This is a genomic window from Adhaeribacter soli, from assembly GCF_008727925.1.
Lineage (GTDB): Bacteria > Bacteroidota > Bacteroidia > Cytophagales > Hymenobacteraceae > Adhaeribacter_A > Adhaeribacter_A soli.
The window spans coordinates 1-57671 of record NZ_VTWT01000007.1 but is presented as its reverse complement, the minus strand read 5'-3'; the positions used below and the strand labels follow the sequence as shown (position 1 = coordinate 57671).

Sequence of the window (57671 nt, the reverse complement as noted above, 5' to 3'; positions counted from 1 at the left end):
ACCTTCAATCATTCTGATCGGGCCGACATTAGGTACCAGTTCCGGAAGTTCGGAATCCAGGCTTTTGGAGCAGGGGAAAGCAAAGCTGCCGGCCATGGCGGTCCAGAAAAAGGCAGGCAGAGCAGCGCGGAGTTTTAGTTGCTGCTGACGGTGGCCGCGTTTGGCGCGGGAAAGGCACAAACTACTCGCGCTCACGAAAGAGCCGAGCATGATTGACAAAGCATCGTAAAATTTGGTGTTCGGGGTGCATTTCGGGTTAAAAAGGCAGGTTTTATCCCAGTCCATTAATAATCCGCATACTGCCGTTAAAGCGGCTACGCCCGTAAGCATTGCCAGTCCGGTTTCATTGTATGCTGCTATGTTTTAAGATTTGTTTTTACAGAAAAATTCTTTCTACGGCAAAACCCCAAAACAGTAAAACCGCAGGACCAGCTCCGGATCGGCCTGCGGCTTTCTGTAATGCCTGCGAGTGAGCAGGACTATGTTTTTAAAGGGTTATTCTACTTTCTGAAATTTTTCGTTGGGCAGGGTGCCGGAGGGAGCCTTGCCGCCGGGCTGCACTTTTATGGTGGAGCCGGTTAGGGTGCTCACGTAATAGTCGGCGGGCTGGTTTTTGCCTAACTGCGCCAGGGCTTCTTCAAAGAGTTTTTCGTGCTGGGCTTCGGCCTCCATGGCGTAGGTAAACGAGTTGGCGGCCTGGGTGGCTTTTTCCTGTTTGGCGGTTTCTACAAAGGCGGGGTAAAGGTCTTCGGTTTCTTTTTTCTCGCCGCCAATGGGGCCGCGCAGGTTTTCGCGGGTGGTAAGCACTTCCACTTTGTCGTAAACTACCTCGGCGGGCCTGCCTCCCATTTTCTGGATGGCTGCCTTGTGGTTAGCCATATGGATGCTTTCGGATTTGGAAATGGCCCGGAAAAGTTTGGCTACCTGGTCGTATTTTTCTTCAGCAGCTTTCTTCGCGAACATTTCGTATTTGCGGGAAGCATTGGCTTCGGCCTGATAGGCCTGCTGCAGGTTCTTCAGGGTTTGCGATTGGGTTTGGGATTTAGCCTGCGGCTTGGTTTGCACAAAGCTGAACAGGGCCAGGCTGAAAAAAAGAAGTAAGATCATTTTCATAAATCGGCTTTTAAGTTGTCCTTACTTCTTACGCACCACAACAAAGGATCACTTGTTCAGACAACCCGAAAAAAGTTAATAGCCTGTAGCGCTTAGTAAAATCCCGTATCGGCCAGGTAACACGTTCAGCAGCCATTATTTTGCACCGCACAAAACCCCGAAATAAAATGCTGCAGGCTCCGGAGAAGCAGCCTGCAGCTTTCCTTTAACCAGCGCCCTAAGCCAGACTAAACCTGCCCGGCGCCCGGTTCAACGCCTGAACCTGCACTTTATACTTCGCCGGCAGCAGCAATACTTTCAAAACCCAATCGAGGCGTAGTTTGCGGCTTAACCGGTAAAGTGGCACGGCCGGTTGCAACACCGAAGCTTTTCCAATTTTCAGTAGTTTACGCACGCGTTTCGGGATAACCAGTAATTGCGCCTGCAGCAAAATGCGGTAGCGGGTATTGCCCAGGTGCTTTTTATATTGCTTACAAAGATCGGTGGTAAAGCGGCTTTTTCCGAGGCTCTGGAGCAGGTGTTCGGCCCGCATAGCCTGCCATTGCGGAAAGGTGTTCGGCAAGTCCGGCAAGCCCAGGCGTAAACCGATGCACTTAAAAACTTCAAAAACTTCCTCCTTTTCGGCAGGGGTAAGCGGACGCTCCAGCAACGCAAAGCTCCGGATCGAGTAATCGGTCAGCATAAAAAGCACATCGCGGTAAGCCTGGTCGGGCAGCGCTTCACCGGACTTATACGCCGCCTGGGCCTGTTTTTTTGCCAGCGCATCAAGCACCCTTTCTGCTGCTCTCTTTTCCGAAAAAACGATTTCCCGCGCGTATTCTATGGTAGAAAAAAGTTGTTCCAGCGGGTCGCCGGGGAGTTTCCCGGTAAAATAAAGCCAATCGGCTGTCTTGTTTAAGGTAAACTCTGCCGCCGCCCCGGCAAAAATGAACAAAATAATGTCGGAAGTACTCCATATCTGCCGCACCACCGAACCCTCCTTTACAAAATACTCCATACTGTTCAAACGAAAAGAAACACCGATTTATGAGATCGCCTTGGCTAATCCATTTTAATTTCCGGAGCAAATCCAATACCGTTTACAAGTTGTAATAAATTAATTATCAAACTCTTACACATAAAAGTCAAAAATTTCAAATAACGCAATACGCTTCCCGGTTTTCATTTGCGTTTCAGGTTTTGTTTCGGCAATTTCAGCGCCTGAAAACCCTGATCCGGAACCATGCAAACTTATACTGCCCTGCTTCGCGGCATAAACGTAAGCGGCCACAAGAAAATTAAAATGCCCGACCTGAAAGCCCTGTTCGAGAATCTGGGCTTTACGAACGTGCGCACCTACATCCAGAGCGGCAACGTGGTTTTCGATAGCGAAACTTCGGAAGACCTGGAAAGTAAAATTTCGGCAAAGATCCGGGAGCAATTCGGTTTTGAGGTACCGGTAATTTGCCGGAATAAGCAGGAAATGGAAGAGGTACTCAGGCGCAACCCCTATGCGGAAATGGCAGAGTTCGACCCGGAAAAACTCTACGTTACCTTCCTGGCCGAAGAACCGCAACCCGATAAACTGGAAGCTATTAAGGCCTTTACTTTTGAACCGGAAATGTATACCATTCTGGGCAGAGAAGTGTACGTGTACTGCTTCAACGGCTATGGCAACACCAAACTGGAAAACCTGTTCTTCGAGAAAAAGCTGAAAGTTACCTGTACCACCCGCAACTGGCGCACAGTAAACAAACTGGTGGAAATGAGCCAACCCGAAACCGTAGCCAAATAATGGAAAAAATCTTTGCAAAAAACCGCCAGGAATGGCGCAACTGGCTTGAGCAAAACCACGAAACGGCCAAAGAGATCCGGCTGGTCTATTACAAGCTGAGCACCAAAAAGCCCACCATAACCTACGAAGAATCGGTAGAAGAAGCGTTATGCTTTGGCTGGATAGACGGCATCCGCCACGGCATTAACGAAGAAAGCTACATGACGCGATTCACGCCCCGAAAACCTAAAAGCATGTGGAGCGTGGTGAATCAGGAGCGCATAGAAAAACTCATTGCCGCCGGAAAAATGACCGAAGCCGGCCTGAAGCTGGTAGAAATTGCGAAGCAGAACGGTCAGTGGGAGGCCGCTTATCACCTGAAAGCCAAACAGGAAATTCCCAAAGACCTGGACGACGCCCTGGAAGCGAACGAAGCCGCGCTCATCTTTTTCCGGAGCCTGAGCAACACGAACCAGTTCATCTACATCCGGCAACTCGAAAAGATCAAGAACCCTGCGCTGCGGGCCGAACGCCTGCAACGGATCATTGCGCTTTGCGAGCGGGAACTGAAGCCTTTTGCCGATGGCAAGAAAGCTCTTTCGGATTCGATTAAGTTGTGAGTTTTTGGTCCAGTTTGGTAGCGTTTTTTGGTTGAGGAAATACTTCTATTCTTTCTCTTACCACTCCGGAAGCTAACTTAGCAGGGGAAAGAAATTTATCGGGTCATCCCGACGTCAGGAGGGATTTCATCAAGTTGATACTACCTTCTATTCCTGCTTTGCTACCTTATTCCGGATATCTCTTCCTCTGGTCGCGATGACAAAAAGCTGTTTTACATCCTATTCAAGGGCATAATCGTGCCTTTCCCCTGCTAGGTTTGCACAAGGAAGGATTAATTGCCCGGTGCAATCATCATTGCCGTCTGCTTTAGCTGACGGATAGCAGGCATTCCCTTCATTGGCTCTAGTCTTAGTTTTGATTATTGTTCAACCCAGAAATTTGGCTTAAGCCGTATTTCCAACATTTTAAAACCGTTAGTTAAAGCAGACAGCAAGAAAAAAACAATTCACCAGCAGTAATCCGAAAGAAAGGCTATCCTGAAAAACCTTCCATCAACCCGGATTTAAAATAAACATTACCCGGCCGGTTGCGTTTTATAGGCCTGTTTATTCGTAGAACCTCCGGCTCTTTATGCTCATAACCCAGAAACTGCCTCTTCGCTACCTTTACAACATGATCCGGGTAGACGTAATCCGTGTTTTGTTATTTTCGCTTACCTTCAATTTTTTCAAATTCTTTTTCAACGATTACCTGCCTTCCATGCCTGCCCAGCTGCCTACTATTCTGGGTACGGCCATTTCGCTGGTGCTGGCGTTTAACCTGAACCAGTCGTACGACCGCTGGTGGGAAGCGCGGCGGGTTTGGGGCGCTATTACCAACGATTCGCGCACCCTGATTACGGAATTAAAGAATTTTATACGGCCGGACAAACTGGGCACAACCGAAATCAAAGAGCTGCTCCGGAAAATTGCTTACCGGCAAATTGGCTGGTGCTATGCGCTGGGCGAATCGTTGCGCGGCCAGGATTCGCGGGCTTCTATTCTGAAGTACCTGGTGCCGGCGGAGGCCGGTTTTGTATTACCGCAACGCAATAAGAATTACGCCATCATGGACCTGCACCTGCAGGACCTTAAAAAATTATACGAACAGGAGGCCCTGAACGCGTTTCAGCAAATAAAAATAAGCGATACCATTACCCGCCTGATCGATTCGATGGGCATGGCCGAACGCATTAACACCACCGTTTTTCCGGTTACCTACCGCCTGTTGGTGCACTTTTTCATTTACCTGTTCCTCATCATTCTTTCCTTAGGCCTGGTAGAAACCCTGGGGCCGCTGGAAATCCCGATCCTGATCCTGATTTCTTCTACCTTCTTTCTGCTGGAAAAAACGGCCACCTATTTACAGGACCCGTTTGTAGACCGGCCCACCGATACGCCGGTTACCTCTATTGCCCGCAACATTGAAATAAACCTGAAGCAACTCCTGGAAGAAACCGATGTTCCCGAACCTTTTGCGCCAAAAAGTTTCTATTTAATGTGATTTTAATGTTGGGTTTTTACCTTGCGGGAAAACAAACAACTTCTTTCACCAAATGAGAACACATACCCAGGAAACCCAGCAAAGCCTGACGCCCGAAATGGCCATTACCATTCTGCAGGAAGGCAACGACCGCTTTATTAAAAACCTGAAAGCCAACCGCAATTTGCTGCAGCAGGTAAACGAAACTGCTGCCGGGCAATTTCCTTTCGCCGCCATTTTAAGCTGCATGGACTCCCGCACCTCCGCCGAACTGGTCTTCGACCAAGGCCTGGGCGATATTTTCAGCATCCGGATTGCCGGCAACGTATTGAACGACGATATTCTGGGCAGCATGGAATACGCCTGTAAAGTGGCCGGCTCCAAACTGGTGGTGGTTTTAGGCCATACCAAATGCGGCGCCATTATCGGGGCCTGCAACCAGGTAGAGCTCGGCAACATTACTGCTATGCTGAATAAGGTAAAACCAGCTATAGAACAGGAAACCCGGACAACCGAAAACCGCACCGGCAGCAATCCGGCATTCGTGAACCAGGTAACCGAAAATAATGTGCACCTGACCATGGCCCGCGTCCGGAAAGAAAGCCCTATTTTAGCGGAAATGGAAAAAGACGGCCAGATCCGGATAATCGGCGGCGTGTACAACGTAGAAACCGGCAAGGTAGACTTTTACCTGCAGGATTAATAGCGTTTAACTTCACCCTTCATGCAAGCTATAAAGTTTGTAGTTTTTGATTTTGACGGTACGCTGGCTGATTCTAAACACGTGGCTATTTCGGCCATAAATCAGCTGGCGGACCGTCATCATTACAAACCTATCCGGCCTGAAGCACTGGAACAATTGCGGAAGCTGTCTATTGCGGAGCGCTGCCGCTTGCTGGGCTGGCCGGTGTATAAACTTCCCTTTTTAGCTGCCGAATTATACCAGCTCTACAAACATTCCCTCCACGAAATAAACCTGTTTCCCGGCATCCGGGAACTGCTCACCGAACTGCAGCGCAACAACATACAGGTAGCCATTCTTTCCTCCAATTCCGAGCAGAACATCCGTACTTTTCTGCAGGCGAATAATCTGGAATTTGTGCAACACGTGATCTGCTCGAACCGGATCTTCGGGAAAGATAAAATGCTCCGGAAATTCCTGAAAACCCACCAACTGCAACCCCAAAACGTACTGTATGCAGGCGACGAAGTGCGCGACGTAATAGCCTGTAAAAAGTGCGGCATAAAAATAAGCTGGGTAAGCTGGGGCTTCGATTCGCAGGAACTGGTTCAATCCGAAAACCCCGATTTCATTGTCCATTCGCCGGAAGAGATTCTGGGCCTGCTTTCTATTTCTTCAAAAGCCTCTTCGGTTGAAGATTTGATTCAGAAAAGGTAAATTCTTCCTTTCAGCTTTAAGGGTACAGCCTTCAGATATTGTCTCAGCGTTAAATACCTAAGAAATGCTACTGTTTCCGATGAAAAAAGTATTGCTTGCCTCCCTCCTTTTTGCCGCGCTTTTCGCCGGCTGCACGCCCGTAAAAATTGCCCTGAACGACAGCCAGTGGCCGGAGAAAAAAGAATACGCCGTTACGAATAAAAAGCCCTTGTTTAAGCAGCAGCAACTGGCTTTCGGCGATTTCCAGACCCGGGAAGTAAAACGTTCCTGGACGAAGGGCACCCAGGGGCTTTCGGGCGTTTTTATCGGCGATTCCGGCGTGGGTTTTAACCACATCACCAAAAAGCAGAAGTTCCATTTCAAGCTGCAAGGCGACCAGAACCAAACCTCCGAAGTAAACTGCGCCACCAACATCCGGATAAAAGACCTGGTAATCGGCAACCCCAATTCCGGCCTCAACACCATGCTCGATTTTCTCAGCATCGGCATCGATACCGACAACCAGTTCTACGCTCAGATCCTGGCTGCTCCGGAAACGCAACCCTGGCAACTGATCCTCGACAACCGCGCCATCCAGATCTCCCGGAATTATGCCGGTTCGTTAATGCAGTCGCCGGAGAATTATTATACCATTGTGCCGGTAAATAAAGTGCAGGGTAAAAACGGTCCGGTTGCTTTCCCCATCGGGTCGGTTGGGTACGAGATCCGCAACAAGCAAAATGAGCCGGTGGCGGCCGTTTCGTTAATCGACCGGGGCACGGTTTACCTGAAGGAAGTGCCGCCGGCCGAGAAATTCCTGTTAGCCAATGCCTGTGCGGCCTTGCTGCTGCAGGCCCGGGATTTGTAACCTTTCCGTCATCTAAAGCAGACGGCAATGAATAGTAATTCAGTCAAAAAAGCAGTCATCCTGAGTTAGGAAAATTTTGGGTAGAAATTTCTTAAAGTTGCGATGACAGCTGAAGTTCACTATGGCCTGTGCTGGAAGAAACCTGTGAGGTCTCGGAGACCTCACAGGTTTGGAACGTGCTGCTTTAACATGTCATGGGTAACGATAGCGAATGACCTTGCCGGAATTTAGTGGTAAACCCTCTACCGGGAGCCAACGAGGTCCTTCGCTGTGCTCAGGATGACGCAATATTTTATGCAGTTTCTAATTATGCCATGGGTAGCGCCAGCGAAACATGACACCTGGCTATGAGATAGCTTCTTATTTATGAAATAGCTCCTAATTCAATAGCAAAGCGGATTCCTGTATTGAGCTACCGCCGGTATTTCATCACCGTCCAGGGGAAAATGGCCCAGTATGCGGTTTCTATGCCGGCGGCTTTTAAGCCGTTGTTGGTCCAGGTGTTGCAGGTTTTAAGGAAGGAGAAATGGCCGTGCGCTTCGTAAAAATTATCGTCGCCGGAATAGCCGCCGCCAGGAATAAGTAAAAAACTGCCATCCTGTTGCTGAAACGAATGCAGGATGTAGTTTACCAGTTTTTCGTATTGGGCTTCCGATAAAATAACCGGCCGCTGATCTTTATCCGGCTGCAAGCGCCGGCGAATATAATTGACGTGCATTGCGCTGGGCGTAGGCCAGAGTACAGCCTGCAGCGCTACATACGGCCTCAGGTTCTTCCACTGCGGAGTTTCCATGTAAAAAAGGCGGTCGCCCCAACCAAACGCCACATACTGCCAGGTGCTGTCTACAGCGCGGTAATCGGAAACGGGCAGACGGTTTCGCCAGTCAATAACGGGCGTTTTTACCGGCAGCACCAGATCCGTATGCGCACCATTATCGATCACGTAAATCTCGATCCCTTCCGGTGCCTGGGCAAAAGAAGTATTTACCGGAATAAGCCCGATAGCCGTAACGATCATGAAAACCAATAGCAGGAAAGCTGATAGAAAACCAATGGTTTTCCCTAATACCCTGAAGATCTGTTTTAAGTATGAAGACATTGGTATCTGGATATTAGCATCTGGGCTGAAAATCTATAAATGACTACGCTTCAGGGAATTACCCTTTTGCCTTCAGGTTATACGGTCATTTTAGTTCACCAACTTACTATTCATTCCTCCTTCTCTTAAGGAAACCCTGCTTTTTCTGGTTTGTTGCCGCCTGATGGTTTTTTCGGGCAAAACCGTAGCGTTTCCGGAGGAAAATTAAATATCCAGCACGCTCCGTTTCTGAGAGTCCTGCCCGAACGGCACCACCTGCTTAATAACCGCCTGTAATTCCTGCACCAGTTTCCGCCGCGGGTACGATTCCGACACCACCAAACTGATTTCGCGCACTGGTTTCGGCTCGGCAAATTCACGCACTTTTTCTTTCTGGCCGGGCGTTAAATTCAGGATGGCAAAATGCGGAATAATGGTCAGGCCTTCGTATTTATCTACCAGGTTTATCAGCGTTTCAATACTCCCGGCTTCGTAGTGCAAGTTATCGCGTTCCGCTTCCTGTTTCTTCAGTTCGCATAAGTTGAATACCTGGTTCCGGAGACAATGCCCTTCCTCCAGCAACCACAGATTCTCCAGGTTTATTTCTTTCGGTGCCAGGTACTTTTTCGCGCTCAGCTTCTCGCTTTTAGAGGCATAAGCAAAGAACTCCTCGTAAAATAACGGGTGCTCCTTTAATTGTTCTTCGTGCAGTGGCGTTGCCAGAATGCCCATGTCCAGCTCCCCTGTTTTCAGCTTTAAAATGATATCGTTGGTTACCATTTCCTTGATGTAGATCTTCAGGTTTGGGTGGCGTTGCGAAAAGCTTCTTAAAAACAAAGGCAGTAAATAAGGCGCCAGCGTCGGGATAATACCCAGATGCAGTTCGCCGGTAACTTCGCCCTTCAGCTCGGCGGCATATTCCTTTAAATGTGCCACTTCCGCCAGTACCTGTTTCGCCCGCATAATAATTTCCTCGCCCTCTCGGGTTGGCACCACGGGTTGTTTTTTCCGGTCGAAGATCTTGATTCCCAGTTCCTCTTCCAGCTTCTGGATCATCATGCTAAGCGTAGGCTGGGTGACAAAGCTGTTCTCCGCCGCCCGGGCAAAATGCCGGTACCGGTCTACGGCTACGATGTATTCTAATTGTTGCAGGTTCATATTTTAAATTGCTACAAAGCTGAATTGTTAAATTGTTGGCCCGCCTCCCAGAACTTAGGTGGAGGACCTTTGATTGGCTTACGTGGGCAACCACCCCCGAACCCCTCCTTGAAAAGGAGGGGAGCTTTTCGGTACTGTTCCTAATTAACTTTTTAACCTTAGACCTGGCGTTTTGCTTTCCGGAAAAGCCGGAATAAAACTACAAAAGTTAAGATTTTGCAGAAAAATAGCTCCCCTCCTTTCCAAGGAGGGGCCGGGGGTGGTTTTCTCACGCATTCCCGATCAAAAGTCCTCCCCTGAATTAGGGGAGGGTTAGGGTGGGGTCATACATCATAAATTCCATCTATACAAAGATAGAAAATATCAGTTTGATTGATAAACGGAAAGGCTGCAATTTTGCATCATCAGAAACCAAAAAACATATATAAACCATGCAAAACAGAATCTTATCCATCGGCTCTACCTTTCCTGATTTCAAAAAAACGGCAGCAGTTTCTATCGAGAACGGCAAGGAATTTTATGAACTGAACTCCGAAGAAATTAAAGCTTCAGGCAAGTGGCTCGTAATGTTCTGGTGGCCGAAAGACTTTACGTTTGTTTGTCCTACCGAAATTGCCGAGTTCAACAAGCATTACCTGGATTTTGTAGACCGCGATGCGCAACTGATCGGCGCTTCTACCGACAACGAATTTGTGCACGTAGCCTGGCGTAAAGACCACGACGACCTACGCGACCTACGTTTCCCGATGCTGGCCGACACTTCCAAATCTTTAGCCGAAGAGCTGGGCATTCTGGAGCAGCACGAGAAAGTTGCTTTACGCGCAACCTTCATTGTTGACCCGCAAGGCATTATCCGGTGGGTGAGCGTAAACGACCTGAACGTAGGCCGTAACGTGAACGAAGTGCTCCGCGTGCTCGACGCCCTGCAAACCGACGAGCTCTGCCCATGCAACTGGCAAAAAGGCGAAGCAACGATAGAAGCTTAATCTGATTTGGAGATGTGAAGATTTGCAAATGATTCTTCCATCTCCAGATTTCAAAACCAGCTTCATCTTCAAATTTCCAAATTTTCAAATCTTCAAATTAACATCATGCTCGATATAAAAAATGAAACGCTGGAGCGTTTGCTGCAGGACTATAACCTGACCGAAGCTCCGCTAAACGACGGCGTACAATTACTGGCCGATAAAGACCACCGTTACCTGAGAGATTTACGCATTAACCTGAACAATGCGCTTTCCTATGCCAACCTGACGAAAAAAGAAAGCTATCTGCTGGCGCTGGCGGTGGCTATAAACGAGAAACACGAAAACCTGAAGCTTACTTTCAGCCAGCTTGCCGCCGGCGAGGGCGCTACTTCGGAAGAGATTACCGAGTTGTTTGCCCTGGTTTCGCTCATGAACGTGAACAACATTTTCTACCGTTTCCGCCACTTCACGAACAAAGAATATTACAACCAGACGCCGGCCGGCATCAAAATGAGCATCATGATGAACCCGGTACTGGGCAAGGAATTCTTTGAGCTCACTAGTCTGGCTATCTCGGCGGTGAACGGTTGCGAAATGTGCGTGAATGCTCACGAGCAAAGCGTAATGCAGCACGGCGCCACCGAAGCCCGCATTTACGATGCCATTCGCCTGACGGCGGTGGTAAAAGGCTTTATTAACCTGTTCTAACCATTCGGCCTCTCACCTGAATCGTTAAGTACAAGCGAAGCACCCTGCCAGAACCGGCAGGGTGTTTTTTGTTTCAGGCTAACTTAATTCCGTAAACGGCAGTTAATACTATTCTTAAAAATGCTATTAAATGAAACAGTTGCTTTTAGTTTTCTGCTTTAGTTCTCTACTGTTTTCCGGCTGCAAATCGGCCAACGAAAAGAAAGCGCCCGAAGAAAAAATGTCCGCTAAGTTTACCGCCATCGTTCAAAAAGAAACCGTGCTCGATTCCATTCCTTCGGGTTCGGGACTCGTATTTTACGGCGAACATGCCTTTATCATTACCGACGATTCGCCTTACTTTTTCCGTTTGTCGCGGAGGTTCGACCAGGGGCAGAAATTTCCAATCAGCAATACCACCGGTTTTACCGATTTCCGGATCCCCAAAGCCCTGAAACCGGATTATGAAAGCGCCCTAATTGGAGAAATTGCCGGCAAAAAGTGTCTGGTGGCTTTCGGTTCGGGCAGCAAATCGCCGGAGCGGGATTCGCTACTGGTAGTGGCACTGGATAACCTGCAAAATCCGAAAACCTATTCTTTAAAACCTTTATACGAATTAATAAAAACTACTGCTAAGCTAACGAATGCCGACATGAACGTGGAAGCCAGTGCACTGGCCGGCGAATACCTTTACTTGTTTAACCGCGGGCACAACGTATTGGTACAACTGAACTGGCGGGAAACGATAGCCTTTATAACGGAAAAACCCACCGGCCAGAATCCGCAAATGAAAACTTATCGACTTCAGCTTCCCAATATTCAAGGCGTAGTTCCCGGGCTTTCCGGCGCTTGCCAGTTAGGAAATGAGAACAAACTATTGTTCACCGCTTCAGTAGAAAATACCCAAAACTGGATCGCCGACGGTGAAATTCTGGGCAGCTTTATCGGCATCCTGAATCTGGATAAATTAGAAACGGAGCCGGTACAGGCAGTAGCCTTACTAACTGACTCTAAAGGAAAGGCGGTTATCGAAAAAGTGGAATCGATCGAATACGCCGGTACGGAAACGGACGGTACTATACGCGCGTTTGCGCTGACCGACGATGATAAAGGCGGCTCCAAGATCCTGGAAATTCGATTAAGGTTTTAATGCAATGCTGTTCCTGTAACCATGCCGCTAAACCCGTTATTTTAACGAAAAGAGGGATTATATCCAGGTGCCACCAATTTAAAAAGCTCTTAAAAAACTCTTCGGGACATCCTAACCGCTCCCGCTCTTCCGGACATCTCTGTCCGGAAGAATCCTGCCGGGGACATCCTTGTCGCCGTATTTTTAGCACGCGGAAGAGGATATCCGCAACAAAAATGGTTTCGGCCAGAGATGTCCGAAACAGCAAAAAGCCGAAACGCTGGAATTACCCTGCAGGAATAAAACAGGCCAGAAAACATCAAGTGATTTGTACAGAAAGCCGGGAATTGTTATCTTGAAAGCATGGCAGCAAAGATCCTTTTTTCCGAAACGCAACGCTTTAAACAATGGTGGCTCTGGCTGCTTCTGATCTTTTCAGCATTCATCCCATTTTTTGGGTTATACCACGAATTACAGAAACCCGAACCTTTTGCGGACGCCGCCACCAGTACCGGACTGGTGCTTGCCCTGGTCGTGATTATTCCGACGGTGGCTTTGTTCATGCTTCTCCGGCTCGAAACCCGGATAACGGAAGGCGGCATTGCCGTAAAATTATTTCCGCTTCACTTAAAATTCCGGCAATTTTCCTGGCCGGAAATAGAGCAGATCTACGTGCGTCAATATAGTCCGGTTAGTGAATTCGGCGGTTGGGGCTGGCGCTATGGTTTCGGTGGAAAAGCGTACAACGTTACCGGAGACATGGGCATGCAGATCGTATTCAAAAGCGGCAAAAAACTGCTTATCGGCACGCAAAAGCCGGAAGCTGCCGCCGAAGCGTTAAAGCAAGCTTGGCCGGTAGCGCAATAGTTCACATGGAAAACCTCACAGGTTTCCAAAACCTGTGAGGTTTAGCACAATCGAAACTTCCGCGTAAAACCCGTAACTTCGGCCACGTATGCAGCGCCTGAAAGAAATTCTTTTTAAACCCATAGACATTGCTTCGCTGGCCTTTTTCCGGATCGTGGCGGGCATGTTGCTTTCTGCCGAACAAATAAACCAGTTCTTCACCGGCGATTACCTGAATTACATTCAGCCCAGATTCAATTTTTCGTACTTGTTCTTTCCCTGGCTGAAGCCTTTTCCGGAAACGGGCATGTATGCGCTCTGGGCGGTTACTATTTTAGCCGGATTCTTTGTAGCCGCGGGGGCCTTTTACCGCATTTCCACGGTGGTACTTTTTATCGGGTATTCCTTACTGTTTTTAATGGAGGAAACCGAATTCGTAAACCACTTCTACCTGTATTGCCTGCTTTGCTTCTGGCTCATGTTTTTGCCGGCGCACCGCGCTTTTTCCGTAGATGTCTGGCGTAAACCAGAATTGAAACGAAGCTGGACACCCGCCTGGACCGTATACCTGCTTTTGTTCCAGATAAGCGTGGTTTACTTTTATGCCGGCCTGGCCAAACTGCACGAAGACTGGCTTTTAGCCCGGCCATTAAAACTCTGGATGAGCTACAAAGCAGACAAACCGGTAATTGGCGGAGTGCTGGCGCACGAAGTCACACCCTGGATCATGAGTTATGCCGGCTTGGTATTCGATCTGCTGTTTGCGCCCTTACTCTTGTACCGCCGCACCCGCTGGCTGGGCTTCACTCTGGCGGCCATGTTCCATTTGTCGAATGTCCTGATCTTCGGCTTGGCCACGTTCCCCTGGTTTTCGCTTACGCTTACGAGCCTTTATTTCAGCCCGTCGTGGCCACGCAAACTGCCGTTCTTCTGCAAATTCATTCCGGCCTTTAAGGGTGAAATTACGCCGAAACCGTATGCTTTCCGTTATAAAAACCTGCTTACTTACAGCCTGCTGACGTATGCGGCCTTGCAGCTCTTCATTCCGTTCCGGCATTTCCTTTACCCCGGCAAAGTAAACTGGACCGAAGAAGGGCACAAATTCTCGTGGCACATGATGCTTCGCGCCAAATCCGGCTTCACCAATTTCCTGGTTATTGTTCCCGGGCCGCAGCAGCAGCGCTTTTCCATAAATACTTCCGATTACCTTACCGAAAACCAGATCCGCAAAATGGCCGACCAGCCCGATCTGATATTACAATTTGCGCATTTTCTGGCGGAAGAATACGAACGGAAAGGCCATAAACATGTGCAGGTGTATGTAGGCAGTCAGAACAGCTTGAACGGCCGGAGCGGACAGGTTTTTATAAACCCCGACGTGAATTTAGCCGCCGAGAAAAGAAGCTTGAAATCGTATGTCTGGATCTTGCCTCTTAAGGAAGAAGAAAAACAAGCAGAATAAAACGGTAGTTTTTCCTGCTAAAAACCGGTTTCAGGCGCAAGGCTGTTTCATTCCTGCAAAGCCTCCCCATGAGCAATTAAGGGGGGGGGGGGGTATTAATTACCATTGCTCCTTTCAGAAACAGCCTTTTTGAGGCTGTCGCCTCACTGAAGTTGAAAACTTCAGATTATATATAGGTCAAAATTTAAATTTAGACCAGCATTTCTTGTGAATGAAGCTACCACGGCTTCAGACAAGCTTATTATCTCGCGCACAACGATTCCCAATCCAGAATAGCCGGTTCGTAGCCTAAATTATAGGCCAGGGTAAAATGCCGGCAGGCTTTGGCATGCTGATCTAGGGAATATTCGGCTTTGCCCAACAGGTAATAAAGCCGGCCGTTTTTCGTGTCGGTTTTCAGGGCGGTGGTGTAATCTTTTATGGCCAGGTCGTATTTATCGGTCAGGTAAAAGCCGAAGCCGCGGTACAGCAGGGCTTTGTTCTTTTCTTTTTCTTCCAGCGGCTTTTTCAGGTAATCGGTCAGGTCGGAAATGGCACCGCTCCAGGCATTGAGTTCCAGCAAACGAAGCTCGCCACGGTATAAATAAGCCCTTCTGAAATTATGATCGTAGTCGATGGCGGTAGAAAAATCTGCTTCGGCCTGCTGGTAATTCCGGAGTTGTACGTGGCATTGCCCGCGGTTAAAATAAGTTTCGGCCAGCGGCGTTTCGTTCAGCCTTATAGCCATGTTGTAATCTTCTATGGCGGCCCGGTAATCTTTGTACACGTTCTGGTTAATAAAACCGCGCTTCTGATAAGCTTCCGAAAAACGGGGCTCAAAATCGATGGCTTCGGAAAGCAGACTGTGGGCACTGCTCCATTGCTGCTGCTCCATAAACGTAGTGGCGTTGCGGAAGCGGTTCTGAGCCGTCACAAAATCCATTACCGTTTTCACCACCAGGCTGAACAGGATAATGGCCACCAAGAACCCAACCGTTATCTGCCAGTCGCGTTTGGAGAAGCGGCGTTTGGGAATGGGGCGGTAATGCCGCTCGTGCACCGAGGCCGGACGGCGTTGCCGCGCCGCCTGGTAGGCCTGCTGGTTATATTGCTGGGTTCGCTGCTGCTGAGCAGCATAATCGAGCTTCAGGTCGTAGATCCGGCGCTTCTGGGGGTTCGCTAAAACCTGATAGGCCTCGCTTACCTGCTTGAATTTTTCTTCGTAGGAAACGTCGCCGCGGTGCTTGTCGGGGTGATATTGTACGGCCAGTTTTTTGTACGCGGCTTTAATTTCCGGCGTCGTAGCCGTTCGTTTCAACCCTAAAACCGAATAGTAGTTTAACTGCACCAGGTTCCTCTCTAATATTTAATTTAACAAAAACGGTATTGTTTCAGCCCTAAAAGGTTAAACTTCGTAATTCCTCCCGAACGAACCAATTTCAGGTTATCATTTTTTTACCCGAAACCGTATACTTTTCTCAACTAAAACTATGAAGCCTCTATGACCAACGCTGACAACCATAACGATCCGTCCAAAACAGGCCGGCCCGGCGACATCATGACCAACCTGATGGGTTACATCGACACCCGCATCGACCTGATCCGGCTCGAGATCCAGAACAAGATGAAGGCCGGTTTTGTAGGAATTCTGCACGCAACCATGCTCGGCTTTACCGCTTTTATGGCGCTCATCTTCCTGAACGTTTTCCTGGGCCTGCTTTTAAACGACCTGCTCGACAGCCGGTTCTGGGGCTTCGGCATTATAACCGCTTTCTACCTTATTCTGTTCCTGATTTTCTTCTTTGGCCTCGATAAAAAAACCTTCCAGGGTCTGGCCGATAAAACGTTTGAAAATACGATCTACAAAAACGATAAAACTGCAAAATAAATATGAGCGACGTGCAAAACCCGATCTTCGATGATGAAAGAGAATTTCTGGAACGCCAGAAACTGGAATACAAAAATGCCCTGATGAGCGACGTTGCCGGCCTGAAAGACCAGACTACCCAGATAGGCAAGGGCGCTTTGCTGCTGGGCGGCGCCATGGCCGGCGTCTGGATGGTGAGCAAACTGATTATTGGCGGCACTAAAAAGCGGAAGAAGAAAAAAGCGAAAATGAAGCTCCTGCAAAGCCAGAGCACCAACCCGAATTCAGGCTTCTACCTGAAAAACGGCGGCGTGCAACCTGCCGGCAGCAACCAGGTTTACCCGGAGCACCAGCCCCGTTACGACGATGAAGTGAATTTTGGATCGCCGCTCGATTTTAACCAGCCGGTTTCCGAAGAAGGCAGCAGTTCGTTTTACAACACGCCGGCCAAGGTGTTCGAACCGCAACGCAACCTGCCGGGCAAATATTCCCTGCACCAGCATTACCACGCGGCCAGCGAACCCGAACAGCACAAGTCTTTCTTTGAGTCCGAATTTGTACGGTCGCTGGCTACCCAGGCCATGGCTTTCCTGCTGGTTTACCTGAGCAAAAAAGCCGAAGAATATGTGGTTAAAAATTACGATATTGCTACGGATAAGGGTTCTGAAACCCACGATGTAGACTTCACTTACCTGAACACGGATGCGGGCAAGCATTTATAAAAATCAGCTTTTAAAAACCGAAACCAACCAAAAGGCTTTCGCCGTATTGCTGGACCCCGATAATTTGACCCGGGAAAGCTGTTTAAAAATTCTGGCTTTAAGCGAAGCCCACCACGTAGATTACTTTTTTATGGGCGGCAGCCTGGTTACCACATCCAACCAGGCTGCTCTCATTCAGTTAATTAAAGAGAACTCTACCATTCCGGTTATCCTTTTCCCCAGCAACAGCCTTCACATCGATTCCCAGGCCGACGGCATTCTGCTGCTCTCCCTTATTTCGGGCCGCAACCCCGACCTCTTAATCGGCCAGCACGTTTTAGCCGCGCCTATATTAAAAGCCAGCAACCTGGAAGTAATACCTACCGGCTACATGCTCGTAGATACCGGCCGCCAGACTACGGCCTCCTACATGAGCGGCACCACCCCACTACCCTACGACAAACCCGCCATTGCCGCATGCACCGCCATGGCCGGCGAACTCTTAGGCATGAAATTCATTTACGTAGACGGCGGCAGCGGCGCCATGAAGCCTGTAAGCCCCGAAATGATCCGCGCCGTTAAAAATTCTATCGATATTCCCTTAATTATTGGCGGCGGCATCAATACCAAAGAAAAAGCCGAAGCCGCCCTAACCGCCGGCGCCGATATAATTGTAATCGGTAACGAAATTGAAAAGAATGCCGGTTTTCTGCCCGAGGTTTCGGAAGTATTGAAAAGTTTTAATCAGGAGTTGGTGTAGGGACATTTCGCGACCCAATGCCGTCAACTTAAGGAATTATTGCTCTTTCAGACATCTATGTCCGAAACAGCGATACCAGTTAATAAAAATGCTTAAGTTGACGGCATTGGGTCGCGAAATGTCCCTACGAAGACGTGTGAATACAGGATTACATTGAATTTCTTTCCGGTTTAATTTCAAACAAAAAAGCCCTGAAACCTTCCGGCTTCAGGGCTTTCCTATTTTATAAGCGTTTCGCTTAGTTATTCATAGCAGATTCGCGGCGGCGCATTTTACCGGCCGGAATACCGAACATCATTTTAAAGCGACGGCAGAAGTAAGCGGTATCTTTGTAACCCACATCTTTACCGATTTCGCGGATGCTTTTCTTCGTAGTGCGCAACAGGAATACGGCACGTTCCATGCGCTGGTACTCGATGTAGTCCTGTGGGTTAATGCCGGTCAGCATTTTGAAGTACTGGCCTACGTAATCTTCCGACACGTTCGCTACGTTGGAAAGCACCTTGTTCGACAGGTCGCCGCCCAGGTTTTCCTTGATGTAGTTGAACAGGTCGATCAGACGCGGATCTTTGAAGTACGTAGAGTTGGTAGCCAATTGCTCCACGAACATCTTGTTTTTCAGGATGTAGCGGATAATTTCTACCACGATCTGTTCGGTGTAAAGGCTGATCACGCGCTCTTTGCCCGGCAGGTCCTGCATACTTTCTTCTACTACCTTAATTACCAGGTTCGCCAGTTTCGAATTGTTCGAGATCAGGAACGCCGGTACATCCAGGGAAGCAAAGAAGTTAACCGAATCAAAAACCTTGGCTTCGAAGCTTACAAAGGAGTGACTTTCGTCGGCTTCCCCAATGGCATCGAGGTCGTTGTTGTTCCGGAAGAATTTATCCCGGTTATTGATCAGGTCGTCGTTGGAGATCGGCTTGGTAGTTTCCGCGTTTCCGTAAAAGATCTTGGTACTACGACCACCCGGAATGAAGAGCAGTTCGCCTTCTTCCACTACCTGTTGCTCGTCGCCGAAGGCTAAGGTACCGTTGTGCAATAAAATGAGGTTGTTGCCAACATCATAAAAATTGCGAACGGCAAATGGCTGCTGCAGTACCTGGTTTTTAGCTTTTATGAAACGAACGCCCAGCGATTCGATCACCTTATTGTAATCTTCCATGATTCTGAAGAGTTAAGTAGAAAATCAGCAATTATAAAAATCTGCCATAAAACTAACAATATCTTTTATACAATCCAAAATGCACTAGAAAATAATTATAATAGCAAACTGGTTATATTGGTGTTAAATGGCAGATTCCCTGATTTTTCTTCTGAAATTATTAATTTAGCCGCGAAGCAACTCTCTCGAAATTACTATTTTCTGTATCTCGGAAGTACCTTCGTAAATTTGGGTTATTTTGGCATCGCGCATTAAACGCTCTACGTGGTATTCTTTCACAAAACCATAACCGCCGTGTACCTGCACCGCTTCAACAGTAGTATCCATAGCGGTTTTGGAAGCGAATAATTTTGCCATCGCGCCGGATTTACCGTAATCGCGGTGGTTGTCTTTATCCGAAGCAGCCTGTAAGCATAACAGACGGGCGGCATCAATGTTGGTAGCCATATCGGCCAGTTTGAACTGAATGGCCTGGTGCTTGGAAATCTCTACGCCGAATGCCTTTCTTTCTTTTGAATATTTCAGCGCCAGTTCGTAAGCGCCGGAAGCAATACCCAAGGCTTGGGCAGCAATACCGATACGGCCGCCAGCCAGTGTGCTCATGGCAAATTTAAAACCGAAGCCATCTTCGCCGATCCGGTTTTCTTTCGGCACTTTCACGTCGGTAAACATTAAAGAGTGCGTATCGGAACCGCGGATACCCAGTTTATTTTCTTTCGGGCCAACTACAAAGCCTTCCATGCCCCGCTCTACGATCAGGGCGTTAATGCCGCGGTGACCTTTCGCTACGTCGGTCTGGGCAATTACTATATATACAGAAGCGGTGCTGCCGTTGGTGATCCAGTTTTTGGTACCGTTCAGCAGGTAGTAATCGCCTTTATCTTCGGCAGTGGTGCGCTGGCTCGTAGCATCCGAACCGGCTTCCGGCTCAGAAAGACAGAACGCGCCGATAATTTCGCCGGTGGCAAGTTTGGTCAGGTATTTCTGTTTCTGCTCTTCGTTTCCGTATTTTTCCAGGCCCCAGCAAACCAGCGAGTTATTCACCGACATTACTACCGAAGCCGACGCATCTACTTTGGAAATTTCTTCCATGGCCAGTACGTACGAAATGGTATCCATGCCGCTGCCGCCATATTTCGGGTCCACCATCATGCCTAAAAAGCCCAGTTCGCCCAGCTTCTTAATTTGTTCGGCCGGAAACTTCTGGTGCTCGTCGCGCTCGATTACGCCTGGCAGCAATTCGGTTTGAGCAAAATCGCGGGCAGCCGCCTGTACCGCCAATTGTTCTTCGGTAAGTTCAAAATTCATATTTCAGCTTTTATAAATTTGCAGAATTAGGTTCGATGTGCAAAAATAGAAATTTTCCTTTACAAGAAAGCAGGAATTAATTGTTCTGCCAGGAAGGGTACTTTTTCGGCCGGTTTTTCCTATCGTTTTTCTCTTCGCCTTCTTGGATACAACAAAATATAAGCGGTAATTTAAACCTGCATTCTCGTTATACCACCAACCAATTTTTACTATATGCCCTTCCTCTATAAACCCCCGCTAAAGTTTGCTTCAATTCTAATACTGCTTTCGATTTTCATCTGGGTTCAGGCTTGTAAGTAGAAAGACATCCCGCCGCTGGAGCAACTTCCGAAAGAAACCCAAGAAGGCAAAAACACGTTTGGCTGCCTGGTTAACGGCAAAGCTTGGGTGAATTCCGGAAGTGGGGGTTTCATGCAAAGTAATCTGGATGCAAGCTATATGAGGGGACAATTTTGGGTAGTTGGAGCCAAGCTGGACCTGGAAAATGATGAAAGAATTGCTGTCCGGGTTTTTGGAGGGGTAATTTCACCCGGCACCTATAAATTGTCGATGTACCAGAAGCAATACGGCAGTTTTGCCATAGATAACAATTGCGAATACGAGACCGACAGTTTAAATACCGGAACGTTGGAAATTACCCGCCTCGACTCTATCAATTACATCGTTTCCGGCCGGTTTAGCTTTTCTGTTACCAAACCAGGTTGCGGAACCGTGCATATTACCGATGGCCGGTTCGATGTAAAATATGGCTATTGATTCTGTTGCTTTAAAAAGCAAAAAACCTCACAGGTTTTAAAACCTGTGAGGTTTGCACCGGGAAACGCTACCGTTTCCGGCTTAAAAAGTATTATTCGCTGCGGCGGCCGCCCATTAAAATAGAAACGTAGTAAAGCAGGGTTGCCAAAGAACCTAAAGCGGCTACCACGTAGGTTAAAGCTGCCCATTTCAAAGCGTCTTTGGCCATACCGTGTTCCTGCTGCGTTGCAATGCCTTTCTGGTCGATCCAGGCAAGCGCGCGGCGGCTGGCATCGAACTCAACCGGCAGGGTTATAAAGCTGAACAGAGTAGTTAAGGCAAATAAACCTACGCCAACTGCCAACGGAACCGGGGTAGTCTGCATCATAAGAATACCGATCAGGATGATCCACTGCATGTAACGGGAAGCTACACTCAGGGCAGGCACCATAGCCGAACGGAATTTCAGCATGCTGTAAGCTGTAGCGTGCTGCACGGCGTGCCCGCATTCGTGGGCGGCCACGGCAGCGGCGGCCACACTTCTGGAAGCATAAACGCCTTCGCTTAAGTTAACGGTTTTATCGGCCGGGTTGTAGTGGTCAGTCAGCTGGCCTTCGGTGGAAATTACGCGCACATCGGTAATGCCATAATCGGCGAGCATGTGTTCGGCTACTTCGCGGCCACTCATGCCGTTCCGCAAGCCTACTTCGGAATATTGTCTGAATTTGCTGCGCAAACGCCACTGCACCAGGGCACTGGCAGCAAAAATCACGATCATTAAAATAATTGCCATCGTTATTTATTGTTTAATTGTTTTTTTACTTTTTCTACAATGTTGGTTGTAGAATAGCCTTTCACGAGCGAAACGGTTTTCACTTCTCCGCCCTTTTCCAAAACAATATCCGCGCCTACAATGTTCGCTATCTGGTAATCGTCGCCTTTTACCAGAATATCGGGCTGAATTGCTTTTATAAGTTCGTATGGGGTTTCTTCGTCGAAAAGCACTACCGCATCTACGAACAATAAGCTTGCCATGATGCGGGCACGTGCCAATTCGTCCTGCAAAGGCCTTTCCTCGCCTTTCAAACGCCTTACCGAAGCATCGGTATTCAAACCAACCACCATTTTATCGCCTAAAGCGCGGGCTTTTTCCAGGTAATCTACATGCCCCAGATGCAACAGATCGAAGCAGCCGTTGGTAAACACGATCTGTTGGTTTTCTTCCCGCCATTTTTGCAGTACGGGCTGTAAATTTTGCAGGGTATAGATCTTATCGGCTGAAGTCATGGGCTACGTTTATTTCATTTTCTTCGGACAGCAAGGCTTCTTCCGGCTGCCGGCGGCTTTTCAGCATGCTCATTACAAAACTAATTCCACCCATTATAACTACCAACAAGGTCTGCGAAGTATGTACGATGAGCGCATAAGCCATTCCGGATTCTTTCGAAAGCCCGTAAAGCAGCAAAGCGGCTTGTACCATCAGGTGAAAAATACCGATCCCGCCCTGCACCGGCGCCGCCATTCCCAGACCACCGATCACGAACACGGCCAGCGCCACATTCAATCCCAGACCATTGGTTGCCGGAATGGCAAAAAAGGCAATGTAGCCCATTATATAATAGGTGAACCACACAAAAAGCGTATGAAAAACGAATACACCTTTCTTTTCGAGCTTCATGATACTGAAAACGCCGTCCAGGATACCCCGGATAAATGTTACCAGCTTCACAAAATAGACGTTCTCCCGAAGGCGGTTCAGGTAAATGATCAGCAATATCACCCCAACCAGCGTAAGCAGCAGCATCGTGCCGACAATACTATAGATCAGAAAGCTGTTTTCCTGAAAGGAATTGTACTTGTCGTTAAAGAAGCCGAGGAAAAATTCGTGCAGGCGGTCGAATTCCACAAAAAAGGTAAGCGTGATTAAACTTAGCAGAATAACCAGATCTATTACCCGCTCCGTAATTACTGTTCCCAAAGAAACTTTAACCGGAATGGCATCGGTCCGTTTTAAAACGCTGCAGCGGATCACTTCGCCGGCGCGGGGCAGCACCAGATTGGCCAGGTAGCCCACCATCATGGCATTGTAAACCGCCCAAAAACTTGCCTTATGGCCGGTAGGGTCGATCTGCATTTTCCAGCGGTAGGCCCGGCTGAAATAACCGGTTGCCGCAATGGTTAACGAAACAAAGATCCAGAAATAATTGGCCTTCTGAAGCTGCTTTAAAACCAATTGAAAATCGATTCCTTTCAGGGCGTACCACATCAGGAACATGGAAAGGGCAAACAGCAGGAAGTATTTTAAAATGTTAAGCAGCTTCTTCATGAAGGCAAAAGAAAATGAAAACGGTATCTTTTCAGGCAAAAAAGCCGGCTATGTGCCACCGTTTCAGTCCTGAACTTACAAAAGTAAACATTTTCCCCGGAACAGTTTACTCCCTGATCCTGCAAACGAAAATACACACTGGCTTTCAATGCCTTATCACCCGATCTGACCAAGCCCAGCACAAGCCTAATCGTTATCCTTATTTCAAACCAATCAGGTTTATCACTCCATTTGCCGGCTTCATTGCCGTCTGCTTTAGCTGACGGTTTAAAAGATTTTCAATTTCGGCTTTAGCCAAAACGACATAACAGGAAGAGATAATGCTGAATTTTGGCAGCCTGCATCCGTCAGCTAAAGCAGACGGCAATGAAAATTCAAATAAAGAATTCAGCCGGGAAGAAATTAATACCAAAACTCCATAGCCTTCAGGCTAAGCCACTTTATTTGGTCATCCCGAGCGCCAGTCGAGGGAACTTATGGAGCCGTATATCTAAAATTTAATAGTAAGACAAATCTTGCTACGCTCGCTTTGTCATTGTAATTTCCATAAGTTTCTTCGACAAGCTCAGAATGACTCAATAAGTTAGCCTGGCTTGACGGCTATGGCCAAAACTCCAGACACGCTCCTTTTTTCCCGGCCTTACTTTTTCAGCAACTTAAACTACCGTTACAATATTATCGATCAGCCTGATTTCACCTAAAAAAGCTGCTAGGCACAAGGCCACTTCCTGAGGCCCTTCCGGTTCATTTATGGGCTGCAGCGAAACGGAATCAACTATTTCGAAATACTCTAATCTTATTTCCGGATAATCGTTCAGGTAATCGGCTACCGCATTTTTGATCTGCAGCAGGCTATAGTTTGGCAGCATGTTTTTGGCCAGCACCAAGGCATGATGCAGTTGCGGCGCAATTTCCCGTTGCTCAGCAGTCAGGCGGCGGTTCCGGCTGCTCATGGCCAGGCCATCTTCCTCTCTAACAATCGGATAGCGGACCACTTCCAGATTAAAATTGAGATCTGTAACCATTTGCCGGATAATTGCGTATTGCTGCAGGTCCTTCTGCCCAAAATAAGCCCGATGCGGCTGCACGATATGGAAAAGCTTGCTTACAATTAAGGCTACGCCGTTAAAATGACCGGGCCGGTGAGCGCCTTCCATAACCGTTTCCAGCTCGCCGAAATTAAAATGCACTCTGGCCGTGGCCGGATACATTTCTGCGGCAGAAGGCATAAATAGAATATCACAATTGGCCGCTTCCAGCATCAGGGCATCCTGCTCCTCGATGCGGGGGTAAAGCCGGAAATCTTCCGCGTTGTTGAATTGAGTGGGGTTCACGAATATACTGCAAACCGTAATATCATTTTCCGATACCGAAGCCCGGATCAGGTGCAAATGGCCTTCGTGCAAAGCGCCCATGGTAGGCACAAACCCGATCGTTTTTCCGGAAATGCGCAACTTCTCCGCCTCGGCGCGCATTTCACTAATGGTGGTTATTTGTTTCATTTAATATATAAAACGGTACTTAAAAGCACCAAAAAAGCAAACGCTTCTACTGTTACCAGATAAAAATTTGAAAATTAGAGATATTTTTTGTAATTTTGCATTACCAATACCTTTGCCCAAACGAAAATAAACTTTCCTATCCTATGTCGAAACTCAGAATCCTTTATGTCGCCACTGAAATTAACCCTTTCTTACAAACCACAAAAGTAGCAGACTTTCTGAGAATGTTGCCTCAGGCAATGCAGGAAAGAGGGATGGAAATCCGTATTTTTGTGCCGCGCTTCGGTTTAATTAACGAACGCAAGAACCGGTTACACGAAGTAGTGCGCCTGTCGGGTATTAACATTGCCGTAGGCGAAGAAGAAAAACCGCTGGTAATTAAGGTTGCTTCCATTCCGAACGCCAAGTTACAGGTTTATTTTATCGACAACGACGATTATTTCCACCGCAAGTCTGCGCTGGTAGATAAAGACAATAAATTTCACGCCGATAACGACGAACGCGCCATTTTCTTCTGCAAAGGCGTACTCGAAACCGTTAAAAAACTGGGTTGGTCGCCGGATATTGTACACTGCTACGACTGGATGACCGGCCTGATTCCGATGTACCTGAAGTCGACCTATAAAAAAGATCCGATCTTCAAAGATGCAAAATCTGTGTTTACTGTTTGCAACAACGAATTTTCCTATAAATTTGAGGGCGATTTACTTGAAAAAGTAAAAATGCTCGACATTGAAGACAGCATGCTGGGCAGCCTGAAATCGGCAGACTACGATGCGTTCGTGAAAGTTGGTATGGAATATGCGGACACCGTTATTAAGTCCGACGACGATTTCAGCGACAACATGAACGTGCTCTTCAACGAGTTCAGAAAAACGAAAACCATTAACGAAATTGAGCAGGACGAAAACCAGCTCGACTCTTACTACAACCTGTATAATGAACTTGCGAACTAGCAGCGTATATTTATTCCTTCTTTCTCTAATTACTCTAGCATCCTGCGAAAAACCATCAGATATCGGGCTTAACCTGCAAGGCAACACCTTAGGCACAACTTTCGGCACCAACGCCGTTTCGGCCGCCACCATTGTTGAGCCCGACTCAATATTAGCATTTAAAGGAAAACCAATTGTGGTTGGTAAAACTACCGATGGAGAACTGGGCACGATTACGGCTACGCATTATACCCGCGTAAACCTTAACGGCACAAACGTTACCTTCGATGCTCCCTCCAGAACTGCTGACTCCGCCGTATTGGTGCTGTCTTATAGTGGCTATTACTACGGCGACACTACGATCAGCATTACCCTGGATGTAAAAAGGCTGAGCGAGCCTTTTATCGACGCTAAAACGTATTTCTCTACGGATGTATTGGCCACCGATGCAACCCTGGGAAGTATTACGTTTAAACCACGGAAGAACCGACTAAGCAGCAATGGGAAAGAATACAGCCGCCTGCTGCGCATTAAGCTGGACCAGAACTTTGCCAACGAACTGATGAGCAAATCCGGCACGGCTGATTTTTCTACCCAGGAGGCCTTCCGCAATTACCTGAAAGGCATAGCCATTGCTCCTGCTGCCAACTCTGCATCCGGTAGCATTATAGGGCTGAATACTTCTCCCGATAGCGCCGGAACCCAGCTAAGTATAGCAGGGCTTAACCTGTATTTCAAAGACCAGGCTGGAAAAACCAAATCCCATAATTTCACTTTAAGCCCCGATGCCTATTTTAACGGCATAAAAGCCGACCGTCAGGGTAAATTAAAGATTGCACCGGCCATGGAAGTACCGTCTGCCGAGACCGGCGACGTCACGTATATCCAGGAAAATACCGGCGTAAAAACCCGCATTACGTTTCCTGGCCTCGAGAACTTTAAAGATGGAAAAGGGAATGTGTATATTAATTATGCCGAACTTATTCTGCCGGTAAAAGCCGGCACCATTGGTTCCATTGGTACCGTAACCAGGCCTTCCTCGGGTATTTTCCTGTATGAAAGCACGCCCGGCAAACGGGTGGCTAAAACCTCCGGCGGGGTAGCGTATGCCGTACAGCGGGGCGATGCGCCGGCGCTGGGCATTACCCGCCCGTTAAGAGCCCTTTACAATACCGACAGCTCTTTCTACAAAGCCGATATTACTTCTTACGTGCAGGCGCTGGTAGATAAACAAAAACCCAACAATGGCGTAATTGTTTCGCCGGTACCGGAAGATTCCTTTACTGCAACAGCAGCCGGACTTGCTTTTCCGGGAACTATTACGGTAAACAGAAGCATTATAAGCACCGCCGGCAAAGGCATCCAACTCAGAATTTATTACTCAACATTAAACCAATAGGAGTTTTATAAAAGGTGCAACCAGCACCATTTAAACTGAAAAAACTATATGTGCGGAATCGTAGCATACATTGGGCATCGTGAAGCATGCCCGATCATCCTGAAAGGATTGAAAAGATTGGAATACCGGGGTTACGACAGCGCCGGTATTGCTTTGTTAAACGGAGATTTAAACGTTTATAAGAAAAAAGGCAAAGTAAGCGACTTAGAAAAATTTATCGGCGACAGCAATACCCACGCGCATGTAGGTATGGGCCACACCCGCTGGGCAACGCACGGCGAACCAAACGACTCCAATGCGCACCCGCACTATTCCACTTCCAAGCGGATCGCTATTATTCACAACGGGATTATTGAAAACTACGCGGCCCTGAAAACGGTTCTGCAAGGTAGAGGCCACCAGTTTTTCAGCGATACCGATTCTGAAGTATTCATCAACCTGATCGAAGATATTCACCAGAATAACAACTGCACCCTGGAAGAAGCCGTTCGCCTTGCTTTACACGAAGTGGTGGGCGCTTATGCCATTGTAGTTTTATCGGCCGAAGATCCGGATAAACTAATTGCGGCCCGTAAAGGCAGCCCGCTGGTAATTGGCGTAGGCAAAGACGAATACTTCCTGGCTTCCGATGCTACCCCGATCGTGGAGTACACCAACGAAGTTATTTACCTGAACGATTACGAGATCGCGGTTATTAAAGACGGCAAGCTCGATATCCATACAAAAGAAGCCGTTCAGACCACTCCATATATTCAGAAACTGGAATTGAAGCTCGAAGCCATTGAAAAAGGCGGTTATGAGCACTTCATGCTGAAAGAGATCTTTGAGCAGCCACGTTCCATCATGGACAGCATGCGCGGCCGCTTAATTGCCGACCAGAACCACCTGATGATGGGCGGTATCCGGGAGTATGTTAATAAATTCGTTGCTGCCGACCGCATTCTGGTAGTAGCTTGCGGTACTTCCTGGCATGCGGGTTTAGTAGCAGAATATTTATTCGAAGAATTTGCCCGGATCCCGGTTGAAGTGGAATACGCTTCTGAGTTCCGTTACCGGAACCCGGTTATCCGCGAAACGGACATTGTAATTGCTATTTCCCAGTCCGGCGAAACAGCCGATACGCTGGCGGCAATCGAACTGGCAAAGTCGAAAGGCGCTACTATTTTTGGCGTTTGCAACGTGGTAGGTTCTTCTATCGCGCGCGCTTCCGATGCCGGTGCTTACACCCACGCCGGTCCGGAGATCGGGGTAGCCTCAACCAAAGCCTTCACGGCCCAGGTAACGGTGCTTACCTTAATGGCCATGATGGTTGCCGAGAAACGCGGCATGATCGAAAACAGCCGCTTGCGCCAGTTAATGGTTGAAATGGAGAACATCCCGGCCAAAGTAGAACAAGCATTAAAATTAGATGCCCAGATCCAGCACATCGCCGACGTTTTCAAAGATGTTCCGAACTTCCTGTATTTAGGCCGTGGTTACAACTTCCCGGTTGCCCTGGAAGGCGCTCTGAAACTGAAAGAGATCTCTTACATTCACGCGGAAGGTTACCCGGCAGCAGAAATGAAGCACGGCCCGATCGCGCTGATCGATGAGAACATGCCGGTGGTAGTAATTGCTACCAAAGACAGCTCTTACGAAAAAATCGTTTCCAACATTCAGGAAGTAAAAGCCCGCAAAGGCCGCATTATTGCCATCGTAACCGAAGGCGACGATGTAATTCCGGAAATGGCTGAGTTCGTGATCGAGGTTCCGGCAGTAGACGAAGCCCTGGTTCCGTTGATCTCGGTAATTCCGCTGCAGTTATTATCGTACCACATTGCTGTAATGCGCGGTTGCAACGTAGACCAGCCACGTAACCTGGCAAAATCGGTAACGGTAGAATAAAACGCTATTGTTCAAGTATAAAAAGGCAAACCTTAAGCGGTTTGCCTTTTTGTTTTTCTAAGCTTCGTATAAAATTTGTATAAAATCCCCTGAAGCTTATGTGGTTTTTGGAGCTTTAACCAGATCCGTTAAGCTTTTAGCAGCATTCGAAAATTCGGAAGGCATAAGAATAACGGTGGTAGTATTATTATCGATTCCGATCTCAGAAATCATTTGCAAGCGGCGTAATTCCAAAGCAATTGCACTCTCGGACATGATCCGGGCACTTTCTGCCAATTTTTCTGCCGCGGCCAGTTCAGCTTCGGCTTTAATAATGCGTGCCCGTTTCTCGCGAATGGCTTCTGCCTCCCGCGCCATGGCCCGCTGCATAGATTCCGGAATTTCCACATCTTTCATTTCCACCATCTCAATTTTAATTCCCCAGGGATAAGTGGCTTCGTCTACCAGCCGCTGGAGGTTGCGGTTAATTTCTTCACGCTCTTTCAGCACTTCGTCCAGAACATGCTGCCCGATAATATTGCGCAACGTGGTTATAGAAAGCTGGTAAACCGCCTGATTATAATTGGCTACCTTCAGAATGGCGCTGGATGGCTCCACCACCCGGAACCACAATACCGCATTTACTTTTATGGTTACGCTGTCTTTGGTTATAGTTTCCTGGCGTTCCAAATCTACGGTTCGGGTGCGGGTATCGATCTTTTGCTGCCATTCAAAAAACGGAATAAGCCAATAAAGTCCGGGCCCTTTTATGCCGCGATACCTACCCAGGCGGAAGATGATGCCCCGTTCGTATTCCTGCGCAATCCGAAATCCGGTCAGCAGCAAAAATATTAAAACTCCCAAACTAATAAGTAGCATCATAACTTCCGGGTTTAGTTATTTAACTGCCGGGAAACGCTATTGTTCAGGCATAAAAAAGGCAAGCCCTATCAGCTTGCCTTTCTTTAAATCATTTCCTTGCGAATACGCTATTCCTTTTTATCTAAAAACTTAAGCAAACGCTTCGTTCTTCAGGAATTTGGTTTTCAGCAGCGGACAGATCTTGTAGCGTTCGTCTTTGGTATCTTCATAAACGGCCTGCAGGGTTTCGTACACGTTACGTACGCCTAATTTGTTTGCCCATTCAAACGGTCCGAACGGATAGTTGGTACCGAGCTTCATCCCCAGATCGATATCCCGCACGGTGGCCGTACCTTCCTGCAGAGTATAGCAGGCTTCGTTAATGATCATGCAGACAATGCGCGGCGTAACGAGACCAACCCGGTCTTCCACTACTAAATATTCCGTACCCAGTTCCTTACAGATTTCTTCCAGTCTGGTTATTCCGTGGGCATGCAGCAAAGAAACTTCCAGGTACTGCCGGTTGATCATGGTAGGCAACCCGTTAAAACCGATCAGATTGCAGGTTACCTTTTCAGCGCTTAGGGCTAAAACCGCCAGTTGCACTTTTACCGCGCTGCAGAATACCGTTAAATGCTCTTTACCGGCATAATGGCTCAGGCGGACCGGTTCATCCTGCAGTAGAAAATCGAAAACTACCTCGGTTTGGGGCAGGTGCTTTTCCAGTTCGTCGTAGCTTTGGATGAAAGTATATTGGTGCGAAGCGGTAAATTTCTGTTGGAATTCGGCGGCAATTTCCGGCGTGCTTAAAACAAGTACCTGCATATTTCTCTGTATATTTGGCCGTAAAGATAGGTTTTAAATGAGGAAATTCTGAAAATGTGGAGATTTGAAGATGTGGAAATTGAAAATTACGATTTAAAAAGCTGCCTTTTCTTTAACAACCACCTGAAATATAACTTCTAAAATATTCATTCTTATGGCAAATACTATTGTAAATTCACCAAACGCACCGGCGCCAATCGGGCCGTACAGCCACTCCGTTTTAGCAGGCAACACGCTTTATATTTCCGGCCAAATCGCGCTGGATGCCCAAACCGGTAACCTGATCAGCGAGAGCATTGAAGCGGAAACCCACCAGGTAATGAAAAACCTGCAGGCTATTTTACAGGAAGCGGAAATGGGTTTTGCCGACGTTGTAAAGTGCACCATCTTCGTGAAAGACATGAACAACTTCGCCCGGATAAACGAGATCTACGGCAGCTACTTTGCTTTCAACCCGCCGGCCCGCGAAACCGTGGAAGTGAGCCGTTTACCTAAAGATGTGAATGTAGAAATTTCGGCTATTGCGGTAAAATAGCAGGAATATAAACGCTATACGGAAGGCCTGAAAAGATGCAGACCTTCTATTTTGAAATCAAGCCTCACAGGTTTTTGAAACCTGTGAGGTTTTTACGTTTTATTCGCGTAAGGCTTCATCTTCGTCTTTCGGTACGTTTTCTTTTTCTTCGTATTTGCCCTTATCTTTATTTACGGCCCGGTGCCCCATTTCCACTTCTTTGTACGCCACGCGCACCGCATACTGCTTCGGGTAAATGTTGGAGCCATACTTCCGGGAATATACCAACGTAAAAACGGCCCCGAAAAACAGTATCTGGGAAGAGTAAAAAACCCAGACCAGCAGAATAGCCATAATACCGGCCGCGCCATACACCGAAGCCACATCCGTTTTGCCGATATACGTGGCAATTAAAATTTTACCGATGGTGAATAAACCCGCCGTAACGCCTGCCCCAACGCGTACATCACGCCATTTTATATCGGCATCGGGCAGAAACTTGTAAACCGCGGCAAAAAGGAAAGCAATAACCAGGGTGGACAAAATCAGGTTAACGGCATTGGCAATAAAAACCTGGGAACCTTCAATGTTTAAAATCAGGTGGTTATTGAGCCATGAAAACGCCGATTGAACCAGCACCAGCGCCAGCAACAGCGAGGTAATGCCCAAGATCATCAGGAAAGACATGAAGCGGTCGCGCACCAGTTTCATAAAGGCCTGTTTGGGTTTCGGCTTCACCCCCCAGATAAAATTGAGCGAATCCTGCAGGGAAATAAAGGCACCGGTAGCGGCAATCAGTAAGGCGGCGATACCGATAATAGTTGCAAGCGTCAGGCCGGAGTATTGGCTTAGGTTGGCAACCATTTTCTGCACCTCCAGCGCGCCTTCCACGCCAATATAATCTTTCATATAAACGTAGATCTGCCCTTCTACCGCTTTCCGGCCGTAAAAAAGACCCGCCGCATTTACGATAATGATGATCATGGGCGGCAGCGAAAAAACGGCATAATAAGCCAGCGCTGCTCCCAACTGGAAGGGGTTTATATCCAGAAATTCGAGCCACGATTCCCGGACCAGGCACCATACTTTATCAAGCGATTTCGATAGCATTTTAAGGAAGAATTATTACGGGCTGGTTTGTAAAAAGGCACCGGAGGTTACAGCCCGTTGTTGAACGGCAGCGCATTTTAAAAGTTAATACTTATTTACGGCCACCTTTCAGCGTATAAATGCGTACCGCCTTGGTTTCTGCACAATTTAAACGTGCCATTGGCCGTAGATTTTTGTAACTTGCGCCCGTTTTAAATACCATTTTTTCTAAGAGCACATTCATGGAAAGAGAAGTTAGAGTACGCTTTGCTCCCAGCCCGACCGGGCCTTTACATATTGGCGGCGTTCGCACCGCTTTGTACAATTACCTGTTTGCCAAAAAGATGGGCGGCAAAATGCTGCTCCGCATCGAAGATACCGACCAGAACCGTTTTATTCCCGGCGCCGAGAACTACATTTTCGAAGCCCTGGAATGGTGCGGCATTAAGCTGGACGAAAGCCCGGTAGTAGGCGGTCCGCATGCGCCTTACCGCCAGAGCGAGCGTAAACCGATGTACATGGAATACGCCATGAAACTGGTAAACGAAGGCAACGCTTATTATGCTTTCGATACGGCCGAAGAACTGGACGCCATGCGCGAGCGCCTGAAAGCTGCCAAAGTGGCCACGCCGCAATACAATTCCATTACCCGCAACACCATGAAAAACTCGCTGACGCTTCCGGAAGACGAAGTGAAACAGCGTTTAGCGAACGGCGACCCGTACGTGATCCGTTTAAAAGTGCCGCGCAAGGAAGAGATTCGCCTGAAAGACATGATCCGCGGTTGGGTAATGGTACATTCTTCCGCCATCGACGATAAGGTTTTGATGAAATCCGATGGCATGCCAACATACCATTTAGCCAACATCGTGGACGACCATTTAATGGAGATCACACACGTAATTCGGGGCGAAGAGTGGTTGCCAAGCGCCCCGTTGCACGTGTTACTGTACCGTTATTTAGGCTGGGAAAGCACCATGCCGGAATTCGCGCACTTGCCACTTCTGCTGAAACCAGACGGTAACGGCAAACTGAGCAAACGCGATGGCGACAAATTAGGCTTCCCAGTATTCCCCCTGAACTGGGTAGATCCGTTTACCGGCGAGAAATCGAGCGGCTACCGCGAAAACGGTTACCTGCCGGAAGCGTTCGTAAACTTCCTTGCTTTCTTAGGCTGGAACCCGGGCACGCAACAGGAAATCTTCTCTATGGACGAACTGATCGAAGCGTTCTCGATCGAGCGCATCGGCAAATCCGGCACCCGTTTCGATCAGAATAAAGTAAAGTGGTACAACGAGCAATACCTCCGCGCCAAACCGGACGAGGAACTGGCCGTGTACTTACTCGATGCCCTGAAAGAGCACAATATTGAATGTTCGCCGGAGAAAGCCGCTAAAATTGCTTCGGTCATGAAAGAGCGCGTTACCTTCCCGCAGGATTTCTGGCGCGAAGCCAAATACATGTTCATTGCTCCGGAAACGTATAACGAGCAGGTAGCAGCTAAGAAATGGAATTCCCAGGCGGTAAACATTTTTGAGCAGTTCAAGAACGAGTTGCCGGGCATCGAAGTGTTCATGGCCGAAGAAATCAAGCATTTGCTTAACAGCATCCTGGAACGTAACGGCATGAAGCTCGGCGCAGTAATGCAGGCCTTGCGCTTAGCCATTACCGGCGTAGAAGCCGGCCCGGACCTGATGGCTATTATCGAAATTATCGGCAAGGAAGAGACGGTTAAACGCCTGGAAACTGCCATTGAGAAGCTGCAGCCTTACGCACTGAAAACGGCTTAACCCCACCCAACCCTCCCCTAAATCAGGGGAGGGCTTTTTTTTCAATATTGCTGGTTCAAGTTTTCAACTTGGACCTACAAATGATCTGAAGTTTTCAACTTCAGTGAGGCGACAGCCTCAAAAGGAGCGTTTTCTGCAAGGAACAACCTGTAATAAACACTTCGCTGAATGCTCAAAGGAGAATTCGCCAGCATGAAACGGTCCTCACCTAAAAACTTCGAGGGCTTTTTTTGCGACGATTTTTAGAAGAACGCCATTAAAAACCGGGAACATGCAATAACATTTCGGCGGAATAATTGTAAATTTACTTTCCGGAAAAGTGTTTTATGTCTGTTTCAGCTGCCCTTCTTACTCCTGAGCAACTCTGCCGCCAGCTAGCCGCCGGCGATCAGGCTACGCTGCAGCTGCTTTTCAAAACCTTTTACAACGATCTCTACAAGTTCACCTGGAAATTCGTGCGCAACCAGGAAGTAGCCGAAGAACTTACCCAGGACATTTTCATTTATCTTTGGGAAAACCGCGAAACGCTGCAGATTAATTCGGCCGTGAAAGCTTATCTGTACACCATGGCGCGGAACCGGGCTTTCAATTACCTGAAAAGCCGCGTGGCGCGCATGAGCGTGGTTTCGGATGAGGTGCCGGAAACGTATGCGGCTTTAAGCCAGACGCCGGAAGAAGAACTTTCACAACAGGAACTGGAAAAACTGGTAAGCGAGGGCATTGAACAGCTGCCGGAGAAATGCCGCATTGTATTCAACCTGAGCCGTCAGGAAGGTCTTTCGTACCAGCAGATTGCCGACGAACTGCAGATCTCGCCTAAAACGGTGGAAGCGCACATGAGCACGGCCCTGAAAAAATTGCGCACTTTCCTGAAAACCGTTTGGGCAGACGCCGTGCTGGTATTACTTTACATGTTCATTAGCTAACCCGGAAAACCGTATGCAGCACAGCCTGAAAAGTATAAGAAATTTTGCAGCCGGCACTAAGGGTAGCGCTTCCGGAAATTGTCTTAAAAGAAACGGGAATAAAATTTAACCAGCATGTTGCCGCCAACCATCGATTGGGAAGTATTAACCAGGTACCTGGCCGGAGAAACGTCGGAGGAGGAAAACCGCGACGTGGAGCTCTGGGAGGCCTCCAGCGCTGCCAACCGGCGCCAGCTGGCCCAGTTGCGCCAGATCTGGTCGGTAGCCGGCAGCCCGGCCGAGGCTCCCGAAACCGATGAAGCGGCTGCCTGGGAAAAAATAAACCGCAAAATTTCAGTTCAGCCGGAAACCACAACCATTACGCCGGAACCACAAGCCAAAGACTACAGCTGGGTATGGAAAGTTGCAGCCGGCCTGGTGCTTATTTTAGGTACGGCACTGGTGCTTTTCCGCAATAAAACCAATATGCTGAGTCCCGGTCTGGCTTACATCAAGTACGAAACACCTGCCGGCAAACGCTCCAAAATTTCTTTACCGGATGGCTCCACCGTTTGGTTGAACGGTAACAGTTCCCTGCGCTACCCGAAACAATTTGCGGCTAATTCCCGCGAAGTAGAACTGGAAGGCGAAGCATTTTTCGAAGTAGCCAAAGATGCCAGCAAACCTTTCCGGATAAGCGCCGGCGAAACGGTTACCGAAGTAAAAGGTACTTCCTTTAACGTAGATGCTACTGCCGGCGAGGAAATAATTGTTTCGGTGGTGACCGGAAAAGTGGAATTGCGGGAAGAAGACAAACCGGAAAACCGGGTACTGCTCACGCCTAACCAGACCGGCCGCTTTAACGCTGCTGCCCACAAAGTGACCGCCGAAGCTACTGCTGACCTGAACTTTATGGCCTGGCAAACTGGCGTGCTGCGTTTTCAGGATGCTGAGCTGAGCACCGTAGCGCATGACCTGGAGAGATTCTACGGCAAAAAAGTGGTTTTCCGCAACGAACAACTCAAAAACTGCCACCTTACTTCCACCTTCGATCATCAGGATTTGGAGGAAGTACTGGAAGTGTTGCGTCTTACGCTGGGCCTTACTTTTTCCGTGGAAAAAGATACTGTTTATGTAGATGGTACAGGTTGTTGATTATTCGTTAATTTTGTAAAATAATACTTAATTAACTGATAGTCTTTGTGCTGTTTCGCGCGGTTGCCTTGCTTTTTCTGGCTCTTTTCTTAGCGTTTCCTGGAAAGGTTTTCGCTCAGCAAACCGCACCCAACGGCAGCCAGGTAGTTTCGCTTTCGTATAAAGTTGCTACCATCGAAGTTTTTTTAAAAGAACTTCAGGAGAAAACCCACCTTACCTTTTCCTACAGCAGCGATGCCCTGCCCCTAACCAAAAAAGTAACCCTTTCGGGAAAAGAACAAACCCTGGAAGAAATTCTGCAAACGCTTTTCCGGGGCACCACCATTGCCTGGCTTTACCGCGAAGATCAGATCTTATTGTTCAATAAAAAGCCAGAAAGCCTTTCGAAAAATGGTAGTGAAGCCGGTAAAAAAAGTGACCGCTACACCATCAGCGGCTACGTGCGCGAAGCCGGCAGCGGCGAACCCTTGATTGGCGTTACAGTGTACGCACCGGAACGAAAAGCCGGCATCGTAACGAACAATTACGGTTTCTACTCCCTCACACTGCCTCCAGATTCGTTTCTGCTGCAATTCAGTTATGTGGGTTACCAACCCGTTTCCCGGCAGATTTTCCTGAACCGGGAACTGAACCTGAACATTGACCTGCAGCCGGCCGCCGAACTGCAGGAAGTAGTGGTAACCGCCGACCGGGAGCTCCGGAGCACGCAAACCACCCAGACCAGTAAAATGCAGATCCCGGTAGAGCAGGTAAAGGATATTCCGGCCTTGCTGGGCGAAAAAGACGTATTGAAAGTAGTGCAGTTAATGCCGGGGGTGCAGAAAGGTATCGAAGGCAGCGTGGGGTTACACGTGCGCGGCGGGGGCCCCGACCAGAACCTGATCATTCTCGACGACGCAACGGTTTACAATTCCAACCACCTGTTCGGGCTTTTTTCCCTCTTTAACGGCGATGCCCTGAAAAGCATCGATGTAACCAAAGGCGGGTTCCCGGCGCGGTACGGCGGCCGGCTTTCTTCGGTACTGGAGATGAACCTGAAAGAGGGCAACAAGGAAAAAATTCACGGCGAAGGCGGTATCGGGCTTATTGCAACCCGGCTGCTGCTGGAAGGCCCCATAAAGAAAGAGAAATCTTCGTTCCTGATCTCGGCGCGCCGCACTTACCTCGATGCCCTGCTGTATGGTTTTATGCCGGAAGATATGAAAGTGGGTTACTACTTTTTCGACAGCAACATTAAATTCAATTACGACTTCGGACGGAAAGACAAAGTTTACGTGAGCGGCTATTTCGGGCGCGACAAGTTTTACATCGATCTGCTGGACGCTGAAATGGAGCAGAGTTCGCGGCTGCAATGGGGCAATGCTACCGGTACGGTCCGCTGGAACCATCTTTTTCATGACCGGCTGTTTGCCAACACTTCTTTAATTTACAGCCAGTACCGCTTTGCCGTAGCCGATAAAGCCAGTTCTTCTTACCTGAACTACAACCTCGATTATTTTTCCGGCATTCAGGATGTGAGTTTGAAATCGGATTTCGATTTTTATCCTTCCCCGGCCCATTACATCAAGTTCGGCGGCATTACCACCTTCCATTATTTCACGCCAAACGCCGTGCGGGCCTTCGACCTTAATTCGAATTATTCCCTAAGAACCACCCAGCGTTTGTATAGCCTGGAAAGCGCCCTGTATGCCGAAGACTTCTTTTCGCCGCTGCCGAAATTACTGGTAAATGCCGGCATCCGCCTGAGCCATTTCCTTACATCCGAACGCAGTTACTTCAACCCCGAACCAAGGCTTTCGGCTGCGTACCGCCTGCGGGAAAACACGGCTCTTAAAACTTCTTTCGCGGCCATGAACCAGTACGTGCACTTGCTCAGCAGCACCGGTACGGGTTTGCCGATCGATCTCTGGGTGCCGGCCACGCCCCGCGTAAAGCCGCAGCGCGCCAACCAGGTAGCTTTAGGGATAGCCCAGGATCTGTTCCAGAAAAAAGCAGTGCTCGAAATAGAAGGGTACTACAAAAAAATGAAGCGGATAATTGCTTATAACGACAATGCCACTTTTATAGCCATCGATGATCCGGCAACGGCTCAGGACGAAAGGGACTGGGAAGAAAACGTTACTTCGGGCCAGGGCTGGTCGTACGGCGTGGAGTTTTTGCTGCAAAAGAAAACGGGGCGGTTTACGGGTTGGATCGGCTATACGCTTTCCCGCATTCAGCACCAGTTCGATTCCATTAACGGCGGCCGGCGCTTCGATGCCCGCTACGACCGCCGCTACGACTTTTCCATTATTGCTTCCTACGATATTTCCCCTACCATCAAACTATCGGCAAACTGGGTGTACGGTACCGGCAACGCCATCACCCTGCCTTCTTCCGAATATTATTTACCTACGCATAGTCCCTTCGATGGCGGCATGTTCCCGGCTAACCTGGTTTCCGAATTCGGGGAACGCAATAATTTCCGGATGCCGGCCTACCACCGCCTCGATATCGGGATGCAGTTCCGGAAAAAATTAAGCTGGGGCGAAAGAACCTGGGAGCTGAGCGTTTACAATTTCTACAACCGGAAAAACCCGTATTACTATTATCTTTCTTCCACCGAAGACCGCCGGGTTTTGCGTCAGGTTTCTTTTTTTCCGTTTATTCCGTCGGTTAATTACAGCTTTAAATTTTAAGCCATGGTAAAGAAATTCCGGAAAAAATTTAAAGCAATGAAGGCCGGTTTTCAGGCGAAAATCCTACGGTTTGGTCTGATTGGGTTTAGCTTTTTTGCCCTGCAGGGCTGCTTTACGGACGTAGAGATTCCCTTGCCGGACGTGCCGCCCAAGCTGGTAATTTCGTCGTTTATTTCGCCGGAAGCCGAAGGCGTACTGGTTTCGGTGAGTAAAACAATTCCTTTGCTTACGGCCGGCAGCTACTCTAACTATACCCCGGTTCCCGACGCTACTGTGTGGCTATCAGACGGAGCAGATTCGGTGCAACTAGTATTTGATCCCAACGGGGTTTACGTTACTACCGATCTGGCTATATTGCCCGGCAAGAAATACACCTTGCGGGTAACGGCTCCCGGGGGCTTTGCGGCGCGGGCTTTCTGTACCGTGCCCACAAAGCTCAACCAGTCGCTTACCGTCCGCATCGATTCTTCCGGCACCGGTTCTGCTTCCGAAAGGCTATACTCCGCTCAATTCAGCTGGGAAGACCTGCCGGGCGAAGGCGACTTTTACAAGGCCGACGGCGGCTTGGTACTGGAAGAACCGGATTTCCCGGGCTTCCCCTTCGAACAGCCCCTCGATATGTACGAAGCGCCCTACGTGCGGGATTACCAGGCCGATGGGCGAAACTGGGAAACCGTAAGCGGCACCATTTTTAATTATCAGCAGGATCAGCAGGAAGGCCGGTTAAAGGCTTTAAACGGTTATCTGTTCACTACCGACCGCGCCTATTACGAATACCACACTTCCCTTAAGCGTTTCCATACTACCGATAATTTTCTGGACCCGGTAAAAATTTACAGCAACGTAGAAGGCGGCCTTGGCATCTTTGCAGCCTACCGGTCTTATAAAGTTACGCTGCCGCTCAGGTAGAGCATGATCAAGTTAATTTTCAGTAAGTGGGATTACAAATCCCACGGCTCGGTTAAGACGGGATTACAAATCACTACTGTACGAAAAGGTACCAATCTAACTGATTATCAACAAGTTAATTTATATTGAAAAATTATATATTACTTATTATTATCCCTTTATGAACATAAAAAAGTTGTATGCTATTACTAAAAACTGCCCTAAGAGACTCTAAATCAACATTCAACGATTTAAATTATTAATCGCAACATATTGATTATCAGTATATTTGATAGCTTTTCGTACAGTAGTGATTACAAATCCCGTCAAGCAAATTCTATAAATCAAGCAAATGCTAATAATTAGTTTGGTCGAGCATTAGTTTTTCCGGGTTTTGCCTACCATTCTCTCAGGTTGAAAACCTCTCCGGTAGGGTTGTGCGCCGAAAAGTAGCCGTAGCCGTTCTGAATATTGGTGGGCAGGTTTATGGGTTCGCCGGTAAGCTGGTTCATTAAATTGCCCGATTTCCGGTAAAGCTCCAGGTAGCGGTAATACGGTTCGCTGATGTTGGTAAGTGTCACGACCAAACTATCGGAAGTGCCCAGCGTGAGCTTTTCTTTCGCCGAATACCGGCCCTGTTGCATCGCGTCGTCGTTTACCAGAATGATCTGCTCCTGAATGCTTTTCACCGATCTGGTGCCTTTCCAGGGAATTACATTTTTGCGGCTCGCGCCGGTCAGGCTGATCAGGTAAAAGTTCTTTTCCGGCCTTTGGTCGGCAATGGTAAAATGCAGGTTTACGGTAGTGTCCTTCGCGGTTCGGATTACTTCCGGCTCCAGCTTTTCGAACGTTGTCGGCGCCTGCATCTCGGTAACGGCCGTGCATTCAAGCTCCGAAACCGAATCGCGCACAAATAAGGTGTAGGTTAGCCCGTAATACTGAACGATGTTGGCGCCCATGTAAAGACCGTTGCGTAAATGCTGCAGGGTTTCGGTGCGGCCGTTAAAGGTTACCTGCACCAGCGCATGTTCCACTACCAGGCTTTTCATAAAAGTAGTATCGGTAGCAAGGCTGTCGGAATTGCTGGCCAGGGAACTGAAGCTTTTGGAAACTTGTACGAGCATGTATTTTTCCGGAGCAACCTGGGTGGCAATTACCAGTTTGGGCTGATGCGCCGGCAGGTCAATTTCGATCGGGTCGGGTTCGCAACTGAACAAGCCCAAACCGAGCAGCAGCCAAAGCAATACGAAGTATAGTTTTTTTATTAAGAAGCTTATCGTTTTCATTTTGTTGTTGTCCGTTAATTTTCTAATTTCTTTTGATATGAAGACAGGAATAAGTCGGCGTACCCTTATTGTTGCAGAAGATTTACAGTGGAAATTATTACCAGTAGTTGGAGAATATTGAAGGGTAGAAACACTGAATCGTCATCTCGACGTTAGGAGAGATCTCATCAAGTTGGCACTACCTCTTATTCTGGCTTTACTACCTTATTCCGGGGATCTCTCCTGGCGTCGAGATGACGGGGACAATGGCCTTACAGCCTAAAAACAAACTGTTGTCAGAAATTGTGGCTCTGGTTTTCTTTCTAAGTCGGCCACCTGCAAAACATCCGTTTAAAACTTAAAATTATAAGCCACCGAAGGAATAAAGCCAAACAAACCAGTCTGCGAATACTTGTAACCACCTTTGCCGTTTTCTACCACTTTCACCCGGTAAGGCTGCGTCTGGTTGTACACGTTGTAAGCGCCAAAGCACCATTCGCTCTGGAATTTCTTGGCCGGTTTATTTTTCAGTACCAGGTTCAGGTCGAGGCGGTGCGAAGGCGAGAATTTCAGTTCGTTGCGACCCGTGTAAATTGGCAGGACATCGGCTCCGGAATAAGAAGGTTTGGGCGCCACGTACTGGCCTAAACGGCCGGTGAAGCGTTGGCCGGTGGCGTAAACCCAGACGGCGGAGATGCTCAGGCGCTTCGAGATCTCATAATTCAGGGCCAGGGAGAAATCGTGGCGGCGGTCGTATTTGGCGAAGAACGTTTTGCCCTGGTTCAGGCCGTCGAACTGGCGGGTAGCCCAGGAAAGCGAATAGCTGGCCCAGCCGTTAAAGCGGCCTTCGGTTTTGTGCAGAAAGAATTCCGCGCCGTAGGCTTCTCCTTTCCCGTGCAGCAGTTCCTTTTCGTAATCGTCGTTCAGCAGCAGCACCGCGCCCTCTTTGTATTCTATCAGGCGGTTCAGTTTTTTGTAATACACTTCGGCGCTGAAAAGGGTATTTACCTGGCTGAAGTTCCGGGTATAACCGGCAGCAAACTGATCGGCAAACTGCGGCTTTACGTTCCGGGTTACCGGGTACCACAGGTCGGTGGGCAGCATTACCGAAGAGCTGGAAACCAGGTGCAGATACTGGTACATGCGCGAATAACCGGCTTTGATGGAGCTGTTTTCGGAAAGTTGATAACTGGCTGAAAGTCGTGGTTCCAGCCCGGTGTAGGTTTTCCCTTGCGTGAGCATACCCGAAACGCGAAGGCCGTAATCTACCGTAAGGTGCCGGTTCATGTTGAACTGGTTCTGCGCATACACGCCCATTTCCTGCGGGTTCAGTTGCCGGCCTTCCTGCGATTTTAACAGGTCCGTAATTTCCCCTTCAGCTGCCACGATATTCGGCCGGAAGGAATGATTGATAACCGATATTCCATACCGGAGCTGGTTCTTTGCATTCGGGGCATAATCGTAATCGAGTTTAACGCCAACATCTTCGATGAACGAACCGATGTGCACGGCATTTTCATCGAATTGCCCGTTGATCTGGTAGCGGAAACGAGTGTGCAGCAAAGTCAGGTTAGAAACCAGGTTGCCGGAGTACTGGTGCGTCCATTTCAGGGTGTTGGTATAGTTGCCGAGCTGAAAACCGAAATCCAGGCTCGTGGGCACGTCGTCCGTTCCTTTGGAACCGGGTTTGGGCTCTGAAAGAATATCGTTTCCGTAGTAGCTACTGTACGTTAGCCGGTCTTTTTCGCTGAGCTTGTAATTGAGTTTCAGGTTGGCATCGTAGAAATAATACGGCACTTTTAATCCCGATACTGCCAGTACTTTATCGAGATAGGAACGGCGGGCGGAAACCAGGAACGTGAGCTTGTCTTTCTGGATCGGGCCCTGCACCGTAATGCGCGAAGATAGTAACCCAATGCCGCCGTTGGCTTTTATTTTTTCGTTATTGCCTTCCTGCGTTTTGATGTCCATTACCGAAGAAATGCGGCCACCGTACTGCGCCGGGAAGCTGCCCTTTATCAGGGTTACTTCTTTCAGGGCATCGTTGTTGAAAATGGAAAAGAACCCGAATAAATGGCTCACGTTGTAAACCGGCGCATCGTCCAGCAGGATTAAATTTTGGTCGGAAGCGCCGCCGCGCACGAACATACCAGTCTGGCCTTCGCCGCCGCGTTTTACGCCGGGCAGCAGCTGGGCTACTTTAATAATATCCACTTCCCCGCCCAGGCTGGGCATATTTTTAATTTGCTTCGGCGATAGCTTCACCATACCCATCTGCGGCGAAGCTACCTGCTCCTGCAAATCGTTCTTCGACGCCAGCACCACCACTTCTTTCAGCGTTTCTTCCTGCGGTTTCAGCTCAATATTGAAAGTGGCATGGTCGGTCAGATTCAGTTCTTTCTCCTGTTTCCCGTACCCGACAAGCGAATAAACCACCGTGACTTTACCAACCGCTAAGCTAAGTTCATATTTCCCTTCCAGATCGGTGGCCGTACCGGCTTTTTGCTCCGGCAGGTAAACCGAAGCGCCCGGTAACGGTTCTCCGGTAACCGCATCGCGAATAATGCCGCTCAGGGTTACTTTTTGCGCCAGAAGGCTACCGTTTACCAGAAAAATAAGACAAAGTATGGCCAGGCTGTTTTTCACGACAGTTTAAAATTTAGTGGAACACGTAAGGCGGAAGCGGAAAAAGCGGAAATTCGCCTAAGCGGCTTGCTTTATTCCGGCGGTTTCAGAGGAGTAGACAAGGCGCGTAAGCCCCTCCCCTAGTGAGTAGCTGAAAATTTTCTTTATAGGTGTGCCTGAATGGTTGTTCAGCTGTTTCTGCAGAATTAGATAACAGAATAGTTTTAATATTTGGCACAAGTTGTTAGCTTTGAAATCACTTGTGTTAATTCCCTATGAAAAAACGATACACTTTCCTGCTTAAAAACTGGCTTCGTATTAGTTGCGTTGCAGCTTTTACGGCAGCTTTTCCCGTAGGTGCTTCAGCGCAAAACGGTCTACCTATTCAATGGGATAAAACTTTTGGCGGAAGCAGTGGGGATGTCCTTTCCTCTGTAAAGCAGACCACTGAAGGCGGGTATATCCTGGGCGGATATTCCAGTTCAGGCATAAGCGGCGATAAAAGCCAGGGCAACCAAGGAACTGTAGCTTATACCACCTATGATTTCTGGGTAGTAAAAGTAGACGCCAGCGGAAACAAAACCTGGGATAAAACTTTTGGCGGCGGTAGCGATGACTGGCTTCGTTCCCTGCAGCAAACCTCGGATGGAGGGTATATTCTGGGTGGAGGCACTTATTCCGGTATCGGCGGAGATAAAAGTCAGGCTTCCCAAGGACTTTTTGATTACTGGATAATAAAGCTGAATTCCAACGGCAATAAACTCTGGGACAAGACCTTTGGAGGCAGTGATACTGAAGCGTTTGCTTCCCTGCAACAAACATCGGACGGGGGTTATATTCTGGGCGGGACCTCTATTTCGGGAATTAGTGGTGATAAAAGCCAGGCCCGTAAGGGAGCCGTAGATTACTGGATAGTAAAACTAGATGCCAATGGAAATAAAATATGGGATAAAACCTTTGGTGGAAATTTAGGAGCTGGCACTTATAACTTTTCCAAAATTGAGCAAACCTCAGATGGCGGCTATATTTTGGGTGGGTCTTCCAGTGATGACATCGGTGCAGATAAAACCCAACCATCGCGAGGAGGAGCTGATTATTGGGTAGTAAAAATTGATCCAGCTGGCAACAAACTCTGGGATAAGACTTTGGGAGGCAGCAATACGGAGATACTTACTTCTTTGCAACAGACTTCAGACGGAGGGTACATTCTGGGCGGTTATTCTGATTCCGGGCTGAATGGCGATAAATCGCAGGCAGGTTTTGGAGGCAAGGATTACTGGGTAGTAAAGCTGGATGGGGCTGGAAACAAAACCTGGGATAAAACTTTTGGCGGCCCTGGTCATGATGAGCTCAGCGCGCTGCAACAGACTTCGGATGGGGGTTATATTCTGGGTGGCTCAGCTGATTCCGTATTTAATCAATCTTTCAGAAATACAGATTATTGGGTTTTAAAGCTGGATAGCGCCGGAAATAAAATTTGGGAACAAACCATAGGCGGAAATGGCGAAGATGGCCTTCAATCGCTGCAGCAGACTTCGGACGGAAATTACATTTTGGGAGGCTTTTCATGGTCTGCTGCCAGCAGAGATAAAACTCAGGCTTCTCAGGGAGGTTATGACTTTTGGATCGTAAAATTAGGTCCTGAGGTCCTTGCCACAGCAGAAAATAAACCCGATTTCAACATTTCCATTTTCCCCAACCCAAACCAGGGCAAATTCAACCTGCAGTTCAGCAACATAAACGCACCAGCTGCCGAGGTTATAATTACCGATCTTTTAGGCCGCGTGGTTTTGCAACAATTGGTAAATACCCGGAGTCAGGGTTTACGGGAGCTGGAAATACCGGCCGTTAAAGGCATGTACCTGGTTCAGGTGAAAGCCGGAAACCAGACCAGCACCCGAAAAATTGTTGTTGAATAAAGCCATTAGGAATAAACCCAGCTACTGAAAAGAGAACCTTCGAAACGGTAGCTTTAGAAGCTAAAAAGCCAAAAGCGGCAGCGGAACTATACCCTGCCGCTTTTTTTGCGTATGGACGTAAAGCTGATTTTTAAACGTTACAGCCATGAGCAAAAAGAAAAAGAAAACCGATAAAAGTGAGAAGAAGGCCCGGGTACATAAAGAACTCGAAGGCTTCGAAATAAAGATTAATCCGCTGGGCGAAATTACCTCCAGCTACAGCATCGACCAGTTAAACGAATTCCTGGACAAGAACGTGCACGATAAAAAACTGACCGACAAAGGCCCGGGAAAAATGAAGGAGGATGACGATGATTTCCATATAGAGGAATCGCAGGAAGAAGAGGAGAACCCGGAGGATTTTATTCCGAAAGCAAAGCGGGCGAAAGGCGGTCAGGAAGAAAATGAGGAAGATGAGGAAGACGAAAAAGATGAGGGCGAAACACTTCCCATAAAATAAGGTGCTTACTTTTTAAACGGAAAAGCATAGGGTTTTGCCGGAAATTCCGCAATTTAAGGCTTTAAAACCTACTTACTTTTCTATGAGATCGCACGAAATTGATTATCGCATTTTTGGCAACGACATCCAGGTGCTGGAGGTGGAGCTTGACCAGAACGAAACGGTTATTGCCGAAGCCGGCGCCATGGTTTACATGGAAGACGGCATTCAGTTCGAAACCAAAATGGGCGATGGCTCCAACGCCGACCAGGGCCTGCTGGGCAAGCTATTCTCAGCCGGTAGTCGCATGCTTACCGGCGAATCGCTGTTCATGACCCACTTTACCCACCGGGGCCGGAGCGCAAAAAGCCGGGTAGCTTTTTCGGCGCCATATCCGGGCACCATATTACCGGTGGACCTGGCAACCATTCCGCAGGGCTTAATTGTGCAGAAAGATGGTTTCCTGGCCGCGGCTTTAGGCACCAAGATCAACATTCATTTCAACCAGCGGCTGGGTGCCGGCTTCTTTGGAGGTGAGGGCTTTATCCTGCAGCGCCTTACGGGCGATGGTCTGGCATTTATCCATGCCGGCGGTACCGTAATCGAGAAGCAACTGAATAACGAAACCTTGCGCGTAGATACCGGCTGCGTTGTTGCTTTTGAACAAGGCATCAGTTTTGATATTCAACGTTCCGGCGGGCTGAAATCGATGGTTTTCGGGGGCGAAGGCCTTTTTCTGGCTACCCTTTCCGGTACCGGCCGGGTATGGCTGCAATCGATGCCGGTGAAAAAACTGATTCAGGCGCTGATGCCGAACGGTGGGAATCAGAACAAAGAAGGCGGCATGCTAAGCAGCTTTTTAGAGTAGAAAATTGGACTACCTATAACAAAAATGCCTTCTGATATCCAGAAGGCATTTTTGTTATTAAATGAATTAAAGTTGCGCCTTAATGTAACTGAATCAGGCTTTTACTATTAATCGATCAGTCTAATCAGCAGCTACTAACTATTAAAATTTGGCTGTTAATATTTCCGCATATCCAAGCTTATACCAAGCCTCAATACACAATAACGCCATTATCCCAGAGGTAATGCTCATAGTCTAAGCGCCGTTTTTGATTAGCCCCGAAATAATAGAACGCCAGGAAAGACGATAGCACAAACAAGATCAGGAGCCAGAAAAAAGTGATCAGCATGATACGCTGTTTCTGTTTCTTCTTCTTCCGTTCATCCAGAGGCACCCGGATACGCACTTTCTTTTTGATCCTGATGCGTTTGCGTTCCCGCTTATGTTCGCTACTGTGCTGATTTTCCACTTGCTTAGTTTGCATCTTTATCTTCCATTATCGTCAGAATCTCTTCTACATATTCCCGCGAATTAGAAAGCCGCGGCACTTTATTCTGCCCGCCTAATTTATTCCTGCGGCGCAGCCATTCCAGAAAGGTACCTTCGGGCGCATGATGTATTTTAGGAGCAACCAAAGCAATGTTCTGGTACCGCTTGGCATCATAGTCCGAATTTATTTCCCGGAGCTTTTCATCTAAAACCGCCGAGAACCGCTGGAGGTTATCCGGCTGCCGGTTAAATTCCACGATCCACTCGTGCCCGCCCTGTTTTTTGCCTTCAAAATAAACCGGTGCCGCCGTAAAGTTACTGATTACCGCATTGGTTTGTTCACAGGCTTCGGTTATGGCCACTTCGGCATTCTCAATAATTACTTCTTCGCCAAAAGCATTCATAAAATGCTTGGTGCGTCCGCTTATCCGGAAACGGTACGGACTAATAGAGGTAAATTTTACCGTATCGCCAATTTTGTAGCGCCATAAACCACCGTTCGTCGAAATTACCATTGCGTAGTTCTTACCAATTTCTACTTCCGAAAGCGGAATGGTAACCGGGTTCTCATCGTCGAAATGGCCGGATGGAATGAACTCGTAAAATACGCCGTAATCCAGCATCAGCAACAGGTCTTCCGAATCAGTTTGATCCTGAATGCCGAAGAAACCTTCCGAAGCGTTGTATAGTTCCAGGTAGCGCATCTTTTCCGTTAGAATTATGTTTTTAAACAATTCCCGGTAAGGTCCGAAGGCTACAGCACCGTGGGCAAACAACTCCAGATTCGGCCAAACTTCCGGAATGGTTTTGCCGGTTTTCTCCATAATGCGGTTCAGAAGCACGCAGGTCCAGGTGGGTACGCCGGCCAGGCTGGTCACGTTTGCGTTTACCGTTTCCGCTACCATGCGCTCGATCTTCTCTTCCCACTTGTCCATTAAGGCTACTTTTAACGGGGGCGTGCGGATGTATTCGGCCCAGAACGGCAGGTTCTGCATGATTACAGCCGAAACGTCGCCGTAGAAAGATTTCGGGTTGTGCTCATTTGTCCGGAAGCTGCCGCCAATGCTCAGGCCTTTACCGGTAAAGAGCTTGGTATCGGGGCGGTTATTTACGTAAATGGCAAGCATGTCTTTGCCGCCTTTGTAATGACAATCTTCCAAAGATTCGGGGGAAACCGGAATGAATTTGCTGCGCGCGTTGGTCGTACCCGAAGATTTGGCAAACCAGGTTACTGTGGTGGGCCAGAGAATGTTCTGTTCCCCTTTCATCATCCGGTCGATTTCCGGGAAAAGATCTTCGTAAGAAGAAACGGGTACGCGCTGCGCAAACGTTTCCCAGGACTTTATTTCCTCAAAAGCATAGCGTTTGCCCCACTCAGTATTTTTAGCCGTACTGAGCAGGCTCTGAAACGTTTCGTGCTGCACATCATGCGGGTACTGCCGGAAAAGCTCGATCTGGTGGATCCGCTTTTTCATTACCCAGGTCATTATGCTGTTAAGGAGTTCCACGCTTAATTGTTAAATTGTTTAATGGCTAAATGGTTAAAAGGACAAACTATCATTTGTATACTTGATTAAGCTGTTGATAGCTTTTGGCAGTTTCTGCAGATCCTGAAAGATAAGCTGATATTGTTCCTGAGAAAGGATTCCTCGGACTTTTGCTTTTTCATTCCAGTCGAAACACTCATAGCCTGAAGCACGGGCAATCCGATAGAAGTTTATTTTATCTTTTTTGGAGTACCGGCCGAAGCCTTCAGCAAGGTTAGCCGAAATACTGTCGATAGCGCGCATATATTGCTTGCCAATAGTATCCTTTTCGAAGTTATTCCAGGAAGAAATGATTTTCCAAACTGAATTACTTAACGCAAAGCTTATGCGGTAAGCTTCAATATCATTCAGCTTTAAAAATTTCTTTTCCTGCACCAGTTAACAATTCAACAATTTAACAATTAAGCCATTTAAATTTTCCTTTTCAATTCAAAGTGCTTGCCCAGGTACACGCGGCGTACCTGTTCGTCGGCAGCCAGTTCTTCGGCGCTGCCCGATTTCAGGATCTTGCCTTCGAATAATAAATAAGCCCGGTCTACGATCGAAAGAGTTTCGTTTACGTTGTGGTCGGTTATCAGAATACCGATGTTTTTGGTTTTTAGCTTGGCTACAATGGTCTGAATTTCTTCTACCGCAATAGGGTCTACGCCGGCAAAAGGTTCGTCCAAAAGCACGAATTTCGGATCTACGGCCAGGGCGCGGGCAATTTCGGTGCGGCGGCGTTCACCCCCGGAAAGCACCATGCCTTTGTTTTTGCGCACGTGCGTTAAGCTGAATTCTTCAAGGAGTTCTTCTACTTTTTCCTGTTGCTCCTGTTTGGTTTTATCTGTCATTTCCAGCACCGCCAGAATATTCTCTTCTACCGACAGGTTGCGGAAAACGGAAGCCTCCTGGGCCAGGTAACCTACCCCCTTCTTGGCTCGCCGGTACATGGGCAGTGTCGTAATATCTTCGTTCTCGAGGTAAATATGCCCGGAATTGGGTTTTACCAACCCTACGATCATGTAAAAAGAGGTGGTTTTGCCGGCGCCGTTCGGGCCTAGCAAACCCACGATCTCGCCCTGGTTCACTTCCACCGAAACGTCGTTTACTACCGTACGGGATTTGTATTTTTTAAAAAGATGTTCTGCGCGCAAAATCATAGGCCGTGAAGTTACTGAATTCTGCCCGAACCGGGAAATGTGGCTTTCGTTTAGAATTACAGACTTTCTACGGAAATTGGTTGCCTTTCTGTTTTCCAGCTGAAATGCATCGCATTTTTAAAGCCGCAAGATCGGATTTGCTACTTTTGTGCCGACTTTCGGCTTTGAGACACGTACCACTAACGGGAGGATTTACCGCACAAAATGAGATTGGCAGGATTAAAGGGCAGTATACTGGTAATAATTTTCATGCTGTTTCAGCAGGCAGCAATAGCGCAGAGCGATAATATCGGGCTGAAGTTCTTTGGCCTGAGCATTCATCCTCAGGGCGACGAAAATGCAAAGCTGATGCCCCGGCGCCTGGATGAAAAAGGCGTGCTGGTAATAAACCTGGGCGGGATGCTCTCTTATGAAAAGTTTTTTTACAAGGATGCCTTTTCGGTGAAAGCCGTGCAGGGCCTTTATTCGGATTGCGCCGCACGCTTAGGCGGGTTTTCGCATATCGGCCTTCGGGGTAAAATCTTTAAAAGCGGTAAGCATTCCCTTTACGGCGGCATTGGCCCGACCCTGGTTTACCGCCGCAACTGGCACGACTTGCCCGGCTACCAGGATCCGGCATATTTCGATGGCAAACCTTATGCTACCTGGCAATACAAGTTTTTGTGGTACGGCGGCGAGTTCGAATATGCTTACCGGTTAACCGAAAGGTTCAGCTTTGCCTCTACGTTCATTCCCGGCTACCCCAAATTAATAAGCTTTTCCTTTGGGATAAAATACATGACCAAACCTAACAATAATAAATAAGCTGCCCGCCACTTTTCCGTTTAGAAACGATAGCATTTCTGAAGGAAAAAGTACAGCAACATACATACAACAAAAACGGCCTGCTTTTCAGCAGGCCGTTTTTGTTGTATGTATGTTGCTTACCTTACCTGCCGTATTTTATTCCTGCATAGGTAGTTCTCCCCAAACCGGGCACCGGTTCAGACTTTATCCACAACAATTAAACGCTCTTTCTTTCCTGGTACCGGCGGGCATTTTTCAGCTAGCTTTACTAAAGGCCAGCTAAACACAAAATCGGCGCCACCCCACGGACTTTCATCTACCAGTATTCCACCGCCCCGGTCTTCTATTATTTTTTTAACAATAGCCAGGCCAATTCCCTGCGAATTTTCTTTATCGATATTTCCCCGTTTAAACCAGTCGAATATCTTTCGCCGGAGCTCTACTGGCACGCCCGGGCCGTTATCGGCAATATTTATCAGGCATACTTTATGGTTCTTGTGCGCCTGTACTTCTATTTTGCCCTGGGGCTTGTCGTTGTACTTAATGGCGTTGTTTATCAGGTTCAGAAATACCTGCAGCAGCTTGGTTTTATTTCCTTTCACTACCGGAAGCGGCTGGCGGTGCGTTAATTCAAAATCCGGGGGCAACTGCACCATCTGTTCCACCTCCTGCAAAACCTGCCCCAGGTCCACGTCCTCTTCCAAAGATTCCTGCAAATAGGCTTTCGAATAATCGGCTACTCCGGTAATCAGATCCATCATAGACACGGAGCTGTCGCGGAGCGCCTGCAGGTAGCCTTCAATCTTTTTGGTGTTTTTATCGAGCGGGTCGAGCGTGTTGCACAGTTCCCGGTTAAGCAGCCGCACCAGGGCATGCACATTCAGGAGCGGGGCTTTCAGGTCGTGGGCAATTACGTAGCCAAAACGCTGCAACTGGGCATTCGATAAACATAGTTCTTCGTTCTTTTGCAGCAGCACCCGGTCCAGATCCTTCAGTTTGGTAATATCCCGGATCGTAACCATGGCGTACTTAATGCCTTCGATCATTACGGGCGCCATGGCAATGTCTACATCAATCTCTCTGCCGTCTTTGCGGATGCCAAACAGATCGGAGCCAACGTTGAGGCGGCGCTTCAGGGGTTCAGAGAAATAGTTGCTGAAATAGCGATTATATTTTGTCCGGAACCGTTCCGGAAGCAACATACAAAGCTCCTGACCCATGAGCTCCACCGGCTGGTAGCGGAATACACTGGCCGTATGCTGGTTTATAGTTACAATTTTCAAATGATCATTTATCACAATCACCGCATCGGGCAAAAGGTCTAAAGCCTCTTGAAGGGTTACTGTTGTATCTCGCATCGGTGGACGGCAGTTAAGTATCAGCTTCAGAAAACAGGGCGACTGTCCCAATCTAAAGATACCGCCTTATGCACAATATATAACATCCTTCACGGATGTAATAAGCCCATTCACCAAGTTTTGTATTTATCAATATTATATTGGATTCTTACCCGGAAAATTTATTTCTATTATTTAAAATGTCTGTTGGCAGGCTAAAAGCCTGACTTACAGACATTACACACCGTTTTATGTTATATTCAACCATTATATAAAAGCAATGTAAAAAAGATCCTACAAATATATTTTTGCTGATTGGTATCTTTGTTTCGGCTTTCTGCTTTTGCCGAGGTGCGGAATCCTTCTTCTATCTAAATAAAACGTAACTGTATGGAGCTTAAATTTATTCTGAACGATAAACAGACGAAGCCCAAAGAAAAGACAGAAACCCTAAGCAACCTGCTGCTGGAAAACCTGCTGGGCACAGATGAACTGGTGCTTTTCGCCACGAAAGCCAAAGATCCGGTTAAAGTTACCTGCATAGAAGCCCTCGAATATGCCACCAAATCTCGCCCGGGAATAGCAACCCTCAACAGCCTGAACTTTGTTGCAGAAACGCTGCAGGAAAAAGCGCCGCGCATAAAATGGGAGTCGGCTAAGGTTATCGGCAATATTGCGCACCTGTTCCCGGAAAAGCTGGACAAGGCAATTGGTAATTTACTCGCCAATACCGAACATAGCGGTACGGTGGTGCGCTGGAGCGCTGCTTATGCACTAGGTGAAATTCTGAAACTGAATTTAAAAGAACACACTGAATTACTGCCAACGTTAGAAGCTATTGCCGAAAGAGAAGAAAAGAACAGCATTAAGAAAATTTACCAGGCCGCTATCAAGAAAGTAAAACGGTAATAATTACCTTCTAAAAACCGTAACAAAACCGTAAGTACATGGAAAAGTCTGCTATCGATTACCTGGAAAAGAACCGCCAACTCTGGAATGCCCGCACGGAAGTACACGTGCAATCGAATTTTTATGATCTGGAAAATTTCCTGAGAGGAAGATCTTCGCTTAACGATATAGAACTGAACCTGCTTGGCGACCTACAAGGAAAAAGCGTGCTGCACCTGCAATGCCACTTCGGGCAGGATTCTATTTCCTTGGCCCGCCTTGGTGCAATCGTTACTGGCGTAGACCTTTCGGATAAAGCCATCGAAAAAGCCCGGGAGCTTGACCGGCAAACCGAAACGAACGCTGAATTTATCTGCTCCGACCTGTACGAGCTGCCCGAGCATTTACATAAAAAATTCGACTTGGTTTTTACAAGCTACGGTACCATTGGCTGGTTGCCGGACCTGGATAAATGGGCAAAGGTTGTAGCGCACTTTCTGAAACCAGGCGGACGCTTCATTTTTGCAGAGTTTCACCCGGTACTCTGGATGTTCGATGACGACCTGGAAAAAGTGGCTTATAGTTATTTCAATGCAGGGCCCATTATAGAAACCGAAAGCGGCAGCTACGCCGATCGCCATGCCGACCTGAAGCAGGAGTTTGTCTGGTGGAATCATGGCTTGGGCGAAGTTCTAAGCAGTTTGCTGCAAAACGGGTTGGAGCTTATAAGCTTCGAAGAATTCGATTATTCGCCTTATAATATTTTCCGGAATTCTGTGGAAATTGCTCCAAACAAATTCAGGGTAGCGCACCTGGAAAATAAAATTCCGCTGGTGTATGCGCTTACGGCGGTAAAGAAAACCTTTTAAACCTTCTCCGCCCATTGAAGTGGCAACGCACAGCTCCGGCGTAACTTTCCTGCAACAAAGCAGCACCGTTAAGCATAACCTGGAAAGGCTATAGCAGCAGGTAGTAATTTTCCTGGTCTGCCGGAATACACTGCAGGAAAAAAATTACGCGGCCTCGCTGTTGCCCTTTGCCAACGTGATCCCTTCTGGGTTGGCCCACATTATCCGGCTGCAAAGGCTGGAGCTATATCAAGGCAAGCTTTAAATAGTTTTCAGGAACAATCGCATAGCATTCCTAACCCTTCCTTAACCAAAAACGGCTAACCAAATGGTTAGCCGTTTTTGTAAATTCCATATTAATGTTTCTAAAAACAGGACTACTGTTTTACCTGCAGGTTATGGTCTTCGAGCTGGGCATAGCTGAGTTTCCATTTGCCGTTTGCATCTTTTTTCCAGAGGAGCATAAAATTGCCTTCGCCGTAAGCATTCGGTTCATCAGGGGTCTGGGCCGGAACATCTACCGAAAAGGTACCCGCTTCATAAGCCATTGCCTCGTCTGCGCCGGAGCTCACCACGCTGGTTTTTAAATTATTAATATTATTGATGGTTTTCTTCACCCATTTGTCGGCCACTTCGGCTTTCCCGTTGTAGCGCACGTCGCCTTGCAGGAACTGGGCATCGTCGGCCAGCAGTGCAATTACCGAATCGACCTGCTTGTTGTTCCAGGCATTAATAAATTTACCGTTAAGCGCCGATACGTTTACTTTTTCAGTTTCTTTTTTGGCACAGGAGGCCAGGAAAAGCAGCGCGAATAAGAAGGAAAATATTGCTTTCATAGGAGTTCGGTTTTTACGGGAGTTAATCCCATTTAGGTTTTCCATTTTTCAAAAAGATTTACGTTTTATGAAAAACCCAGGCAATTGCCTGGGTTTTACTGTTTCAGATAGGTTAATTACCAGCTTTTACGCTTGTATTCAGAATTTGAATAAGCTACGCTTGGGTCACCGGCGCCATCGTTCAGGATCCAGCCATTCTGCATGTAGGCAGGCTGTACGGCAACCGGCTCTTCAGGAGCAGCTACGCGGTTAGTAACCGGAGCCTTTTTCGCTTTGTAGGTCTTTTTAGAGCTGGAGGCATAGCTCCTGGTAGAACCGCTGCTGTAAGTTGGCTCCGGATTGTTAGCTACCGCAACCTGTTCCAGCTGCTGCATCCGCTGCTGTTCTTCGGCAGCCTTTTTCTCCTGTTTATTCTGAATAACTTTACCAACTCCGGCACCTACGGCACCACCTACCACACCACCTACAATACCTCCGGCTACGCGGTTCTTCTTATTGATAATAGCACCCGCTGCAGCTCCGGTACCAGCACCGATCACGGCACCTTTCGCTACCGGGCTCCATTTCTTCTTTGGCTGATCCTGTGCCTGCAGTACGTTGGTTAAGATCAGGCTGAACATTAAAACAAGGCTGAAGATATAATTTCCCTTTTTCATAACTCTTTAATTTTAGTTTGTAATTTTTATTCTTATGATCTGCATAATGCAATCGGTGTGCCAGAATTTTTTCCTTAAGCACCTGTGCGTCTGCAAATACGGCAAAAACAATTTTCGGATAATGCCATTTTAAAGAAAGAATAAGATTTATTCGAGGTTACGATAAATAAATTAACCATTTTGGGCTGCATTCTGAAAAGAAGGCTCCTATTATTACTTAGTCCTGCTTGACCTGGTGTTGTTTCCGCCTTAAAATGAAAAAAGGGAATGGTTATTTGTCTAAAGCACTAGGGTTGGCGCCTAAATACGCATTCTTATAATTTAATTAGAAAGCCAATCGTTTAAAATAAAGAGCCCTTTAAATCCGATATTTTCAGTAACCACTTTCAATCTGCTGGTTTTTGCAAAGCAAACTTTCATAAAACCGATGACAAATTACCTTATCCTTTTCTGCTGAAAACAGTATCTTTCTTCACTCAAAAACCCGAACGCTATGACCAACAAACCCCATTACAAAACTGCCGAAGAAGCTTTAAGTATAATTAAATCCGGCGACCGCGTTTTCATTCAAGGCAGCGCGGCCACTCCCCAATACCTTATCCGAAAACTAGCCGACCGCGCGCCGGAACTGCGCAACGTAGAAATTGTAAGCATTACTACTTACGGCCAATTCCCCCTTGCTGAAGAACAGTTTAAAGATTCTTTTTTTATCAACTCCCTGTTTGTGTCTGAGAATGTGCGGGAGGCGGTTAATGGAGGCCGTGGGGATTATGTACCGATCTTTCTGAGCGAAATTCCGCAGCTGTTCCGGTCGGGTATTCTGCCATTGGATGTAGCCATTGTGCACGTATCCCCGCCCGACAAGCATGGGTTCTGCTCTTTGGGAGTTTCCGTGGATGTAACCCGCGAAGCGGTATTAAGCGCTAAACACGTAATCGCCCAGGTTAACCCGCAAATGCCCCGCACCCACGGCGATGGCCTGATCCAAATGAGCCGTTTCGATGTGATGGTTGAAGTTGATGACGCCTTGCCCGAAGTGGATTACAGCCTGCGCATTACCGATAAAGAAAAAACCATTGGCCGGTACATTGCCGAAATGATCGAAGATGGCGCCACCCTGCAAATGGGTATTGGCGGCATTCCAGACGCGGTTTTGAGTTTTTTAGGAAACCACAAAGAGTTAGGAATTCATACTGAAATGTTCTCGAACGGTGTGATGCCGCTGGTAGAAAAAGGAGTAATAACGAACGAGCACAAATACCGCCATCCGGGCCGCGTGGTTACCGGCTTTATTGTAGGCAACCGTAACCTCTACGACTTTGTGGATGATAACCCACTGATCCTAATGCAACGCACCGACTACGTAAACGATGTTGACATAATTCGCTCTAATCCTAAAGTAACTGCTATTAATAGTGCCATCGAAATAGATTTATCCGGCCAGGTAGTTGCTGATACAATTGGAACGAAACAGTATTCCGGCATAGGCGGCCAAATGGACTTTTTACGGGGTGCTGCTTTATCGAAAGGTGGAAAACCGATCATTGCGCTTCCTTCCACTACCAATAAAGGAATTTCCCGCATTACTCCCTTAATAAATGAAGGTGCCGCCATTACTACTACCCGGGCCCACGTGCATTATGTGGTAACTGAATACGGTGTAGCTTACCTCTACGGCAAAAACCTGCGTCAACGCGCCAAAGCTCTAATCGATATTGCCCATCCAGATCACCGGGAACGCCTCGAAGCTGAAGCCATTAAGCGGTACCGGCAATTATAGATCTTGAGCTGAGTTTTAAAGCCTATGGCGACTAATATATAGTGTTTAACTATACAATAGTCGCCAAAGGCCTTTATTGGCGGTTCTATTTATCCCTATTTCACATTAGAAGACAGACAACCGGACCATGCGGTAAGTGAACTCTTTACCAATCCTGATCCTTATCAGTTACTTCACTTTTGGGGTAAAAATGCCACGGCAAAAGCTTAAAAGCCTAGAAATGACTTTCCGCTACTCCGGAGGAGTTGGGAAAACTTTTAATTTTCCATCAGCAGGATTCTATTTCCTTCTTGAGAAAGGTGAGAAGGAAGCAGGGTATATGTAAAGTCGGCAATAGAAGATATTAATACCGGACTTCTCGGTAAAGGTAAAGGCCTAAAAACACAAAACCCCCAGCCTATTTCTAAGCTGGGGGTTTGATTAAGGGGTTGGCGGCTACCTACTCTCCCACCTTTGACGGC

General features: G+C 47.8%; 56 protein-coding genes (1 of these 56 running past the window's edge). 31 read left to right on the top strand and 25 right to left on the bottom strand.

Translation table 11 applies throughout. From position 1 onward, the window contains the following. The 3 genes from F0P94_RS13180 to F0P94_RS13170 form a co-directional block, all read right to left on the bottom strand. Positions 1–330: the 5' portion of a hypothetical protein gene (locus F0P94_RS13180; protein ID WP_150904368.1), read on the bottom strand. It extends 60 nt beyond the left edge of the window; 330 of the gene's 390 nt are visible here — the first part of the coding sequence; its start codon is at positions 328–330; the stop codon falls past the left edge of the window. Between the two features lie 165 nt (positions 331–495). Next, positions 496–1107, bottom strand: coding sequence for a rubrerythrin family protein (locus F0P94_RS13175; RefSeq protein WP_191907038.1), 612 nt, complete (start codon positions 1105–1107; stop codon positions 496–498). A 223-nt stretch (positions 1108–1330) separates the two neighbouring features. After that, positions 1331–2110: an oxygenase MpaB family protein gene (locus F0P94_RS13170; RefSeq protein WP_150904366.1), complete on the bottom strand. Its 780-nt coding sequence runs from the start codon at positions 2108–2110 to the stop codon at positions 1331–1333. A 225-nt stretch (positions 2111–2335) separates the two neighbouring features. Between F0P94_RS13170 and F0P94_RS13165 the strand changes: the two genes are divergently transcribed. The 6 genes from F0P94_RS13165 (at position 2336) to F0P94_RS13140 (ending at position 7194) form a co-directional block, all read left to right on the top strand. Beyond that, the gene (locus F0P94_RS13165) at positions 2336–2887 is read left to right on the top strand and encodes a DUF1697 domain-containing protein (protein WP_150904365.1); all 552 of its coding nucleotides are present in this window, start codon (positions 2336–2338) and stop codon (positions 2885–2887) included. Next, positions 2887–3486: a YdeI/OmpD-associated family protein gene (locus F0P94_RS13160; RefSeq protein ID WP_150904364.1), complete on the top strand. Its 600-nt coding sequence runs from the start codon at positions 2887–2889 to the stop codon at positions 3484–3486. The genes F0P94_RS13165 and F0P94_RS13160 overlap by 1 nt, the downstream gene beginning before the upstream one ends. Before the next feature lie 571 nt (positions 3487–4057). Next, positions 4058–4969 (top strand): bestrophin family protein, encoded by a 912-nt coding sequence (locus tag F0P94_RS13155; RefSeq protein WP_150904363.1) that lies wholly within the window; start codon positions 4058–4060, stop codon positions 4967–4969. Positions 4970–5021: 52 nt separating this feature from the next. Further along, entirely contained in the window at positions 5022–5651 is a 630-nt protein-coding gene (locus F0P94_RS13150; RefSeq protein ID WP_150904362.1) for a carbonic anhydrase family protein, read from the top strand. Positions 5652–5672: 21 nt separating this feature from the next. Then, entirely contained in the window at positions 5673–6347 is a 675-nt protein-coding gene (locus F0P94_RS13145; RefSeq protein WP_150904361.1) for an HAD-IA family hydrolase, read from the top strand. Positions 6348–6411: 64 nt separating this feature from the next. After that, positions 6412–7194, top strand: coding sequence for a hypothetical protein (locus F0P94_RS13140; RefSeq protein ID WP_191907037.1), 783 nt, complete (start codon positions 6412–6414; stop codon positions 7192–7194). 412 nt (positions 7195–7606) lie between these two features. On the opposite strand, the gene F0P94_RS13135 is transcribed toward F0P94_RS13140, so the two are convergent. Together F0P94_RS13135 and F0P94_RS13130 are read right to left on the bottom strand one after the other, a co-directional pair. Further along, positions 7607–8293 (bottom strand): TIGR02117 family protein, encoded by a 687-nt coding sequence (locus tag F0P94_RS13135; protein ID WP_150904359.1) that lies wholly within the window; start codon positions 8291–8293, stop codon positions 7607–7609. Positions 8294–8497: 204 nt separating this feature from the next. Then, the gene (locus F0P94_RS13130) at positions 8498–9430 is read right to left on the bottom strand and encodes a hydrogen peroxide-inducible genes activator (protein ID WP_150904358.1); all 933 of its coding nucleotides are present in this window, start codon (positions 9428–9430) and stop codon (positions 8498–8500) included. Between the two features lie 431 nt (positions 9431–9861). On the opposite strand from F0P94_RS13130, the gene F0P94_RS13125 reads away from it, so the two are divergent. From F0P94_RS13125 to F0P94_RS13105, 5 genes are all read left to right on the top strand, one after another. Next, the gene (locus F0P94_RS13125; protein WP_150904357.1) at positions 9862–10416 is read left to right on the top strand and encodes a peroxiredoxin; all 555 of its coding nucleotides are present in this window, start codon (positions 9862–9864) and stop codon (positions 10414–10416) included. A gap of 105 nt (positions 10417–10521) precedes the next feature. Beyond that, the gene (locus tag F0P94_RS13120) at positions 10522–11106 is read left to right on the top strand and encodes a carboxymuconolactone decarboxylase family protein (RefSeq protein ID WP_150904356.1); all 585 of its coding nucleotides are present in this window, start codon (positions 10522–10524) and stop codon (positions 11104–11106) included. Between the two features lie 130 nt (positions 11107–11236). Continuing rightward, positions 11237–12235, top strand: a complete 999-nt coding sequence (locus F0P94_RS13115) for a DUF6929 family protein (RefSeq protein WP_150904355.1) — start codon at positions 11237–11239, stop codon at positions 12233–12235. Between the two features lie 342 nt (positions 12236–12577). Continuing rightward, complete coding sequence (locus F0P94_RS13110) at positions 12578–13081, top strand: hypothetical protein (RefSeq protein ID WP_150904354.1); 504 nt, start codon at positions 12578–12580, stop codon at positions 13079–13081. 88 nt (positions 13082–13169) lie between these two features. Then, complete coding sequence (locus tag F0P94_RS13105; RefSeq protein WP_150904353.1) at positions 13170–14522, top strand: HTTM domain-containing protein; 1353 nt, start codon at positions 13170–13172, stop codon at positions 14520–14522. A gap of 241 nt (positions 14523–14763) precedes the next feature. Here the strand turns inward: F0P94_RS13105 and F0P94_RS19915 are convergent, their stop codons facing one another. Continuing rightward, a complete protein-coding gene (locus F0P94_RS19915) occupies positions 14764–15849 on the bottom strand; it encodes a DnaJ domain-containing protein (protein WP_150904352.1) in 1086 nt (361 codons plus the stop codon). Between the two features lie 153 nt (positions 15850–16002). Between F0P94_RS19915 and F0P94_RS13095 the strand changes: the two genes are divergently transcribed. From F0P94_RS13095 to F0P94_RS13085, 3 genes are read left to right on the top strand one after another with little or no spacing between them, the layout of a single operon-like run. Next, positions 16003–16389, top strand: coding sequence for a phage holin family protein (locus F0P94_RS13095; protein WP_150904351.1), 387 nt, complete (start codon positions 16003–16005; stop codon positions 16387–16389). A 2-nt stretch (positions 16390–16391) separates the two neighbouring features. Continuing rightward, entirely contained in the window at positions 16392–17090 is a 699-nt protein-coding gene (locus tag F0P94_RS13090) for a hypothetical protein (protein WP_150904350.1), read from the top strand. Beyond that, entirely contained in the window at positions 17071–17829 is a 759-nt protein-coding gene (locus F0P94_RS13085) for a geranylgeranylglyceryl/heptaprenylglyceryl phosphate synthase (RefSeq protein WP_150904349.1), read from the top strand. Before F0P94_RS13090 ends, F0P94_RS13085 begins: the two co-directional genes overlap by 20 nt. A gap of 238 nt (positions 17830–18067) precedes the next feature. Here the strand turns inward: F0P94_RS13085 and F0P94_RS13080 are convergent, their stop codons facing one another. Together F0P94_RS13080 and F0P94_RS13075 are read right to left on the bottom strand one after the other, a co-directional pair. Next, positions 18068–18994: a helix-turn-helix domain-containing protein gene (locus F0P94_RS13080; protein WP_150904348.1), complete on the bottom strand. Its 927-nt coding sequence runs from the start codon at positions 18992–18994 to the stop codon at positions 18068–18070. 165 nt (positions 18995–19159) lie between these two features. Then, positions 19160–20302, bottom strand: a complete 1143-nt coding sequence (locus F0P94_RS13075; protein ID WP_150904347.1) for an acyl-CoA dehydrogenase — start codon at positions 20300–20302, stop codon at positions 19160–19162. 438 nt (positions 20303–20740) lie between these two features. Between F0P94_RS13075 and F0P94_RS13070 the strand changes: the two genes are divergently transcribed. Beyond that, positions 20741–21058: a DUF6252 family protein gene (locus F0P94_RS13070; RefSeq protein WP_150904346.1), complete on the top strand. Its 318-nt coding sequence runs from the start codon at positions 20741–20743 to the stop codon at positions 21056–21058. Positions 21059–21149: 91 nt separating this feature from the next. Here F0P94_RS13070 and F0P94_RS13065 read toward each other — a convergent pair whose 3' ends face one another. The 4 genes from F0P94_RS13065 to panC all read right to left on the bottom strand — a co-directional run bounded on the left by F0P94_RS13065 (position 21150) and on the right by panC (position 24865). Continuing rightward, positions 21150–21830, bottom strand: a complete 681-nt coding sequence (locus F0P94_RS13065) for a zinc metallopeptidase (protein ID WP_225307215.1) — start codon at positions 21828–21830, stop codon at positions 21150–21152. A gap of 2 nt (positions 21831–21832) precedes the next feature. Beyond that, complete coding sequence (gene rfaE2 / locus F0P94_RS13060) at positions 21833–22324, bottom strand: D-glycero-beta-D-manno-heptose 1-phosphate adenylyltransferase (RefSeq protein ID WP_150904345.1); 492 nt, start codon at positions 22322–22324, stop codon at positions 21833–21835. After that, entirely contained in the window at positions 22308–23363 is a 1056-nt protein-coding gene (locus F0P94_RS13055) for a lysylphosphatidylglycerol synthase transmembrane domain-containing protein (RefSeq protein WP_150904344.1), read from the bottom strand. Before F0P94_RS13055 ends, rfaE2 begins: the two co-directional genes overlap by 17 nt. A gap of 656 nt (positions 23364–24019) precedes the next feature. Further along, positions 24020–24865, bottom strand: a complete 846-nt coding sequence (gene panC / locus F0P94_RS13050; RefSeq protein WP_150904343.1) for a pantoate--beta-alanine ligase — start codon at positions 24863–24865, stop codon at positions 24020–24022. A gap of 143 nt (positions 24866–25008) precedes the next feature. Between panC and F0P94_RS13045 the strand changes: the two genes are divergently transcribed. Genes F0P94_RS13045 through glmS form a run of 3 tightly spaced genes read left to right on the top strand, consistent with a single transcriptional unit; the run spans position 25009 to position 29083 of the window. After that, the gene (locus F0P94_RS13045; protein ID WP_150904342.1) at positions 25009–25821 is read left to right on the top strand and encodes a glycogen/starch synthase; all 813 of its coding nucleotides are present in this window, start codon (positions 25009–25011) and stop codon (positions 25819–25821) included. Continuing rightward, complete coding sequence (locus F0P94_RS13040) at positions 25805–27199, top strand: DUF4270 family protein (RefSeq protein WP_150904341.1); 1395 nt, start codon at positions 25805–25807, stop codon at positions 27197–27199. Before F0P94_RS13045 ends, F0P94_RS13040 begins: the two co-directional genes overlap by 17 nt. 48 nt (positions 27200–27247) lie before the next feature. After that, entirely contained in the window at positions 27248–29083 is a 1836-nt protein-coding gene (gene glmS / locus F0P94_RS13035; RefSeq protein ID WP_150904340.1) for a glutamine--fructose-6-phosphate transaminase (isomerizing), read from the top strand. 96 nt (positions 29084–29179) lie between these two features. Here glmS and F0P94_RS13030 read toward each other — a convergent pair whose 3' ends face one another. Both F0P94_RS13030 and F0P94_RS13025 read right to left on the bottom strand, forming a co-directional pair. Then, positions 29180–29944: a slipin family protein gene (locus F0P94_RS13030; RefSeq protein ID WP_150904339.1), complete on the bottom strand. Its 765-nt coding sequence runs from the start codon at positions 29942–29944 to the stop codon at positions 29180–29182. Positions 29945–30073: 129 nt separating this feature from the next. Then, on the bottom strand, positions 30074–30748 hold the full coding sequence (locus F0P94_RS13025; RefSeq protein ID WP_150904338.1) for a 3-hydroxyacyl-CoA dehydrogenase family protein: 675 nt from the start codon (positions 30746–30748) through the stop codon (positions 30074–30076). 154 nt (positions 30749–30902) lie between these two features. Here F0P94_RS13025 and F0P94_RS13020 point away from each other — a divergent pair, with 154 nt between their 5' ends. Next, the gene (locus F0P94_RS13020; RefSeq protein ID WP_150904337.1) at positions 30903–31283 is read left to right on the top strand and encodes a RidA family protein; all 381 of its coding nucleotides are present in this window, start codon (positions 30903–30905) and stop codon (positions 31281–31283) included. A gap of 99 nt (positions 31284–31382) precedes the next feature. Here the strand turns inward: F0P94_RS13020 and F0P94_RS13015 are convergent, their stop codons facing one another. After that, entirely contained in the window at positions 31383–32372 is a 990-nt protein-coding gene (locus F0P94_RS13015; RefSeq protein WP_150904336.1) for a YihY/virulence factor BrkB family protein, read from the bottom strand. 221 nt (positions 32373–32593) lie between these two features. Between F0P94_RS13015 and gltX the strand changes: the two genes are divergently transcribed. The 5 genes from gltX (at position 32594) to F0P94_RS12990 (ending at position 39788) form a co-directional block, all read left to right on the top strand. Continuing rightward, a complete protein-coding gene (gltX, locus tag F0P94_RS13010; protein ID WP_150904335.1) occupies positions 32594–34141 on the top strand; it encodes a glutamate--tRNA ligase in 1548 nt (515 codons plus the stop codon). 326 nt (positions 34142–34467) lie between these two features. Then, positions 34468–35067, top strand: a complete 600-nt coding sequence (locus F0P94_RS13005; protein WP_150904334.1) for an RNA polymerase sigma-70 factor — start codon at positions 34468–34470, stop codon at positions 35065–35067. A 114-nt stretch (positions 35068–35181) separates the two neighbouring features. Then, positions 35182–36201 (top strand): FecR domain-containing protein, encoded by a 1020-nt coding sequence (locus F0P94_RS13000; RefSeq protein WP_150904333.1) that lies wholly within the window; start codon positions 35182–35184, stop codon positions 36199–36201. Positions 36202–36248: 47 nt separating this feature from the next. Continuing rightward, a complete protein-coding gene (locus F0P94_RS12995; protein ID WP_225307214.1) occupies positions 36249–38879 on the top strand; it encodes a carboxypeptidase-like regulatory domain-containing protein in 2631 nt (876 codons plus the stop codon). 3 nt (positions 38880–38882) lie between these two features. Beyond that, on the top strand, positions 38883–39788 hold the full coding sequence (locus F0P94_RS12990; protein ID WP_150904332.1) for a DUF4249 domain-containing protein: 906 nt from the start codon (positions 38883–38885) through the stop codon (positions 39786–39788). 377 nt (positions 39789–40165) lie between these two features. Here the strand turns inward: F0P94_RS12990 and F0P94_RS12985 are convergent, their stop codons facing one another. Both F0P94_RS12985 and F0P94_RS12980 read right to left on the bottom strand, forming a co-directional pair. Further along, on the bottom strand, positions 40166–41053 hold the full coding sequence (locus F0P94_RS12985; RefSeq protein ID WP_150904331.1) for a DUF4249 family protein: 888 nt from the start codon (positions 41051–41053) through the stop codon (positions 40166–40168). Positions 41054–41383: 330 nt separating this feature from the next. Beyond that, positions 41384–43678: a TonB-dependent receptor gene (locus tag F0P94_RS12980; RefSeq protein WP_150904330.1), complete on the bottom strand. Its 2295-nt coding sequence runs from the start codon at positions 43676–43678 to the stop codon at positions 41384–41386. A 254-nt stretch (positions 43679–43932) separates the two neighbouring features. On the opposite strand from F0P94_RS12980, the gene F0P94_RS12975 reads away from it, so the two are divergent. From F0P94_RS12975 to F0P94_RS12965, 3 genes are all read left to right on the top strand, one after another. Next, positions 43933–45576 (top strand): T9SS type A sorting domain-containing protein, encoded by a 1644-nt coding sequence (locus F0P94_RS12975; RefSeq protein ID WP_150904329.1) that lies wholly within the window; start codon positions 43933–43935, stop codon positions 45574–45576. Between the two features lie 145 nt (positions 45577–45721). Continuing rightward, positions 45722–46075 (top strand): hypothetical protein, encoded by a 354-nt coding sequence (locus F0P94_RS12970; protein ID WP_150904328.1) that lies wholly within the window; start codon positions 45722–45724, stop codon positions 46073–46075. A gap of 82 nt (positions 46076–46157) precedes the next feature. Continuing rightward, complete coding sequence (locus F0P94_RS12965) at positions 46158–46922, top strand: TIGR00266 family protein (RefSeq protein WP_150904327.1); 765 nt, start codon at positions 46158–46160, stop codon at positions 46920–46922. A gap of 190 nt (positions 46923–47112) precedes the next feature. Here the strand turns inward: F0P94_RS12965 and F0P94_RS12960 are convergent, their stop codons facing one another. The 4 genes from F0P94_RS12960 to lptB form a co-directional block, all read right to left on the bottom strand. Beyond that, positions 47113–47385 (bottom strand): hypothetical protein, encoded by a 273-nt coding sequence (locus tag F0P94_RS12960; RefSeq protein WP_150904326.1) that lies wholly within the window; start codon positions 47383–47385, stop codon positions 47113–47115. Continuing rightward, positions 47375–48865 carry a GH3 auxin-responsive promoter family protein gene (locus F0P94_RS12955; protein ID WP_191907053.1) on the bottom strand — a complete coding sequence of 497 codons (1491 nt, stop codon included), beginning with the start codon at positions 48863–48865 and terminating at the stop codon, positions 47375–47377. The genes F0P94_RS12960 and F0P94_RS12955 overlap by 11 nt, the downstream gene beginning before the upstream one ends. A 66-nt stretch (positions 48866–48931) precedes the next feature. Then, positions 48932–49312 (bottom strand): four helix bundle protein, encoded by a 381-nt coding sequence (locus F0P94_RS12950; protein WP_150904324.1) that lies wholly within the window; start codon positions 49310–49312, stop codon positions 48932–48934. Positions 49313–49347: 35 nt separating this feature from the next. After that, on the bottom strand, positions 49348–50079 hold the full coding sequence (lptB, locus tag F0P94_RS12945; RefSeq protein WP_150904323.1) for an LPS export ABC transporter ATP-binding protein: 732 nt from the start codon (positions 50077–50079) through the stop codon (positions 49348–49350). A 204-nt stretch (positions 50080–50283) separates the two neighbouring features. On the opposite strand from lptB, the gene F0P94_RS12940 reads away from it, so the two are divergent. Continuing rightward, positions 50284–50883 carry a hypothetical protein gene (locus tag F0P94_RS12940; RefSeq protein ID WP_225307213.1) on the top strand — a complete coding sequence of 200 codons (600 nt, stop codon included), beginning with the start codon at positions 50284–50286 and terminating at the stop codon, positions 50881–50883. Positions 50884–51062: 179 nt separating this feature from the next. Here F0P94_RS12940 and F0P94_RS12935 read toward each other — a convergent pair whose 3' ends face one another. Beyond that, the gene (locus F0P94_RS12935) at positions 51063–52223 is read right to left on the bottom strand and encodes a sensor histidine kinase (RefSeq protein WP_150904322.1); all 1161 of its coding nucleotides are present in this window, start codon (positions 52221–52223) and stop codon (positions 51063–51065) included. Between the two features lie 369 nt (positions 52224–52592). Here F0P94_RS12935 and F0P94_RS12930 point away from each other — a divergent pair, with 369 nt between their 5' ends. Both F0P94_RS12930 and F0P94_RS12925 read left to right on the top strand, forming a co-directional pair. Further along, on the top strand, positions 52593–53111 hold the full coding sequence (locus F0P94_RS12930; protein WP_150904321.1) for a HEAT repeat domain-containing protein: 519 nt from the start codon (positions 52593–52595) through the stop codon (positions 53109–53111). Between the two features lie 38 nt (positions 53112–53149). Continuing rightward, positions 53150–53959, top strand: coding sequence for a class I SAM-dependent methyltransferase (locus F0P94_RS12925; RefSeq protein WP_150904320.1), 810 nt, complete (start codon positions 53150–53152; stop codon positions 53957–53959). Between the two features lie 356 nt (positions 53960–54315). Here F0P94_RS12925 and F0P94_RS12920 read toward each other — a convergent pair whose 3' ends face one another. Beyond that, positions 54316–54774: a YybH family protein gene (locus F0P94_RS12920; protein ID WP_150904319.1), complete on the bottom strand. Its 459-nt coding sequence runs from the start codon at positions 54772–54774 to the stop codon at positions 54316–54318. A gap of 116 nt (positions 54775–54890) precedes the next feature. Then, the gene (locus tag F0P94_RS12915; protein WP_150904318.1) at positions 54891–55430 is read right to left on the bottom strand and encodes a YMGG-like glycine zipper-containing protein; all 540 of its coding nucleotides are present in this window, start codon (positions 55428–55430) and stop codon (positions 54891–54893) included. A gap of 493 nt (positions 55431–55923) precedes the next feature. Here F0P94_RS12915 and F0P94_RS12910 point away from each other — a divergent pair, with 493 nt between their 5' ends. Next, on the top strand, positions 55924–57210 hold the full coding sequence (locus F0P94_RS12910) for an acetyl-CoA hydrolase/transferase family protein (protein ID WP_150904317.1): 1287 nt from the start codon (positions 55924–55926) through the stop codon (positions 57208–57210). 257 nt (positions 57211–57467) lie between these two features. Here F0P94_RS12910 and F0P94_RS19910 read toward each other — a convergent pair. After that, the coding region (locus F0P94_RS19910) for a hypothetical protein (RefSeq protein WP_225307212.1) at positions 57468–57671 on the bottom strand (204 nt) is incomplete at its 5' end.

Bases quoted from the DNA above. Each gene is read 5' to 3' on its own strand.
- F0P94_RS13175 (WP_191907038.1), bottom strand. From the start codon at position 1,107: ATGATCTTACTTCTTTTTTTCAGCCTGGCCCTGTTCAGCTTTGTGCAA.
- F0P94_RS13170 (WP_150904366.1), bottom strand. From the start codon at position 2,110: ATGGAGTATTTTGTAAAGGAGGGTTCGGTGGTGCGGCAGATATGGAGT.
- F0P94_RS13165 (WP_150904365.1), top strand. From the start codon at position 2,336: ATGCAAACTTATACTGCCCTGCTTCGCGGCATAAACGTAAGCGGCCAC.
- F0P94_RS13160 (WP_150904364.1), top strand. From the start codon at position 2,887: ATGGAAAAAATCTTTGCAAAAAACCGCCAGGAATGGCGCAACTGGCTT.
- F0P94_RS13155 (WP_150904363.1), top strand. From the start codon at position 4,058: ATGCTCATAACCCAGAAACTGCCTCTTCGCTACCTTTACAACATGATC.
- F0P94_RS13150 (WP_150904362.1), top strand. From the start codon at position 5,022: ATGAGAACACATACCCAGGAAACCCAGCAAAGCCTGACGCCCGAAATG.
- F0P94_RS13145 (WP_150904361.1), top strand. From the start codon at position 5,673: ATGCAAGCTATAAAGTTTGTAGTTTTTGATTTTGACGGTACGCTGGCT.
- F0P94_RS13140 (WP_191907037.1), top strand. From the start codon at position 6,412: ATGCTACTGTTTCCGATGAAAAAAGTATTGCTTGCCTCCCTCCTTTTT.
- F0P94_RS13135 (WP_150904359.1), bottom strand. From the start codon at position 8,293: ATGTCTTCATACTTAAAACAGATCTTCAGGGTATTAGGGAAAACCATT.
- F0P94_RS13130 (WP_150904358.1), bottom strand. From the start codon at position 9,430: ATGAACCTGCAACAATTAGAATACATCGTAGCCGTAGACCGGTACCGG.
- F0P94_RS13125 (WP_150904357.1), top strand. From the start codon at position 9,862: ATGCAAAACAGAATCTTATCCATCGGCTCTACCTTTCCTGATTTCAAA.
- F0P94_RS13120 (WP_150904356.1), top strand. From the start codon at position 10,522: ATGCTCGATATAAAAAATGAAACGCTGGAGCGTTTGCTGCAGGACTAT.
- F0P94_RS13115 (WP_150904355.1), top strand. From the start codon at position 11,237: ATGAAACAGTTGCTTTTAGTTTTCTGCTTTAGTTCTCTACTGTTTTCC.
- F0P94_RS13110 (WP_150904354.1), top strand. From the start codon at position 12,578: ATGGCAGCAAAGATCCTTTTTTCCGAAACGCAACGCTTTAAACAATGG.
- F0P94_RS13105 (WP_150904353.1), top strand. From the start codon at position 13,170: ATGCAGCGCCTGAAAGAAATTCTTTTTAAACCCATAGACATTGCTTCG.
- F0P94_RS13095 (WP_150904351.1), top strand. From the start codon at position 16,003: ATGACCAACGCTGACAACCATAACGATCCGTCCAAAACAGGCCGGCCC.
- F0P94_RS13090 (WP_150904350.1), top strand. From the start codon at position 16,392: ATGAGCGACGTGCAAAACCCGATCTTCGATGATGAAAGAGAATTTCTG.
- F0P94_RS13085 (WP_150904349.1), top strand. From the start codon at position 17,071: ATGCGGGCAAGCATTTATAAAAATCAGCTTTTAAAAACCGAAACCAAC.
- F0P94_RS13080 (WP_150904348.1), bottom strand. From the start codon at position 18,994: ATGGAAGATTACAATAAGGTGATCGAATCGCTGGGCGTTCGTTTCATA.
- F0P94_RS13075 (WP_150904347.1), bottom strand. From the start codon at position 20,302: ATGAATTTTGAACTTACCGAAGAACAATTGGCGGTACAGGCGGCTGCC.
- F0P94_RS13070 (WP_150904346.1), top strand. From the start codon at position 20,741: ATGAGGGGACAATTTTGGGTAGTTGGAGCCAAGCTGGACCTGGAAAAT.
- F0P94_RS13065 (WP_225307215.1), bottom strand. From the start codon at position 21,830: ATGGCAATTATTTTAATGATCGTGATTTTTGCTGCCAGTGCCCTGGTG.
- rfaE2 (WP_150904345.1), bottom strand. From the start codon at position 22,324: ATGACTTCAGCCGATAAGATCTATACCCTGCAAAATTTACAGCCCGTA.
- F0P94_RS13055 (WP_150904344.1), bottom strand. From the start codon at position 23,363: ATGAAGAAGCTGCTTAACATTTTAAAATACTTCCTGCTGTTTGCCCTT.
- panC (WP_150904343.1), bottom strand. From the start codon at position 24,865: ATGAAACAAATAACCACCATTAGTGAAATGCGCGCCGAGGCGGAGAAG.
- F0P94_RS13045 (WP_150904342.1), top strand. From the start codon at position 25,009: ATGTCGAAACTCAGAATCCTTTATGTCGCCACTGAAATTAACCCTTTC.
- F0P94_RS13040 (WP_150904341.1), top strand. From the start codon at position 25,805: ATGAACTTGCGAACTAGCAGCGTATATTTATTCCTTCTTTCTCTAATT.
- glmS (WP_150904340.1), top strand. From the start codon at position 27,248: ATGTGCGGAATCGTAGCATACATTGGGCATCGTGAAGCATGCCCGATC.
- F0P94_RS13030 (WP_150904339.1), bottom strand. From the start codon at position 29,944: ATGATGCTACTTATTAGTTTGGGAGTTTTAATATTTTTGCTGCTGACC.
- F0P94_RS13025 (WP_150904338.1), bottom strand. From the start codon at position 30,748: ATGCAGGTACTTGTTTTAAGCACGCCGGAAATTGCCGCCGAATTCCAA.
- F0P94_RS13020 (WP_150904337.1), top strand. From the start codon at position 30,903: ATGGCAAATACTATTGTAAATTCACCAAACGCACCGGCGCCAATCGGG.
- F0P94_RS13015 (WP_150904336.1), bottom strand. From the start codon at position 32,372: ATGCTATCGAAATCGCTTGATAAAGTATGGTGCCTGGTCCGGGAATCG.
- gltX (WP_150904335.1), top strand. From the start codon at position 32,594: ATGGAAAGAGAAGTTAGAGTACGCTTTGCTCCCAGCCCGACCGGGCCT.
- F0P94_RS13005 (WP_150904334.1), top strand. From the start codon at position 34,468: ATGTCTGTTTCAGCTGCCCTTCTTACTCCTGAGCAACTCTGCCGCCAG.
- F0P94_RS13000 (WP_150904333.1), top strand. From the start codon at position 35,182: ATGTTGCCGCCAACCATCGATTGGGAAGTATTAACCAGGTACCTGGCC.
- F0P94_RS12990 (WP_150904332.1), top strand. From the start codon at position 38,883: ATGGTAAAGAAATTCCGGAAAAAATTTAAAGCAATGAAGGCCGGTTTT.
- F0P94_RS12985 (WP_150904331.1), bottom strand. From the start codon at position 41,053: ATGAAAACGATAAGCTTCTTAATAAAAAAACTATACTTCGTATTGCTT.
- F0P94_RS12975 (WP_150904329.1), top strand. From the start codon at position 43,933: ATGAAAAAACGATACACTTTCCTGCTTAAAAACTGGCTTCGTATTAGT.
- F0P94_RS12970 (WP_150904328.1), top strand. From the start codon at position 45,722: ATGAGCAAAAAGAAAAAGAAAACCGATAAAAGTGAGAAGAAGGCCCGG.
- F0P94_RS12965 (WP_150904327.1), top strand. From the start codon at position 46,158: ATGAGATCGCACGAAATTGATTATCGCATTTTTGGCAACGACATCCAG.
- F0P94_RS12960 (WP_150904326.1), bottom strand. From the start codon at position 47,385: ATGCAAACTAAGCAAGTGGAAAATCAGCACAGTAGCGAACATAAGCGG.
- F0P94_RS12955 (WP_191907053.1), bottom strand. From the start codon at position 48,865: ATGAAAAAGCGGATCCACCAGATCGAGCTTTTCCGGCAGTACCCGCAT.
- lptB (WP_150904323.1), bottom strand. From the start codon at position 50,079: ATGATTTTGCGCGCAGAACATCTTTTTAAAAAATACAAATCCCGTACG.
- F0P94_RS12940 (WP_225307213.1), top strand. From the start codon at position 50,284: ATGAGATTGGCAGGATTAAAGGGCAGTATACTGGTAATAATTTTCATG.
- F0P94_RS12935 (WP_150904322.1), bottom strand. From the start codon at position 52,223: ATGCGAGATACAACAGTAACCCTTCAAGAGGCTTTAGACCTTTTGCCC.
- F0P94_RS12930 (WP_150904321.1), top strand. From the start codon at position 52,593: ATGGAGCTTAAATTTATTCTGAACGATAAACAGACGAAGCCCAAAGAA.
- F0P94_RS12925 (WP_150904320.1), top strand. From the start codon at position 53,150: ATGGAAAAGTCTGCTATCGATTACCTGGAAAAGAACCGCCAACTCTGG.
- F0P94_RS12920 (WP_150904319.1), bottom strand. From the start codon at position 54,774: ATGAAAGCAATATTTTCCTTCTTATTCGCGCTGCTTTTCCTGGCCTCC.
- F0P94_RS12915 (WP_150904318.1), bottom strand. From the start codon at position 55,430: ATGAAAAAGGGAAATTATATCTTCAGCCTTGTTTTAATGTTCAGCCTG.
- F0P94_RS12910 (WP_150904317.1), top strand. From the start codon at position 55,924: ATGACCAACAAACCCCATTACAAAACTGCCGAAGAAGCTTTAAGTATA.